General features: G+C 70.5%; 40 protein-coding genes. 21 read left to right on the top strand and 19 right to left on the bottom strand.

From position 1 onward, the window contains the following. From GUY60_RS05265 to GUY60_RS05245, 5 genes are all read left to right on the top strand, one after another. On the top strand, positions 1-989 hold a 989-nt coding region (locus tag GUY60_RS05265), incomplete at its 5' end, for a hypothetical protein (RefSeq protein WP_161694258.1). 179 nt (positions 990-1,168) lie between these two features. Beyond that, positions 1,169-1,669 (top strand): NUDIX domain-containing protein, encoded by a 501-nt coding sequence (locus GUY60_RS05260; RefSeq protein ID WP_161694256.1) that lies wholly within the window; start codon positions 1,169-1,171, stop codon positions 1,667-1,669. Between the two features lie 123 nt (positions 1,670-1,792). After that, positions 1,793-2,668 (top strand): class I SAM-dependent methyltransferase, encoded by an 876-nt coding sequence (locus GUY60_RS05255; protein WP_161694254.1) that lies wholly within the window; start codon positions 1,793-1,795, stop codon positions 2,666-2,668. Positions 2,669-2,785: 117 nt separating this feature from the next. Continuing rightward, complete coding sequence (locus GUY60_RS05250; RefSeq protein ID WP_161694252.1) at positions 2,786-3,217, top strand: protein-tyrosine phosphatase family protein; 432 nt, start codon at positions 2,786-2,788, stop codon at positions 3,215-3,217. A gap of 423 nt (positions 3,218-3,640) precedes the next feature. After that, a complete protein-coding gene (locus GUY60_RS05245) occupies positions 3,641-4,282 on the top strand; it encodes a PDZ domain-containing protein (RefSeq protein WP_376771158.1) in 642 nt (213 codons plus the stop codon). Between the two features lie 50 nt (positions 4,283-4,332). On the opposite strand, the gene GUY60_RS05240 is transcribed toward GUY60_RS05245, so the two are convergent. Then, positions 4,333-5,088 carry a phosphodiesterase gene (locus tag GUY60_RS05240; protein ID WP_161694250.1) on the bottom strand — a complete coding sequence of 252 codons (756 nt, stop codon included), beginning with the start codon at positions 5,086-5,088 and terminating at the stop codon, positions 4,333-4,335. 221 nt (positions 5,089-5,309) lie between these two features. On the opposite strand from GUY60_RS05240, the gene GUY60_RS05235 reads away from it, so the two are divergent. Further along, entirely contained in the window at positions 5,310-6,434 is a 1,125-nt protein-coding gene (locus tag GUY60_RS05235) for an aminopeptidase P family protein (RefSeq protein WP_161694248.1), read from the top strand. 22 nt (positions 6,435-6,456) lie between these two features. On the opposite strand, the gene treZ is transcribed toward GUY60_RS05235, so the two are convergent. Continuing rightward, a complete protein-coding gene (gene treZ, locus GUY60_RS05230) occupies positions 6,457-8,253 on the bottom strand; it encodes a malto-oligosyltrehalose trehalohydrolase (RefSeq protein ID WP_161694246.1) in 1,797 nt (598 codons plus the stop codon). A gap of 210 nt (positions 8,254-8,463) precedes the next feature. Beyond that, the gene (locus GUY60_RS05225) at positions 8,464-9,366 is read right to left on the bottom strand and encodes a GNAT family N-acetyltransferase (RefSeq protein WP_161694244.1); all 903 of its coding nucleotides are present in this window, start codon (positions 9,364-9,366) and stop codon (positions 8,464-8,466) included. 273 nt (positions 9,367-9,639) lie between these two features. Between GUY60_RS05225 and GUY60_RS05220 the strand changes: the two genes are divergently transcribed. Further along, entirely contained in the window at positions 9,640-10,191 is a 552-nt protein-coding gene (locus GUY60_RS05220; RefSeq protein WP_161694242.1) for an FHA domain-containing protein, read from the top strand. Between the two features lie 151 nt (positions 10,192-10,342). On the opposite strand, the gene GUY60_RS05215 is transcribed toward GUY60_RS05220, so the two are convergent. Both GUY60_RS05215 and lpdA read right to left on the bottom strand, forming a co-directional pair. Next, positions 10,343-11,611: a M14 family zinc carboxypeptidase gene (locus tag GUY60_RS05215; RefSeq protein ID WP_161694240.1), complete on the bottom strand. Its 1,269-nt coding sequence runs from the start codon at positions 11,609-11,611 to the stop codon at positions 10,343-10,345. Between the two features lie 163 nt (positions 11,612-11,774). Further along, positions 11,775-13,223 carry a dihydrolipoyl dehydrogenase gene (lpdA, locus tag GUY60_RS05210; protein ID WP_161694238.1) on the bottom strand — a complete coding sequence of 483 codons (1,449 nt, stop codon included), beginning with the start codon at positions 13,221-13,223 and terminating at the stop codon, positions 11,775-11,777. A 109-nt stretch (positions 13,224-13,332) separates the two neighbouring features. Between lpdA and GUY60_RS05205 the strand changes: the two genes are divergently transcribed. The 4 genes from GUY60_RS05205 (at position 13,333) to GUY60_RS05190 (ending at position 18,345) form a co-directional block, all read left to right on the top strand. After that, positions 13,333-14,256 carry a LysR family transcriptional regulator gene (locus GUY60_RS05205; RefSeq protein WP_161694236.1) on the top strand — a complete coding sequence of 308 codons (924 nt, stop codon included), beginning with the start codon at positions 13,333-13,335 and terminating at the stop codon, positions 14,254-14,256. A 193-nt stretch (positions 14,257-14,449) separates the two neighbouring features. Beyond that, positions 14,450-15,901 (top strand): MFS transporter, encoded by a 1,452-nt coding sequence (locus tag GUY60_RS05200; RefSeq protein WP_246234330.1) that lies wholly within the window; start codon positions 14,450-14,452, stop codon positions 15,899-15,901. 212 nt (positions 15,902-16,113) lie between these two features. Beyond that, a complete protein-coding gene (locus GUY60_RS05195) occupies positions 16,114-17,355 on the top strand; it encodes a DUF5919 domain-containing protein (RefSeq protein ID WP_161694234.1) in 1,242 nt (413 codons plus the stop codon). Positions 17,356-17,631: 276 nt separating this feature from the next. After that, entirely contained in the window at positions 17,632-18,345 is a 714-nt protein-coding gene (locus tag GUY60_RS05190; RefSeq protein ID WP_161694232.1) for a 3'-5' exonuclease, read from the top strand. 142 nt (positions 18,346-18,487) lie between these two features. Here the strand turns inward: GUY60_RS05190 and GUY60_RS05185 are convergent, their stop codons facing one another. Further along, positions 18,488-19,342: a phosphotransferase enzyme family protein gene (locus tag GUY60_RS05185; RefSeq protein WP_161694230.1), complete on the bottom strand. Its 855-nt coding sequence runs from the start codon at positions 19,340-19,342 to the stop codon at positions 18,488-18,490. 312 nt (positions 19,343-19,654) lie between these two features. Here GUY60_RS05185 and GUY60_RS05180 point away from each other — a divergent pair, with 312 nt between their 5' ends. The 8 genes from GUY60_RS05180 (at position 19,655) to GUY60_RS05145 (ending at position 28,270) form a co-directional block, all read left to right on the top strand. Then, the gene (locus tag GUY60_RS05180; protein ID WP_161694268.1) at positions 19,655-20,572 is read left to right on the top strand and encodes a carbohydrate ABC transporter permease; all 918 of its coding nucleotides are present in this window, start codon (positions 19,655-19,657) and stop codon (positions 20,570-20,572) included. Then, entirely contained in the window at positions 20,572-21,405 is an 834-nt protein-coding gene (locus tag GUY60_RS05175; RefSeq protein ID WP_161694270.1) for a carbohydrate ABC transporter permease, read from the top strand. The genes GUY60_RS05180 and GUY60_RS05175 overlap by 1 nt, the downstream gene beginning before the upstream one ends. A 119-nt stretch (positions 21,406-21,524) precedes the next feature. Further along, positions 21,525-22,796, top strand: a complete 1,272-nt coding sequence (locus GUY60_RS05170) for an ABC transporter substrate-binding protein (RefSeq protein ID WP_246234336.1) — start codon at positions 21,525-21,527, stop codon at positions 22,794-22,796. Between the two features lie 182 nt (positions 22,797-22,978). Further along, positions 22,979-24,181: a macrolide-inactivating glycosyltransferase gene (gene mgt / locus GUY60_RS05165; protein ID WP_161694227.1), complete on the top strand. Its 1,203-nt coding sequence runs from the start codon at positions 22,979-22,981 to the stop codon at positions 24,179-24,181. A 241-nt stretch (positions 24,182-24,422) separates the two neighbouring features. Further along, positions 24,423-25,421 carry a CDP-alcohol phosphatidyltransferase family protein gene (locus tag GUY60_RS05160; protein WP_161694225.1) on the top strand — a complete coding sequence of 333 codons (999 nt, stop codon included), beginning with the start codon at positions 24,423-24,425 and terminating at the stop codon, positions 25,419-25,421. A 407-nt stretch (positions 25,422-25,828) separates the two neighbouring features. Then, entirely contained in the window at positions 25,829-27,037 is a 1,209-nt protein-coding gene (locus tag GUY60_RS05155; RefSeq protein WP_161694223.1) for a S8 family peptidase, read from the top strand. 320 nt (positions 27,038-27,357) lie between these two features. Next, positions 27,358-27,903: a DUF1697 domain-containing protein gene (locus GUY60_RS05150; protein WP_161694221.1), complete on the top strand. Its 546-nt coding sequence runs from the start codon at positions 27,358-27,360 to the stop codon at positions 27,901-27,903. Next, the gene (locus GUY60_RS05145) at positions 27,896-28,270 is read left to right on the top strand and encodes a nuclear transport factor 2 family protein (protein ID WP_161694219.1); all 375 of its coding nucleotides are present in this window, start codon (positions 27,896-27,898) and stop codon (positions 28,268-28,270) included. The genes GUY60_RS05150 and GUY60_RS05145 overlap by 8 nt, the downstream gene beginning before the upstream one ends. A 4-nt stretch (positions 28,271-28,274) precedes the next feature. On the opposite strand, the gene GUY60_RS05140 is transcribed toward GUY60_RS05145, so the two are convergent. Beyond that, complete coding sequence (locus tag GUY60_RS05140) at positions 28,275-29,111, bottom strand: aldo/keto reductase (protein ID WP_161694266.1); 837 nt, start codon at positions 29,109-29,111, stop codon at positions 28,275-28,277. Positions 29,112-29,528: 417 nt separating this feature from the next. Between GUY60_RS05140 and GUY60_RS05135 the strand changes: the two genes are divergently transcribed. Together GUY60_RS05135 and GUY60_RS05130 are read left to right on the top strand one after the other, a co-directional pair. Then, positions 29,529-29,678: a hypothetical protein gene (locus tag GUY60_RS05135; RefSeq protein WP_161694217.1), complete on the top strand. Its 150-nt coding sequence runs from the start codon at positions 29,529-29,531 to the stop codon at positions 29,676-29,678. A gap of 11 nt (positions 29,679-29,689) precedes the next feature. Then, positions 29,690-30,868: a glycosyltransferase family 2 protein gene (locus GUY60_RS05130; protein ID WP_161694264.1), complete on the top strand. Its 1,179-nt coding sequence runs from the start codon at positions 29,690-29,692 to the stop codon at positions 30,866-30,868. A gap of 116 nt (positions 30,869-30,984) precedes the next feature. Here the strand turns inward: GUY60_RS05130 and GUY60_RS05125 are convergent, their stop codons facing one another. The 12 genes from GUY60_RS05125 to GUY60_RS05075 form a co-directional block, all read right to left on the bottom strand. Then, a complete protein-coding gene (locus GUY60_RS05125) occupies positions 30,985-31,791 on the bottom strand; it encodes a sirohydrochlorin chelatase (RefSeq protein WP_161694215.1) in 807 nt (268 codons plus the stop codon). A gap of 5 nt (positions 31,792-31,796) precedes the next feature. After that, the gene (locus tag GUY60_RS05120) at positions 31,797-32,717 is read right to left on the bottom strand and encodes an ABC transporter permease (RefSeq protein ID WP_161694213.1); all 921 of its coding nucleotides are present in this window, start codon (positions 32,715-32,717) and stop codon (positions 31,797-31,799) included. Then, entirely contained in the window at positions 32,704-33,495 is a 792-nt protein-coding gene (locus GUY60_RS05115; protein ID WP_161694262.1) for an ABC transporter ATP-binding protein, read from the bottom strand. The genes GUY60_RS05120 and GUY60_RS05115 overlap by 14 nt, the downstream gene beginning before the upstream one ends. Positions 33,496-33,528: 33 nt before the next feature. After that, positions 33,529-34,614 carry an ABC transporter substrate-binding protein gene (locus GUY60_RS05110; RefSeq protein WP_312866191.1) on the bottom strand — a complete coding sequence of 362 codons (1,086 nt, stop codon included), beginning with the start codon at positions 34,612-34,614 and terminating at the stop codon, positions 33,529-33,531. Between the two features lie 318 nt (positions 34,615-34,932). Continuing rightward, positions 34,933-36,309, bottom strand: a complete 1,377-nt coding sequence (locus GUY60_RS05105; RefSeq protein WP_246234328.1) for a sulfate adenylyltransferase subunit 1 — start codon at positions 36,307-36,309, stop codon at positions 34,933-34,935. Then, complete coding sequence (gene cysD / locus GUY60_RS05100; RefSeq protein ID WP_161694209.1) at positions 36,310-37,248, bottom strand: sulfate adenylyltransferase subunit CysD; 939 nt, start codon at positions 37,246-37,248, stop codon at positions 36,310-36,312. Then, positions 37,245-37,835: an adenylyl-sulfate kinase gene (gene cysC / locus GUY60_RS05095; RefSeq protein ID WP_161694207.1), complete on the bottom strand. Its 591-nt coding sequence runs from the start codon at positions 37,833-37,835 to the stop codon at positions 37,245-37,247. Before cysC ends, cysD begins: the two co-directional genes overlap by 4 nt. Continuing rightward, entirely contained in the window at positions 37,832-38,545 is a 714-nt protein-coding gene (locus GUY60_RS05090) for a phosphoadenylyl-sulfate reductase (protein WP_161694205.1), read from the bottom strand. Before GUY60_RS05090 ends, cysC begins: the two co-directional genes overlap by 4 nt. Beyond that, complete coding sequence (locus GUY60_RS05085; RefSeq protein WP_161694203.1) at positions 38,542-38,721, bottom strand: hypothetical protein; 180 nt, start codon at positions 38,719-38,721, stop codon at positions 38,542-38,544. The genes GUY60_RS05090 and GUY60_RS05085 overlap by 4 nt, the downstream gene beginning before the upstream one ends. Further along, complete coding sequence (locus GUY60_RS05080; protein ID WP_161694201.1) at positions 38,718-40,415, bottom strand: nitrite/sulfite reductase; 1,698 nt, start codon at positions 40,413-40,415, stop codon at positions 38,718-38,720. The genes GUY60_RS05085 and GUY60_RS05080 overlap by 4 nt, the downstream gene beginning before the upstream one ends. A gap of 149 nt (positions 40,416-40,564) precedes the next feature. Then, positions 40,565-40,648 (bottom strand): putative leader peptide, encoded by an 84-nt coding sequence (locus tag GUY60_RS39905; RefSeq protein ID WP_356458947.1) that lies wholly within the window; start codon positions 40,646-40,648, stop codon positions 40,565-40,567. A gap of 163 nt (positions 40,649-40,811) precedes the next feature. Further along, positions 40,812-41,375: a GNAT family N-acetyltransferase gene (locus tag GUY60_RS05075; protein ID WP_161694199.1), complete on the bottom strand. Its 564-nt coding sequence runs from the start codon at positions 41,373-41,375 to the stop codon at positions 40,812-40,814. Positions 41,376-41,554 lie beyond the last annotated feature (179 nt).

Genomic DNA, 41,554 nt, shown 5'->3' with positions numbered 1-41,554 from the left:
GGGCGGGGCGTACCGCGCTCGCCGCCTTCGCGCGTGCCTGGATGGCACGCCTGCCGCTCGCCGACGGCCGGTCCGCCTGCGTCACGAGCGGTGGCGCCGACGGTGACGGTGACGGTGACGCGGGCCGTGGCGTCGGTGGTGACGCGGGCGCGCGGCTCGACACCCATCTGATGTCCGAAGTCCTCGCCGACGACCGGATCCGCCAGGCGTACGGGCAGCTCATGAAGCTGAACGCGATCCTGCTCGGCCTCGCCCTGGAGCGGCTGAGCCCCGGTGTCCGGGAACGTCCGGCCACCCGTACCCGTCTCGTACGCGTGGCCGAGTCCGCGCTCACCGCTCTGCACGGCGCGCGCCAACTGGCCGATGCCGCCCCCGGGTTCGTCGAACCCTTCACCGTGATCGCCGCCTGCGAGCGCCTCGCGGACCTGGACGTCGACGGGCACTGGGACCCGCCACATCTGCCGTACGTTCCGCCCGCCCGGCCGGTTGACGAAGCCTGGTCGGCGCCCGAGGAGACGGCGGCCGCGCGCGGAGCGGGACCGGAAGCTCTGGCGGCCGGCGGGCCGGTCGACGTGGTGCGTGATGCGCCCGCGCGGTTCGCCGACGACGGCGTGCTCGCGGTGCTCGGTGTGCACCGTCTGGAGGCCGTGGAGGAAGCGGTACGAGCGGCTCCGCCTGGTGCGAGGGTCACTGTGGTGCTGGTCTCCGGGCATCCGGACGAGTTCATCCCGCTCGCCCGTCTGGCCGTTGCTGATGTCGTCGGCTGCCTGCGCAGCTCCTTCCCGGCCGCTTCCTGGCCCCGGCTCCAGGTGGTGTACGACGCCTCCGGCGCGCTCGCGGCAGCGGCCGGTGTGCCCTCCGTGAGCGACGGAACGGAGTCCGCCGTACGGATCGTCGACGGCCGGATCGTGGCCCGCGCCGACGGGCGCGGCGCGTGCCATGCGGCGGCGACCGCCAACCTGGCCCACCTGACACCCGCACCGCGCTGACCGGTGAGGGCACCCGCACCGCGCTGACGGACGAGGGCGGCCGCGCCGCGCGGCCGTGGGGCAGTGGCGGCCGCACCGGCGGTCCCGTACGAGCGCTCGCCCCGGCGGGGATACGGTGACGGTGATCGACGCCGAGGCGCAGCGAACTCGGCCGCCGCACTCGCAGGTTGGAGCCCGCCTTGTCCCGTCGAACGCCGCCCGGGTCCGCCGCGCCCAAGAACGAACGGGCGGACCGGGCGTTCCCCGCGCCCAACGGCGTCACCGGTGTCGGCGTGATCGTCGTCGACGAGGAAGGGCGCATCCTGCTCGGCCTCGGGCACGACGACCGCTGGGAACTGCCCGGCGGCAAGGTCGACGCGGGCGAGAGCTTCGAGCAGACCGCGGCCCGCGAACTGGCCGAGGAGACCGCCCTTTCGGTGTCCGCCGAAGCCGTACGCATCGTCGCCGTCCTGGTCGACGGCAAGCAGGGCGTCACCAGGCTCTCCGCCGCCGCAGTGGTGCCCGCGCCCGCCGGAGGGACCGCCGAGGTGACCGAACCGGACAAGATCGTGCGCTGGGCGTGGACCGCCGCCGACGCGCTGCCCACCGAGCTGTTCGAGCCGTCCGCCGGAATCCTCGCCGCCTGGCGACCGGAACTCGACGTACCGGCCCACCCCGCGCACTGCTACCGGATCTCCTGAACTCCCCCTTCTCGTACGTCGATTCGGCACACTGAACCCCTCGCCCGCCACGCATCGACACGCGCGCGAGGGTGCCGCGAGCCCCAGGAGATGTGGCACTACGCGTGCGTAGTTTGGGGCCTCATGGACCACGAGAAGATCATGCTGACCGGCGCGCAGGAGACCATGCTCGCCACCCTGTACGGGCGGGCCCTTGACAGCCGCTCGCCCCGCTCCGTCCTGCACGACGACGAGGCGGCCCGAGCCGTGCGGCGTGTCGACTACGACTTCAGCAAGACCGGCGTCAAGGGAACCTCGGCCGTGGGCATCGCCCTGCGCGCCCGCCAACTGGACGAGTGGACCCGTGAGTTCCTCGCCGCCCAGCCCTTCGCGACCGTGCTCCACCTCGCGTGCGGCCTGGACACGCGCGTGCACCGGATCGCACCGCCACCCTCGGTGCGCTGGATCGACGTCGACTTCCCCGAGGTCCTCGACCTGCGCCGCCGACTGCTGCCCGAGCCGGAGGGTGTGGACTACCGCACCATCGGCACGTCCGTGACCGCCGACGGCTGGCTGGAGCAAGTACCCGCGGACCGGCCGACTTTGGCCGTCTTCGAAGGCCTGACGATGTACCTGCGCGAAGCGGAGGGTCGCCGGCTCGTCGAGGGCATCACCGGGCGGTTCCCCGGCGGCCGCCTGCTGTTCGATGTGTACGGGACGATCGGCATCCGGCTCCAGAAGCGGGTGCCCGCCGTGCGCAACGCCGGGGCCACCCTGCACTGGGGCGTCGACGACCCCGCGGAACTGGAGTCCTGGGCACCGGGCCTGACCCTGCTCGACTCGCTCCGCAGTGTCGACGTACCCGGCCTTGAACACCTCCCGCTCTCCGGTCGCCTGGGTATGCGCGTCCTCGCCCGCATCCCTGTGCTGCGCGACGTGGGACGCATCCTGCGCTACGGCTTCCCGCCCTCGGAGAGCGGCAACAGCGGTCCGGACGGTTCCGCGAAGCCGGGCGAGTAGCGGGACGAGAAGGGTCAGGAGCAGGCGTACGAACAGCGAGTGCGCGGGCTCGGGCCGTCGGACGGCGGCTTCGCGTGCGCGTGGCGTACGGGCGGCCTGCCCGCCTACGGTGTGGGCGTGACCGAGACCTGGGACCTGGAGGCCACCGGAGTGCTGCGCCTGCCGTCGGGGCGGCTGGTGCGCGGGCGCGGGCTGCGTAAGCCGCTGCCCGCCGGGCCGTTGCCCACGTACAGCGTGTTCCTGCTCGGGAAGCAGCCGCCCGAAGTCGCCTGGGAGTCCCGGTGGTTGCGCTGGCCGGACTTCCGGCTGCCGAGCGACCGCGCGGACGCCCGTGCGGTGCTGCGCGTCGCCTGGGAGCGCACCGGGTCCGAGCGAGTCGAGGTCGCCTGCGGTGGCGGTCGCGGACGCACCGGCACGGCGCTCGCCTGCCTTGCCGTCCTCGACGGCGTACCCACCGGGGAGGCCGTGGCGTTCGTGCGTCGGCACTACGACCGGCACGCCGTGGAAACCCCTTGGCAGCGGCGGTACGTGCGCGACTTCGCGGGGTGACCCGAGCGAGGCTGGAAGGACGCGTTCCGCATTCCCGGTGAGCAGATGCCGCGCATCATGGGGCGCTGCGACGGCGCCTACGGGCGGTTCCTGTACCACCGTCACCTCCTGGGGCATGAGGGCATGGGGATCGTGCGGCCGGGCCATGGGCCGGGCGTTCGCGGGGGCGCTCACGGGTAGGTGAGCAGTCGCCGCTCGGTCGGTCGCCCCGGCTGGCCCGGGGCCGTCATATCGTCATGCCGAAGAACGTAACAACCGCCACTGACAACGGACTTGGCGGCACGTCTGACCAGGGAATTCTCCGCGGCGGGCGCGCGGCTCGCCCGCCTCGCTCGGATGTGCCCCCGTCTGTCCGGGATCGTCACTCTTTCGTGAATCGTTCTGCGGTGAGCCGTGGGGTAGAGCATCACGCGGAGGCGAGCCATGGACATGGAACAGACAGCGTTGCGTCCGAAGCCGATGCCCGGCCGTGCGGCGGCGGCCGAACCGGGGCACCGTCCACACGCCGCCCGGCGGCGGGGCAGGCGGCTGATGACCGCGCTCCTCACCGTCGGCGCCGCACTGACGCTGCTGCTCGCCGGGGTCGGCCTCGGTACCGTCGGCGCGACCGTCATCGGCATGAGCAGGCTCGCCGACCTGAAGCAGCAGGCCGCGGCGCACCTGCCAGGCCAGCAGGGCGGTGCGCAGCCGTCGGGCCCGCGCACCGGCGGTCCGGACCACTCAGGGCAGCCCTCGCATCAGGAGCCGCAGGGCGGCACGGCGGACGCCAAGGGTGCCGGTGCGTCCGGCAGGGCCGCTCGGCCGACCCTCGGTGTCGAGGCGGTCGACGCGCCGAAGGGTGGTGGTGCGCTGCTCGTCGGCGTGCACGTCCCGGGGCCCGGCTATGTCGCGGGGCTCGTGCGCGGTGACGTACTGCTGACCCTCGGCGGGGCGAAAGTGGGGTCGGCGGCCCAACTCGCGGCCGCCGTCGCCCAGTCCCGCCCCGGCGCGGCGGTACCCGTGACGGTGCGGCACGCGAACGGCGAGCGCCAGTACCTCTCCGTCACGCCGGGCGTGGTGACGTAGCGACAACGCGCGTGCGTGCGTGTGCGTGTGGCCGGGTGCCGGGTGCCGGCTCAGGTCGCTCGCACGCTGCGGAAGTGCGTCGTCAGGCGCCCCTCGTCGTCGAGCACATGGAAGGCGAGCCCGGGGTCGGCTTCGCGGTCCGCCAAGTCCGGGCTCTCCCACGGCAATTGAAGCATCCAAGTGACGCCAGGGCCGACGACGAGGGGGCGCCCCGCGAACACCGTGGCCGCTGGGGAGTGGGCGTGCCCGGTGATGACCGCCTTGACCTGCGGGCGGCGCTCCAGCAGGGCGGCCAGGTCCTGCGGCCGGCGCAGCGGATAGGAGTCCGGCAGCGGGTGGTGCAGGGCAACCGGCGGGTGATGGAACGCCAGCAGGGCCGGCGTATCGGCGTCCAGGTCGTCGAGCGTCGCCTCGATCCATGCGTACGTCTCCCCGTCGAGGAGGCCGTCGTCGCGGCCGGGGATGCTCGAGTCACACATGAGAACAGCGGCGCCGTTGACGCGATGGATGGCGTTCACCGGGGCGTCGGGGCGAGACGCGTCGGGCTCACCCAGGAGTGCCTTGCGGTACGGCGCGCGCACGTCGTGATTGCCGGGACAGGTGAGTACCGGGAACGGTGCCCGGAGGATGCGGGCCGCCTCCTCGTACTCGGCCTCCGTGCCGTGGTCGGCGATGTCCCCCGTGACGAGCACCGCGTCCACGCGCGCGTGGAGACCGCGCAGCCGGTCCATGACCCGTTCGGCACGTTCACGCGCGCGTGCTGTGCCGTCGAGGTGGAGATCGCTGATCTGGGCCAGTACGAGCACGTTTTGAACCCTCCCCGAGGGGCCGACGGTCTCCGACCGTAGCGACAGGCTTCCGTCGGCAGTTAATGTTTGGAGGCCATCCAACCATTAACCGTGCGGGTGTGTGGTGCGGGCCGGCGCAGGTCTCCGAGGAGCCGCTCAAGCCGGGCACCACTCGCGCGCGTGCGTGGGGCCGGGCGATGATGCGCGGGGAGAATTCCGCATGCTCTGGGAGGCAGCCAATGACGACCGCGCCCGTGCCGTTCACCGCCGACGACTACAAGGCTCGGATGGAGCGTGCAGTCCAGTCCGCCACCGACGCCGGTCTCGCCGGGGTGCTCGTCGCGCCAGGACCCGACCTGGTCTGGCTCACCGGCTACCAGCCCACCGCGACCACGGAGCGGCTCACCCTGCTCGTGCTCGCCGCCGGCCAGGACCCCGTGCTCGTCGTGCCCACCCTGGAGGCGCCGGACGCCCAGCGGGCCCCTGGAGCGCCCGCGCTGACCCTGCGGGACTGGACGGACGGCAAGGACCCGTACGCCGTCACCGCGCCGCTGCTCGACGTGGACGGTCGCTTCGGCGTCAGTGACAACGCCTGGGCCATGCACCTTCTCGGCCTGCAGCAGGCACTGCCCGGCACGACGTACGCCTCCCTGACCGAGGCCCTGCCGATGCTGCGCGCCGTCAAGGACGTCCACGAACTGGAGCGGCTCACGGCCGCGGGGGCGGCGGCGGACGCCACGTACGAGGAGATCCTCAAGGTGCGTTTCTCCGGCCGCAAGGAGCTCGATGTGGCGGCCGACCTGGCTGATCTGTTGCGGCAGTTCGGGCACTCGCAGGTCGACTTCACTGTTGTCGGGTCCGGGCCCAACGGCGCCAACCCGCACCATGAGGCGGGCGAACGCACCATTGAGCACGGCGACATGGTGGTGCTCGATTTCGGCGGCCTCAAGCACGGCTACGGCTCGGACACCTCGCGCACCGTGCACGTGGGTGAGCCGAGCGCCGAGGAGCAGAAGGTGCACGATCTCGTGCGGGAGGCGCAGGACGCGGGGTGCGCGGCCGTCCAGCCGGGCATCGCCTGCCAGGAGGTCGACCGGGCGGCCCGCGCGGTCATCGACGACGCCGGGTACGGCACGTACTTCATCCACCGCACCGGCCACGGCATCGGCGTGACCACCCACGAACCGCCCTACATGATCGAGGGCGAGGAACAGCCCCTGGTGCCCGGCATGTGCTTCTCCGTGGAGCCCGGGATCTATCTGCCGGGGCGGTTCGGCGTACGCATCGAGGACATCGTCACGGTCACTGACGAGGGCGGCCACCGTCTCAACAACACGGCGCGCGAACTGGCCGTGGTCGAGTAGCCCTGGGCGGCGGCGGCCCGCCTCACTGGAGCGGGCCGAGCACCACGCACGACTCGGGCGGCAGATGCAGGGTGCCGTCCGGGCCGGGCGCCTCCACGGGCTCCCAGGCGGCGAGGACGCGCGCCCGGCCGCCCAGGAGCGGGATCTCGGCCGGTTCCTTGGCGAGGTTGACGGCGATCCGCAGGTCCCCGCGCCGGAACGCCAGCCACCGGCCCGCTTCGTCGTACGCCACCCGCACCGATGCCAAGTCCGGGTCGCACAGGTCGGGTTGGCTGCGGCGCAGCGCGATCAGGGTGCGGTACCAGTCGAGCACGCGCGCGTGGTGCCCGTTCTGCGGCTCGCCCCAGTTCAGACGGGAGCGTTCCAGGGTCGCCGGGTCCTGCGGGTCCGGGATGCCGTCCGCGTCCCAGCCGTGGGAGCTGAACTCCCTTGTGCGGCCCCGCCGTACGGCCTCGGCGCGCTCGGCGTCGGGCTGATCGGTGAAGAACTGCCACGGCGTTCCCGCCGCCCACTCCTCGCCCATGAACAGCATGGGGATGAACGGCGCCGTGAGCGTGAGCGCGGCCGTGCAGGCGAGCAGGCCGGGTGTGAGCGAGGCCGAAAGCCGGTCCCCTTGTGCACGATTTCCCACTTCGTCGTGGGACTGCGCATGCCCGATGAAGCGGTGCGCGGGGGTGCGTACCCGGTCCACGGGCCGACCGTGGCGGTGGCCGCGGAAACCGGAATGGCCTCCGTCGTGGAAGAACGCGGCCGTCAGGGTCTTCGCCAGCGCCGCGAGGGGTGCGGGCGCGAAGTCCGCGTAACGGCCCTGCTCCTCGCCGGTCAGCGCGGTGTGCAGAGCGTGATGGAAGTCGTCGTTCCGCTGAGCGTGCACCCCCAGCCCGCCGGAGGTGCGCGCGGTGATCAGGCGCGGGTCGTTGCGGCCGGACTCCGCGACGAGGAACAGCGGCCGATCCAGTTGGGTGGCGAGCTCGTCCACGGCGGTGGACAGCTCCTCCAGGAAGTGACACGCGCGCGTGTCTCGCAGGGCGTCGACCGCGTCGAGCCGGAGCCCGTCGATCCGGAAGTCCCGCAGCCAGGACAGCGCGCTGCCGATCAGATACGCGCGCACCTCGTCGGAGCCCGCGCCGTCCAGGTTGGCGGCGGCACCCCAGGGTGCGTGCGGGCCGTCCGAGAGGTGGGGGTCGTCCGAGACGTACGAGCTGTTCGAGAAGTACGGGCCGTACGCCGCGAGGTGGTTGTCCGACGGGCCCAGATGGTGATGCACCACATCGAGCACCACGCCGAGCCCGTGCTCATGCGCGGTGTCGACAAAGCGCTTCAGCGCGTCGGGCCCGCCGTACGGCTCGTGCACGGCCCACGGCGACGCCCCCTCGTGCCCCCAGCCGTACCGCCCCGGCATCGGGCTCAGCGGCATCAGCTGAACGTGGCTGACCCCCAAGTCCCGGAGATGGCCCAGGCGTTCCGCAGCCGCGTCCAGGGTGCCCTCGCGGGTGTACGTGCCGATGTGCAGCTCGTACAGCACCGAAGCGCCCGTCAGGGCCCGGCCCGGCCACGGCGTGCGCCAGGTGTACGCGTCGTGGTCCACGACGGCGCTCGCCCCGTCCGGTCCGTCCGGCTGGCGAAGGGAGCGCGGATCCGGCAGCGGCGGCCCGTCGCGGCCGTCGAGCACGAAGCCGTACCGCGCCCCGTGCGCCGCTTCCGCGTCGCCCGTCCACCAGTCCGGCCGCTCCGGATCACGCATCAACGCGTGCGTGCTGCCCTCCAGTCGGAGCGTGACCCGGTCCTGCGCCAGTGGCGCCCACACCTCGAACCGCACGGACGGACCCCCGTCTGCTGCCGCCGACCGTCGTGTCCGGCCGGACGCTGTCAGTGACCTCGCCCGTCCATCGTGCTGCACCGGAGATCATTCCGCCGCTGGTTCCGCCACATCCGGAGCCGAATCCCGCGCCTTCAGTGGCGAGTTCAGCAGGTCGACGCCGGCGGCGAAACCGGCACTATCAGGTGCGCGACGACACCCAGGGGCCGTTCACACGAGGTCGATGCGCCGCTGCGCCACCGGATAGCCCGCCTTCGCGAAATGCGCCGCCATAGGGGCGTTTCCCAGGTCCGTCGCCGCGACGATGTGCTCGACTCCGCGCTCGCTCAGGAAGTGAGTCGACTCGGCGAGGAGGTCGAAGGCGTATCCGTGGCCGCGCTGCTCCGGGACCACACCGATGAACCCGGCCGCGAAGCCCACCGGGATCCGGCACGGCAGATGCAGCCCCACTAGTGCGCCCTCGGGCGTGTACGCCAACTGCGGCCAGGCCTCCGGGCACCAGTGGATGTACTCGAGCTCCTCCCGCGCCGCCTGATCCGGGCCGCCCGTCTCCTTCGCGCGTAGTGCGTGCGCGTCCAGGGTGGCGGAGTGGATCCTGCGCAGCACGTCGAGGAGCACGTCGTCGTCACGCTCGTCGACGAACACCAATCGGCCCGGTCGCTCCGGAAGTCCGCATTCCGGCGTCCACGCGTAGCGGAGGCGTTCCACAAGGAGGCGTTTTCCCGCCTTCTCTGCCGCGGCGATGCGAGCCTCTGCGGCCGCTTTGGCCTCGGGCCGCTCGCGCCAGTCGGGCGGCAGGACCAGCTCGTAGTCGACGTCGAACGGTGCCTCGCGCAGCAGCGTGACACCGGCCTCCAGCTCGCCGTCGGCGAAGTCCAACCAGTTGATGTTGCGTGGCTCTGTGTCCTCGGGAGCGCCCCACCAGGCGGCACGCGCGACGACCTTGCCGTCGCGCAGGGCCACATAGGTCCAGTCGGGCCGGTAGCCGCCGCCCTCGGCCAGCGTGCGGTACTCGACGCCCGTGATGGCGCGGCCCACGAGGCCGGGATCGGCAAGGGAGTTGAACAGGTGCGCGTCCCGGTCGGTGAGCGCGCGGACGACCAGATCGGTCATGGAAGAGTCCTTCGGTACGGAACGACACGCTCCCGTTCAGACCCGGAACGCCGCACGGACGGGGCGGGAGCGCAGTGACAGAGTGGTGCACTTCATCGCTCTCGCCTCCTTTCCGTAAGCAGTGGCGTCGCGTCGACCCTATGTGCGAGGTGCGGCCCGGTCCAGCGGATTTCGGCTCCCTGGGGTGTGCGCGGGAGATCGCCGCTGGTCAGCGACGGCCGAACTTGACGGGTTTTCTGGACACCCCGGCGGCACTGTCCGACAATCGCGAACGTGACGTCCTCCTTCGAGTTCCCCACGTCTCCCGCTCGGCTGTCGGACGCCGAACGTGACGAGGCGCTGCGCGCGCTGCGGGAGGGCGTGGCTCACGGAAGGCTCTCGCACGACACGTACGTACGCCGTATGGAGCTCGCGCTGGTCGCCCGCCGGGCCGACCAACTGGCCGCTCTCACCGCCGATCTGCCGCCCGAGCAGGGCCGCTTGGGGCGCTTTGTGACCGGCTCGGTCGGCGCCGTGTCGGCGTTCACCGTGCGGGTGCGCAGGGCCTGGCAGGCCGAGCGGCTGCCCAAGCTGCTGCTGCCCGCGCCCGCGCCGTACCCGCTGCGCATCGGACGCGACCCGGCCAGCGGCCTGCGCCTCAGCCACGACACCGTCTCGCGCCGTCACGCCGAGCTGCGCATGGAAGGCGGCCAGTGGGTGCTGCGGGACCTCGGTTCGACCAACGGGACGAACGTCAACGGGCGGCGTGTGATCGGCGCCGCGATCGTCCGGGACGGCGACCATGTCAGCTTCGGGTCGATGAAGTTCAGGCTCGCCGTGCAGTGAACTCGCGGCGCGTTCGGGTGCGGCTGGTGGGTCGGTTCCTCAATCGGCTTCCACGCGCGCGTGGTTGGGGGCACCTCGAATCGGCCTTCACGCGCGGGTGGTTGAGGTGGTGCCTCGAATCGGCCTCCACGCGTGCGTACCCGTGTGTGTCTCAATCGCCTTCCACGCGCGCGTGCCGGGCTGCTGCGATGACCGTGCGGGACTGGTGTTCCACCTGGTGCTCCAGGGGGACCCAGCGGGCCCGGAAGTGGACCTCGAAGGCATCGCACCAGTGCGCCACCAAGCGCTCCAGGCGCGGCGCCACCTCGTCCTCCGCCTCTTCGAGTACCCGCAGCAGCATCGCCGCCGCGCGCAGCGGCAGCCGGCGGCCGAAGGCGTCGATGCTGGAGACGTACGTCATCGTCGCGCCCCGCGGCGGCGGGCGCAGCCAGTCCTCCGCGAGCCCGGGGGCCAGCCCCAGGGCCCAGCGCGCGGCCCGCAGCAGAGGCGCGCAACCGTCGGGCAGCGCCCGCTCCTCGGCGTCCGCGAGGCCGGTCTCGTGCAGCACGGCCTCCACCCGCAGGGACTCCGAGCGCAGCCTCCGGGAGATCAGCTGGAGCGCCTCGTGCGGCGCCGGGTGGGGCGCCGGGTCGTCGACGAGGTCGCTCGCCCACATGGGCACCTCGACGATCGCCGTGCGCCCGCCGTACCGGTGCACGTGATGCCACGTCGACCGGGTCACGTCCTCGGGGAGGCTCGGGAACAGCGCGTCCGTGCCCGCATCCGGCATGACATGCACCCCGGGCCCGGACACCGGCCAGCCCGCGGCGTCCGACGTACTGGTCTCGATCGGAATGTGCAGCTCCGCAGCGGACTTGGCGAAGGGCTCAGCGAGCCCCGGTATGTCCCGCGTCAACTGCACCCAGCTGCCGCCCAGATCAGTGCCGTGCAGCGACACCTGGAGGAAGGGCCGCAGCTCGTCTATGACGCCGAGCAACGCGCGCGTCTCCGGCGGCCACGCGTGCGCGGGGAGGACCGAGGGTGCCCACTCCGGCTGTTCGGGGCCTGCGGGGCGGAAGAAGTGCCGGTGGTAGTCGAGCAGCGAGCGGGGCGCCGCCGCGCGGTGCAGGGCCGCGCCGTCCGGGTCCGCGCAGAGCAGGAAACTCCACCTCGTCCCGGTCCGCAACTCCCGCTCCCGCACCACGCGTTGGGCCAGGTGCAGCACTGTGGGGCCGCCCACCGGCTCGTTGGCGTGGGCGCCCGCGACGACCAGGACATGCCGCCCAGCCGTGCCCACGGTCAGCAGGTGCAAAGGGCGCCCCGCGCGTGAGGTGCCGATCTGCCGAAGCGCGCAGAGGTCGGGCCGTTCCGCCGCCAACGCCCGGGCCGACAGGACGATTTCCGTCACACTGGGGTAGTGCTGCTCCGTCAGGTGACTCACCCCCGTTGGCCCTCCCGGCGTGCGCAACCGCAGTACCCCACGCCCCGGGGTCCCTGTCAAGCGCCCCGTACCACCGCGGGTATACGGATGTGAGCACTCCGCAATACGGGCGCGGGGCGGTACCGGCGCGCGCCCGCGGATACCGGCGCCAGGGTGGTCCTCACTACTGGTGCAGCCCCCGTCCCGCGAGGGTCAGGAAGGCCTCTCCGACGGCCTCGGAGAGTGTGGGATGGGCGTGGACGTGCCGGGCCACGTCGGCGGGCTCAGCGTCCCAGCCGACGATCAACTGGCTCTCCGCGATCATCTCCGAGACGTGCGGGCCCACCAGATGCACGCCGAGTACCCGTCCACCACCGGCCTCCGCGACGACCTTCACCATGCCGCCCTGGCCGTGCACCATGCCCTTGGCGACCGCCGTCAGGGGCATGGTGTTCGCCTCCACTTCGTGTCCACGCGCGCGTGCGTCCGCCTCGCTGAGGCCTACGGAAGCGGTCTGCGGCGACGAGTACGTGACCCGGGGGACCGCCGAGTGGTCCACCGGAGGGGAGGCGAGTCCGGCCAGTGTCTCGGCCACCAACAGCCCCTCCGCGAAGGACGCGTGGGCCAGACCGGGCGACGGGGGCGGCAGTAGATCGCCCACCACATGGATGCCCGGTACGGATGTCTCCAGGCGCGTCCAGTCGGCAGGCGCCACGAAGCCCCGCCCGTCGGCGCTCAGCCCCGCGGCGGCCAGGTCGAGCCCGTCCGTCACCGGGGCGCGGCCCACGGCCACCAGGAGCCGGTCGGCCGCCACCGCGCGGGTCTCGCCGCGCGCGGTGCGCAGGGTGACCCGTACGCCGTCCGCGAGCACTTCCGCATCGGTCATACGGGCGCCGGTCTGCACGTCGATCCCGCGCTTCTTCAGGCCGCGCGTCAAGTGCCGTGAAACATCCGTGTCTTCCAGCGGAACGATCCGGTCCGCGGCTTCTACGAGGGTGACGTCGGCGCCCATGGAGCGGTGGAATGACGCGTACTCGACACCGATCGCGCCGCCCCCGAGCACAACCACCGAACCCGGCAGCCCCGGCGCGAACAACGCGTCGTCACTGGTGACCACGTGCCTGCCGTCAGGCGCCAGACCGGGCAGCGTGCGCGGCCGCGAACCTGTGGCGAGGACGATGCCGCGCCGCGCCGTGAACTCCCCATGACCCTCTATGTGCACGGAACGCGGCCCCGTGAGGCGGGCGTTGCCGTGCACCACGCGCACGCGTGCGTGGGACAGATGGGCCTCCACGCCCTTGTGGTTGCGGGACACGATGTCGTCGCGGGTCGCCACGAGCGCAGGCCAGTCCACCGAGTCGAGCGTGGCCTTCACACCCCACCGCTCCCGCGCCTCGGTGATCCCGTCGACCAACTCGGCGGCGTGCAGCATCGCCTTGCTCGGGATGCAGCCGCGGTGCAGGCAGGTGCCGCCCACCTTGTCCCGTTCGGCGAGCACCACCGTCAGCCCCAGGTGGGCGGCGCGCAGCGCGGTCGAATAGCCACCCGTACCGCCACCGATCACGATGACGTCGGCGGCCAAATCCGGCACTACAGGCGTGTGTTGGGGGAAATTTCCCTGCGCTGTGTTCATGATCCTCAGCGTCCCTCCGGACCTTGCCATGCGTCCAAGGCAATGTTCTTGTGGATGCGATGAAGAACGCTTATGGGACGGGGAGCGCACCGAGAGAGGCGGGGGAACGGTGAGTCTGCGACAGATGGAGTACTTCCTGACCGTCGTCGAGGAGTCGTCGTTCACACGCGCGGCAGAGGTTCTGCACGTGACGCAGCCCGCCCTGTCCCACCAGATCAAGGCCCTGGAGAAGTCGGTCGGCGGCGCGCTGCTCGAGCGCATGGCGCGCGGTGTGCGCCTCACCCCGATGGGGCGCGCCTACCTGCCGCATGCCGAACTCGCCGTGCGCAGCGCGGAACAGGCCCAGCGCGCCGCCCGCGCCGCCTCCGGGGCCGAGGGCGGCGAACTCCACATCGCGGCCGTCCACGCCGTCGCTGTGGGCGTCCTGCCGGATGTCTTCGCCCACTGGCGCCGCGCCCATCCGGGAGTGCAGTTGCTCCTCCACGAGTACGGCACGACCGAGGCCCTGGAGGAACAGGTCGAGCGGGGTGTGGCCGATCTGGCCGTCGGGCCGCCGCCGCAGTACTGGACGGGTTCGGTGACCCCTGTCGGCGAGGAGGAGATCGTGCTCGCGGTGCCGTTCGACGACGACCTCGCGGGCCGTACGGCCGTGCGGCTCGCGGAGCTCTCCGGGCGCCCCTGGGTGCGGTGTGCCATGGAACCCGTCGTACAGGGGCAGCGTTTTCTCGACTGGGCCTGTGGGCAGGCGGGATTCGCGCCCCGTACCGCGGTGTGGACCGAGCACACGTCGACGGCGGTGCGCATGGCCGCGTCCGGAGTCGGCGTCGCCGCGGCGCCCTCCCATTTGGTGCGTGGCGCGGTCGGCGAGGACTGTGTGGTGCTGTCCGTGGAGCCGCCGTGGAAACGCTCCCTGACGGTCTTCTCACGCGTCGAACCGACCGGGGCGGCTGCGGCCTTCGTCCGCGTACTCCAGGAAGTGCTGCCGCCCTACGCGCCGCCGCCGCTGCCGTTGAAGGCGTACGAGGACTGCTGAGGTCCGAACTCCGGGTCTGGCGCCGGGAACAGCGTGCCTCCAGGCGCCGAGCAAATCGCGCTCCACGCGCGCGTGCCATCGGCTGAGGCGTCGGCCTCGGCGTCGGCGTCATGTGAATCTACGGAGCCGCGCGGCTGGCTTTCGTGTCATCGCCGCATGGGTGCGCGGCCTGAACCGTCGATAGCTTCGGACGATGTCGCAGGAGCAGCCGGAGACAGGGCCGGAGAAGGGGCCGGGCCTGAAGCCCGCGCGCGGGGCGTCGCAGACGTACCGCGAGGTGATCGGGCTCTCCGGCGCGCTGCTTCCGGTGATCTCGTTCCTGGGGCGGCTGCCCACGGCGATCATCCAGATGGGCAGCGTCCTGATGGTGACCAGGACCAGCGGCTCCCTCGCCACGGGCGGAGCGGTCGCCTGCGCCCTCGCGCTCGGCCAGGTGTCCATGGGGCCGTTCGTGGGCCGCCTCGCGGACCGGCGCGGACAGCGCCCTGTGGTGCTCGTGCTCGCGGCCCTCAACGCCCTGGCCATCACGGTGTTCACGGCCGGTGCGCTCCTCGACGCGGCCACCCCGCTGCTCGTGCTGCTCGGCGCCCTGGCCGGGGCCACGGTGCCCGGCATCGGCCCGCTGGCCAGGGCGCGTCTGGTGGCGCTCGCGCGCCGCAGGAGCGGCGACGGCCGCCTGGTCGACGCGGTGATGTCGCTGGAGAGCACCATGGACGAGGTGTCCTTCGTGCTCGGCCCCGCCGCCGTGGGGCTCGCGGCGGTCGTCGGACACCCGGCGTACGCGATGATCTTCGCCGCGCTCCTCGTCGCGGTCTGCGGTACCGGATTCGCCCTGCATCCGACGGCCTCGACCCTGCCCCCGACCGGCGGGCACCCACAACGGCCACGCGCGCGTGCGGCGGAGGAACCCGCACGCGCGCGTGGCGCACGGTCCCGTATGCCGCGCCAGGTGTACGTGGTGCGGATCGGCCTTGTCCTGCTCGGAGTGCTGCTCGGCGGCTGCGGGGCGGGTATCACCGCCCTCACCGAGGACCTCGGCCGCCCGGACCAGGCGGGCCTCGTGTACGCCGCGATGGGCGTCATGAGCGCGGTCGTCGGCCTGTCCATGGCCGCGCTGCCGGAGCGTTTCGGGCTCCTCCTGAGGTGGCGGGTGGCGACGGCCGCTGCGGTGCTGTTGTCGCTGCCGCTGGTGTGGACGGACTCGTTGGCCGGCCTGTACGTAGTAGTGACGGTTTTCGGCGCGATCTTCGCCCCCAACCTGATCACCGGTTTCGGGCTCACCGAGCGGGCCGTGCCGCGTGAACGGCTCGCCGAGGGCATGACGTTCGCGTCGAGTGCCTTCGTCGGCGGCCAGGCCGTGACGCTCGCCGTCGCCGGGCAGTTGGCCGAGTCGTACGGCCCTGCGGCGGCGTTCGCCGTCGGCAGCGCGGCCGCGGCCCTCGCCTTCGTCGTCGCCCTCGCGACCCGCCCGATCCACGGCGCGGGCCCTGGCACCGAGGAACTCGCCAGTGACACCAAGGGTGATGAACAGGCAGACGCTCAGACCCGATCACGTGGGTCAACATCGGGTTCCACCAGACACCCGGGACAAGGGCCGGGAGCCGATACCGGTGCACCGGCAGGGCTTTCCGCCGGCTCCACGTGACGTGACCGCTATGAATCCGCTCACTCCGCCGGAGCTCGCGGATCAGAACGGCCATGTGGGGCAAGGGTGTTGAGAAAGGAGCCTGTCCATCCGGCTGCACCGTGGACCGCTCCCGGAGTACCCTTCCTTGATCTTTGAACCGGGTCTCGACCAAGACGCCGGACCATGATCCCGGGTGGGGTCCTCAGGGGGGAGCGGAAGGCGGTGCGTGGGTGAGCTCGGGCGGACTTGAGCTGCCCCCTGGCGACGAGAGTCGCGAGGGAGCCTCCGGCGACGTCCCGCCCTCAGCGGTCTCCCTGGCGCGCCCGCTCGACACGGCCGCGCAGATAGGACCCGACCTCGACTGGGGCGCCGACGCCTGGCGCGAGGTGCGCACCCGGGCCCAGCGCGCCGGACGGGCCTACATCTGGCTGAACCTTGTGGAACAACGGCTGCGCGCCGTGGTGTCCGCGGTGGTCAGGCCCGTGTACGAACCCGTCCACGGCGACGACTGGGTGGTGGCCGCGGCAGGGCCCGCCGGTCAGGAGTGGGTGCAGCGCGCCGTCGCCGTACGCGAAGTCAGCCGCCGAAAGGGCTACTTGCTCGACCCCGCCGACGACAACGTCCTCAGCTTCCTCACGCTGCCGCAACTGCGTGAACTCATGGTCCAGCACTGGCCCTGCTTCGAGCCGTACTTCGACGACCGCAGAGATGTCGAACTCGCCCTGGACGAGCTGGAGGTCGCGCGGAACGTCGTCTCCCGCAACCGGGCGCTCTCCCAGTCGGTCCTCGCCCAGGCGGAGCGTGCCTCGGCGCGGCTCCTGGAGATGCTCGGCGCCGACTCGGACGTGCCCTCCGCGCGACGGCTGCCCGTCGACGCCGTCGAGGACATCGTCGGTGACCGGTACGCGGACGTGGTGGGCGTGCACCCGGACCGGGTGCGGCTGCTCCGGCAGTTCCCCGCGGAGGACATCTTCGGCGGGGCGCGACGCCTCGACGCCATAGGGATAGGCCTGAACCTCCTGGCGCAGAACTTCTCCGGCCGCAGGCTGGTGCGGCTCGCGGAGTCCGGCAGCCGCATACGACTCCTCTTCCTCAACCCGGCGAGCAGTGCCGTCAAGCGCCGGGAGCGTGAACTCGGCCTGAAGCGCGGTGAGTTGAGCCGTTCGGTGGAGATGAACATTCTCCATATGCGCCGGGTGCGTTCACGTCTGCGCGATCCCGGGGCTTTCCAGATCCAGGTGTTCGACGAGACGCCACGGTTCACCGCGTATCTGGTCGACGGCGACGGCTCGGACGGCGTCGCCGTGGTCCAGCCGTATCTGCGGCGCGCCCGCGGCATGGAGGCGCCGGTGCTCGTGCTGCGTGGCGGCGGCAGGGTCGTCAAGGCCGGCGAGGGCGGCGAGCACGGGCTTTTCGAGATCTACCGCGAGGAGTTCGAGGCCGTGTGGGCGGACTCACGCCCGGTGTCGTGACCGGGCCTGAGCGGCGGGCGGGGACGCCGTCTCCGTAGGCCGGAGGTAGGCCAGAGGTAGGCCGGAGGTAGGCCGGGGGCAGGTCGGGCGTAGGCCGCGGCCGAACGCGGGTCGCGGTGGGGCCGACGCTGACCCGCGGCTCAGGACTCGCGGCCCAGGACCCGCAGCTCAGAACCGCAGCTCAGGAGCCGAATCGGAACGCGCCGGTCGGATTGTCAGTGGCGCATGGCATCGTGAAACGCACATGGGGGAGAGCATCACGAAGGAGGGCCACGGATGGGCTGGCACCAGGAGCTGTTGATCGGCTTCGACCTGGAGACCACGGGCACGGACCCGCGCGAGGCGCGGATCGTCACCGGCGCGCTGGTCGAGGTCAAGGGCGGGGAGCCGATGGGGCGCCGCGAATGGCTGGCCGACCCGGGTGTGCCCATACCGCAAGAGGCCGTCGACGTGCACGGCATCAGCAACGAGCGGGCGCGGGCGGAGGGCCGCCCGGCCGACCAGGTGGCCGACGAGCTGGCCGCCGCGCTCGCCGGGTACTGGCTGGCGGGCGTCCCGGTGGTGGCGTACAACGCCGCGTTCGACCTGACGCTGCTCTCCGCGGAGCTTCAGCGGTACGAGCTGCCGTCCCTGCGCGACCGTCTCGGCGGGACCGGCCCGGCGCCGGTGATCGACCCGTACACCATCGACCGCGCGGTCGACCGGTACCGCAAGGGGAAGCGGAACCTCGAAGCGGTCTGCGCGGTGTACGGCGTGCGGCTCGACTCCGCGCACGACGCGATGGCCGATGCCCTCGCCGCGACCCGTGTCGCCTGCGCCATAGCGGACCGCCACCCGAAGGCCGGCACGGTGGGCCCCGCCGAGCTGCACCGCCGCCAGATCGAGTGGTACGCGGAATGGGCGGCGGACTTCCAGAAGTTCCTGCGCGGCAAGGGCGATACGGCTGCGGTCATCGACGGCACGTGGCCGCTTCGGGATATATCGGGCTGAACAGGGCTCGCTGGGTGGGTGGTTGGGCTGACCTGAGCGCCTTGGGCTGGTGGTCGGTCCGGTCGGTCTGGTCGTTCCGGACCGGGTCGGCCGATCCGGACCGGGTGCCTCCGCGACTCGACCAACTCGGCCGACCCGCCGCTCAGAACGGATACCAGCGCACCTCCGCGTCACCGTCCCGCAATGACGCCACCCGCCTGCGGAACTCGGCCAGGGCCTTGGGGTTGGTGGGCGCGTGCTGGGCCACCCAGGCGCAGCTCGCCGTTTCGCGTGCCCCGCGCAGCACCGCGCACCCGTCCCACTCCCGTACGTCCCAGCCGTAGGCCGTGACGAACGCGTCGTACGCCTCGACCGGCAGGCCGTACCGGTCCCGGGACAGGGCCATGACCACCAGGTCGTGTTCCCGCAGGTCGGCGGAGAACGTCTCCAGGTCGACCAGGACCGGGCCGTCGGGACCGACATGGACGTTGCGGGGCAGGGCGTCGCCGTGGATCGGGCCAGGGGGCAGGTGCGGAGTGAGCGCCGCGGCCGCCGCGGCGAAACCGTCCCGGCGCTCACGGAGATAGTCCGCGTCGGACCGCTCGATCGCGTCGCCCGCGAGGCGCAGCCAGCGCTCGACGCCGCCGAGGAGTTCGCGGCGCGGAAGTTCGAAGGAGGGGGAGGGCAATGCGTGTACCTGGCGGAGCAGTTCGGCCAGATCGGCGGGCTCGGCCGGTCGCAGCGCGGCACCGAGACGGTGCCACAGCGTCACCGGATGACCGTCGACAAGGCGCGGTTCGGGCTCGGCGGCCCGCACCGAGGGGACGTCGTGGTCCTCGAGCCAGCGGGCGATGCCCAGTTCGCGCCGGGCCCGGTCGAGCAGTTCGGGCGCCGCCCGGCCGACCTTCACCACCAGGTCACCGGTGGCGAACACCGCGTTCTCGCCCAGGGCGAGCAACTCCGCGTCGCTCGCCACGCCTGCCCCGGCCAGCACATCACGCGCCCGTGCCTCGTCCATGTCCGCCTCCTGGAGCGTGCCGCGCACGGCGGCGGGAGACGCGCGACCAAGCGGAGGCGCACCTACCGTCACCGACCCCGCCGAGCGCATCGCCGATCACTGTGTACGAGGACCAGTTTCGCAGCTCACCGAAGGGCATTCGCACAGGCCACAAGGTGTGCGCGGACGCTTGACGTACTCACGGCCCGTCAGCACGATGACGGAGGCCGCCCGCGACAGATCACGGCGAGAAACGCTTCCTCGGAAGGGCGGTGGCGGGAGACGGGCAGGCCATTCCCTGATCAACCGCCCAAAGGAGCCGATCCCGTGGCATTGGCGACCGCGACGAAGCGGTCTGTGAAGCAACAGCGCGTACGCAGATCCGTGGACCACGGTGCGTGGTTCCTGGTGCTGCCCGCGCTGATCCCCATTTTGGTGCTGAGCGTCGGCCCGTTGCTGTACGGCATCGCGCTCTCCTTCACCGACGCGCAGTCGGGCCGTACGTCGGCCACGCAGTGGGTCGGTGCCCTCAACTTCCAGGACCTGCTGCACGACACGCTGTTCTGGGACTCGTTCCGGATCGGCCTGCTGTGGGCGGTCGGTGTGACCGTGCCGCAGTTCTTCCTGGCTCTCGGTCTGGCCCTGCTCCTCAACCAGAACCTCCGCTTCCGCTGGCTGGCGCGGGCGCTCGCGATCATTCCGTGGGCGATGCCCGAGGTCGTCGTCGGCATCATGTGGCGGCTCGTCTACCACCCCGACGCGGGCGTGCTCAACGAAACGCTCGCCAACCTCGGCCTGGGCGAAGGCCGGGACTGGCTGACCGGCACGACCACCGCGCTGTTCGCCGTGATCGTCGTCGGGGTCTGGGCCGGAATGCCGCAGACGACGGTCGCGTTGCTCGCCGGGCTGCAGAACACCCCGCGCGAACTGCACGAGGCGGCCGCCATGGACGGAGCGGGCGCCTGGCGCCGGTTCCGTACCGTCACCTGGCCGGCGATCAAGCCGGTCGCCCTCTCCATCACGGCGTTGAACTTCATCTGGAACTTCAACTCCTTCGCCCTCGTGTACGTGCTCACGCAGGGCGGACCTGGTGGCCGTACCCGCCTTCCGATGCTGTTCGCCTATGAAGAGGCCTTCCGCTACGGCCAGTTCGGCTACGCGGCGGCGATGGGCTGCGTGATGGTCGCGGTGATCTCGGTGATCCTCGCGGTCTACCTCGTGGGCCGGCTGAAGGGAGGCGACGAGGCATGATGCGTACGAAAAAGTCGGCGCGCGCCGCGCAGTACGTGGCGCTGGCGGCGTATCTCGTCTTCCTGGCCTTCCCGTTCGCCTGGCTGATCTCCACGGCGTTCAAGCCCACCAAGGAGCTGGGCAGCCTCCACCCCACCTGGATCCCGAAGGACCCCACGCTCGACAACTTCCGGCAGGCCTTCGAGGAGCAGCCGCTGCTGCAGGCGATGACCAACTCGCTGCTCGTGGCGGTCAGTGCGGCCCTGGTCGCGGTGGTGATCGCGACGCCGATGGCGTTCGTGATGGCGCGTCACCGCAACCGCCTCGCCAAGGCGGCCACCGGCTGGGTGGTGATCAGCCAGGCCTTCCCGTTCGTCCTGATCATCATTCCGCTCTTCCTGATCCTGAAGAACCTCCACCTGATCAACTCCCTGCCGGGTCTGATCATGGTGTACGTGGTGTGGGCGCTGCCGTTCGCGCTGTGGATGCTCGTCGGCTATGTGCGCGCCGTACCACCGGAGTTGGAGGAGGCCGCGTCCGTGGACGGGGCGGGCAAGATACGCACGCTGGTCTCGGTGACCGCGCCGCTGCTCGCGCCCGGCATCGTGGCGACCGCGATGTTCGCCTTCATCACCGCATGGAACGAGTTCTTCTTCGCGCTCGTCCTGCTCAAGACCCCGGAGAAGCAGACGTTGCCGGTCATCCTGAACCGCTTCATCGGTACCGAGGGCGTGGCCGACCTGGGGCCGCTGGCCGCGGCCGCGTTCCTCGCGACCATTCCCTCGCTCGTCATCTTCGCGCTCATCCAGAAGCGCATCACGGGCGGCATGCTGGCCGGGGCGGTGAAGCACTGATGGGCGCACGGCTGCGAACGCGAACCGGAACGCGAATCGGAACGCGAACCGGAACGCGAACCGGAACGCGAACCGGAACGCGAATCGGAACGCGAACCCGAACACGCCCCCGGGCACGGCTGCTTGCCGCGGCGGCGACGGCGCTCGGGCTGCTCCTCACGGGCTGCTCCGGCGGCTCCGAGGACACGGACGGCCGGATCACTCTGCAGTTCCAGTCCCTGGCCTGGCAGAAGGAGTCGGTCGACGCCAACAAGGAACTGGTGAAGGAGTGGAACGCCGCCCACCCCGATGTCCAGGTCAAGTACGTCCAGGGCAGTTGGGACAGCGTGCACGACCAACTGCTCACGTCCTTCGAGGGCGGTGAGGCGCCGGACATCATCCATGACGCCTCGGACGACCTCGCGGACTTCGCGTACGGCGGCTATCTCGCGGATCTCCGGAAGCTGCTGCCGGAGCGTATGAAGTCCGATATTCCGCAGCGCAGTTGGGATACGGCGACCTTCGACAAGGGGGTCTACGGAGTGCCGTTCCTGCAGGAGCCGCGCGTGCTGATCGCCAACGCGAAGTGGCTGAAGAAGTCGGGCGTACGGATTCCGACGGCCGAGAAGCCGTGGACCTGGCCGGAGTTCCGGAAGATCACCAAGGAGCTGAGCGGCGACGGCAAGTACGGTGTGGCCTGGCCGCTCAAGGAGCCGGTGTCGGCCACGCTCAACCTCTCCCTGTCGACGGGCGGCCAGGTCTTCCACCGCGGCGCGGACGGGAAGGTGAAGATCCGCTTCGACGCGGCCGACCAGGTGGTGCCCGGCACCGTACGCGCGCAGGTCAACTCGGACAGGAGCGCGTCGAGTTCGACACTCGGCATGGGCGGTTCGGACACGCTGCCGGGATTCTTCGGCGGTAAGTACGCGATGGTGCCGCTGGGTTTCTCGTACCGCCAGCAGATCGTCCAGCAGGCGCCCGACGGTTTCGACTGGCAGGTGCTGCCCGCGCCCGCCGGGGCCGAGGGGCTCACCCAGGGGGTCAGCCCGCAGACGCTCTCCATCGCCGAGGACAGCCCGCACAAGAAGGAAGCGATGGAATTCATCGACTTCCTGTTGCAGCCCGAGAACACGGTGCGCCTCGCTCAGGGCGACTGGATGCTGCCGACCGGCACCGAGGCGCTGAAGGACCCGGCGCTGCATACGGACAAGAACGACTGGGCGACCGGTACGGCGCTCGCGGCGCACCTGAGATCGGCGCCCGCGCAGTCGGTACGCGGGTATCCGGAGTGGAAGGACAAGGTGGCGACCCCGGCGCTGCAGGAGTACTACAGCGGGGCCATCGACGCGGCCGAGCTGAGGAAACGGCTGGTCGAGGACGGGAATCTGGTGCTGGCTCGCTATCAGAGATAGGCGGTCGACGGTGGGCGGTGGCGGATCCCACCTCGGATCCGCTTCAGACCCCGCCTCGGATCCGCCTCGGATCCCGCCTTGGATCCACGTCGGATCCACCTCGGATCCGCCCAGTGCCGTAGGCGAGACGGTGCGTCTTAATTTGCTTGCACGAGACGTATCGTCTCGCATACGGTTGCGGCATGACTTCTCGTAAGCGTGCCCATATCGCCATGTTCTCCATCGCCGCCCACGGGCACGTGAACCCGAGCCTCGAAGTGATCCGCGAGCTCGTCGCCCGTGGGCACCGGGTCACGTACGCCATCCCGCACCTCTTCGAGGAGAAGGTGGCCGAGGCCGGTGCGGAACCCGTTCTCTACACGACGACCCTGCCCTCCCCGGACGACGATCCGGAGGCCTGGGGCACCACGCTCATCGACAACATCGAGCCGTTCCTCAACGACGCGATCAACGCGCTGCCGCAGCTCGCCAAGGCCTACGAGGGTGACGAACCCGATCTCGTCCTGCACGACATCACGTCCTACCCGGCCCGGGTTCTCGCCCGCCGGTGGGGAGTCCCCGAGATCTCGCTCTCGCCGAACCTGGTCGCCTGGGAGGGGTACGAGGAGGAGGTGGGTGAGCCGCTCTACCGCGACCTCAAGGAGACCGAGCGCGGGCAGGCGTACTTCGCGCGCTTCGAGGCGTGGCTCCGGGAGAACGGTGTCGATCAGGCGCCCGACCCGTTCGTGGGCCGCCCGCCGTGCTCGCTCGTACTGATCCCCAAGGCCCTGCAGCCGAACGCCGACCGCGTCGACGAGAACGTGCACACATTCGTCGGCGCCTGCCAGGGCGACCGTTCCGCGCAGGGCGACTGGCAGCGGCCGGCCGGGGCGGAGAAGGTCGCGCTGGCCTCGCTCGGCTCGTCCTTCACCAAGCGGCCGGCGTTCTACCGGGAGTGCGTCAAGGCGTTCGGTGACCTTCCGGGCTGGCACCTCGTGCTGCAGATCGGCAAGCACGTCGACGAGGGTGAGCTCGGCGAGATCCCGTCCAACGTCGAAGTGCGCCGCTGGGTCCCGCAGTTGGCCATCCTGAAGGAGGCCGACGTGTTCATCACACACGCCGGTGCGGGCGGCAGCCAGGAGGGCCTCGCCACCGCGACTCCGATGGTCGCCGTGCCGCAGGCCGTCGACCAGTTCGGCAACGCGGACATGCTGGCGGCGCTCGGTGTCGCGCGGCAGTTCCCGACCGAGGAGGTCACCGCCGAGGCGCTGCGCGGCGCTGTGCTCGAACTCGTCGCGGACCCCGAAGTGGCGCGGCGACTGCGGGTCATCCAGGAGCAGATGGCCACCGAGGGCGGCACTCCGCGCGCCGCCGACCTGATCGAGGCGGAGTTGCCGAGGCGGTGAGTCGACGGGTGCGTCGGTCCGCGTACGAGGGGCGCGTGCGGCGGGTGGCGCGGGTGCTGGAAGGGCCGAGGGCTGGGACTATAACGCTCAGGTAACAGCCCTCTGGCCTTTCTAGGCCATTGACTCGTCTTGAACCTACGACCCTTACCCCTCGGTAAAGGTTGTACGCGGCGCATCTTGTTCCTTGGTCAACAACCTTCCTAGCTTGAAGTGAACTCCATTCGAACGCCAGGAAGTTGACATGCGCCGAGACATACCGCCTCTCTCCGAGGTACGCCGCATCACCGAGAAGAAGCGCGACGCCTGGTGGACCGTGCTCCTTGTCGACCCGGTCGCGACCCCGCTGGTGCGGCAGACAGCGCTGCGCACCCGCATCACCCCGAACCAGATCACCTGGGCCGCGTTCCTGCTCGGCCTCGGCTCCGCCGCGTGCTTCGCCCTCGGTGACTGGCGCTGGCTGATCGCGGGCGCGGTTCTCTACCACCTGAGCTTCATCTGCGACTGCATGGACGGCAAGGTCGCCCGACTCACCGGTACGGGTTCGGTCTTCGGCGCCTGGCTCGACTTCGTCTTCGACCGGATCAGAGTCATGGTCTGCGCGGTCGCCCTGATGGCGGGCCAGTACCAGCGCACCGGCGAGACCGTCTACATCTGGCTGGCCCTGGCGGTGGTCGGTCTCGACACGCTGCGGTACATCAACTCCCTGGAGATCTTCAAGATCCGCCACTCCATGCGCAAGCAGATCAAGTCGCGTATGCGCGAGGCGCGTCGAGCCGAGAACGAGGCGGAGCTCGCGTTCATGGAGGATCTGCTGAGGGACAACCCCGAGGCGGACATCGAGCAGGACCTGCAGGCGGCGCGGGGCTCCCTCGCGCAGGGTTCGCTCGTGCAGGGCGACGGGGAGGCGGATGAGGCGGAGGAGACGGTCCCGTCCGCCCGCAAGGCCCAAGTCATCGACCTCCACCAGGAGTTCAGGCGCCGCTTCTCGTGGTACCTGCGCTGCCGGTCGTACCTCCTGCGGAAGCGCATCCGTACGCACCTGGTGAGCGGTATCGAGTTCCAGATGGCCGTTTTCATCATCGGCCCGATCTTCGACGTGGTGATTCCGGCGACCATCGTCGGGGGCGCCCTGCTGCTCGTCTTCGAACTCGCCATCATCTACAAACTGTTGCTTTCGACGCGGGATTTCTCGCGGACGATCGACAGCTTCGAGCAGCGCAAGCTGGCCGCTGCCGCTTGATCCGCACCGCCCGATTCGCACCGCTTGGTTCGCACCGCTCGATCCGGGCCGCGCGACTCGAGTTGGCCGGGTCGGATGCGCGGCGTTCGAGGTGGCCGTGCCGCACGGTGAGTTGACCCGGTGTCAGGGCTTCTGTCCTGATTCGGCGGTCGTTTCTCTCGACCATCTCGGTCTGCGGAAGTGAACTTTCAGCCGTTCGTAACAAGGACGCTCTGCGTTATGCGCAGAGCGTCCCATTTGTTATTACAGAACCTTGTTGAACAAGTCACAGGTGTATGTAGGTATTGATCTGCGCGCGTCAATCCGACAGGGTTTCGTCCCAACCCCCGGAGATCTTCCGGGTCTACGGGGGTTGACGCAGTAACGCTTACCCCCCACAACCCCCCACCACGAGGAGACCCCTCTTCATGGCAACTCACAAGCGTGCTCGCTCTCTCAAGCTCACCGCGGCGATAGCCACCGCTGCGACCGCAGTAGGCGTCACCGTCTTCGCCAGCTCCTTCGCGGGTGCTGCGCCGGTGGCCGAGGGCAAGATCTACGGTGCCAACGCCAAGGGCGCCGTCTCCGGCTCCTACATCGTCATGCTCGACGAAAAGGCGAACAAGAGCAGCAAGACGGACCTCGCCAAGGAGTACGGCGGCTCCCTGAAGCGCAACTACTCCTCGGCCGTCAACGGCTTCTCCGCCTCCGGCCTTTCGGAGACCGAGGCCAAGCGCCTGGCCGCCGACCCGTCCGTGTCCAAGGTCGTGCAGAACAAGAAGTTCACGATCGACGCCACGCAGGACGACCCGCCGTCCTGGGGTCTGGACCGTATCGACCAGGCCGACACCGAGGGCGACAAGAAGTACACGTACCCCGACGCCGCCGGCGAGGGCGTCACCGCGTACGTCATCGACACCGGTGTCCGCATCAGCCACAAGGACTTCGAGGGTCGCGCCACGCACGGCTTCGACGCCGTCGACAACGACGACAGCGCCGACGACGGCAACGGCCACGGCACCCACGTCGCCGGCACCATCGCGGGCGCCGCCCACGGTGTCGCCAAGAAGGCGAAGATCGTCGCCGTCCGCGTCCTGGACGACAACGGCTCGGGCACCACCGAGGGCGTCGTCGCGGGCATCGACTGGGTCACCGAGAACCACGAGGGCCCGTCCGTCGCCAACATGAGCCTCGGCGGCGGCGCCGACGAGGCCCTCGACGAGGCCGTCCGCAAGTCCATTGCGTCGGGCGTCACCTACGGTGTCGCTGCGGGCAACGAGTCCTCGGACGCCAGCCAGGGCTCCCCGGCCCGCGTGAAGGAGGCCATCACGGTCGCCTCCTCCACCAACACGGACGAGCAGTCGGACTTCTCCAACTTCGGCGAGATCGTGGACATCTACGCTCCGGGCTCGGACATCACGTCCTCCTGGAACACCGATGACGAGGCCACGAACACCATCTCGGGTACGTCGATGGCCACCCCGCACGTCGTGGGTGCCGCCGCCGTCTACCTGGGTGGCCACGCGGACGCCACCCCGGAGCAGGTCTCCACGGCCCTGACCGAGGGTGCCACGCCGGACAAGATCTCGAACCCGAGCGAGGGCACGCCCAACAAGCTGCTCAAGGTCGTCGAGTAACACCTCCTCGCTGTGCTGAAAGCCCCTCGGTCCGCCGCACTTGCCGATGTCGGCCGGGCCGAGGGAGCCGGGGTGAACGTCCTGGCCGGAGGGTGAGCCCGACCAACTCGCCCTCGCGGCCAGGGGTGATCCCCATGGCGCTGTGAAAACCTCCCGGAGCCCGCTTCCCTGGGCTCCGGGAGATTTCAGAACCGGCGGTCGTCGTGCCAACCCCCACGGGGCACGACGGCCGCCTTCGTCGTGCCCGCACCACGCACCCGCTTTTGTGGCACTACGCGGGCGCGCCTCGATCCGTGGGCCCGTCTGTCTAGGGTGTGGCCATGACCATGTATGCGGCGCTGCTTCGCGGGATCAATGTGGGGGGCCACAAGCGTGTCCCGATGGCCGAACTCCGCACGCTCCTCACGGAACTCGGACTCCGCGACGTACGCACCCATCTCCAGAGCGGCAACGCCGTCTTCGACAGTGACCACGGTGATGAGGACACTCTCGCCGCCGACATCACCGCGACCCTCGCGCAGCATTTCGGCTTCTCCGTGGACGTGCTCGTCAGGGACGGCGCGTATCTCCGGGCCGTCGCCGACGCCTGCCCCTTTCCCGCCGACACCCTCGAAGCGAAGCAGCTGCACGTCACGTACTTCTCCGAAGCGGTCGGACCCGAACGGTTCGCGTCCGTCGACCCGTTGGCGTACGCCCCCGAGGACTTCAAGCTCGGGGACCGGGCGCTGTATCTCTACGCGCCCGACGGCCTCGGACGCTCCAAACTCGGCGACGCGCTCGCCCGGCCCGCCCTCCTGAAGGGGCTGGTCGCCACCAGCCGGAACTGGAACACCGTCGCCAAACTCGTGGAGCTCACCCATGCCTGAGGGCCTGCCGCCGGTCGAGGCCGCCATCGAGGGTGAACTGCGCCTGCTCGCCCCGGAGGTGCGCAACTCGCCGGAGCTGCTCGGCGCGCTGCTCCATCCCGACTTCTCCGAGATCGGGGCATCGGGGCGACGGTGGGACCGGGACGCGATCATCGCGGCGCTCACCGAGCAGGAGGAACCGGGGAACAGCACCATCACCACCTCCGGCATGCGCGGCGTCCAACTCGCGGACGACCTGGTCCATTTGACCTTCGACACTGATGACAACGGGCGGACCGCGCACCGGAGTTCCCTGTGGCGGCTCACTCGAACGGGTTGGCTGCTCTGGTTCCACCAGGGCACGCTGTTCGAGGCTCCGGCGGGCTGAGGGCTCAGTCGGTCAAGGCGTCCAGCTGGGCGATGTCGTCGTCGGTGAGCCGGATCGTCGCGGCCGCCAGGTTCTCCTCCAGGTGGGCGAGAGATCCGGTGCCGGGGCTCGGGCAGAGCACGGGTGAGTGCCGCAGCAGCCAGGCAAGCGCGATCTGTCCGGGTGTCGCGTCGTGCGAGCGCGCGATCCGGGCGCACTCCGGATCGCTGGTGAGACGGCCGTGACCGAGGGGGAACCAGGGCAGGAATGCGATACCGCGTTCCTCGCAGAGCCTGAGCAGTCGCTCGTCGGCGCGGTCGAGCAGGTTGTAGCGATTCTGCACGGACGCGATCTCCGTGATCTCCAACGCGGCTTCCAACTGCTCGACGCCGATGGTGTTCAGGCCGATGTGCCGGATTTTGCCCTCGCTCCGGAGCTCGGCCAGCGCACCGAGCTGGTCGGCCATCGGCACGTCCGGGTCGAACCGGTGCAACTGGTACAGGTCGATCGTCTCCACCCGCAGCCGCCTGAGACTCGCCTCGCACATCTCCCGCAGTCGGCGCGGGCTGCCGTCGATGTGCCAGAGATCGGGGCCGGTACGTACGACTCCGCCCTTGGTGGCCACCACGACATCGTCCGCGTACGGGTGCAGGGCCTCGGCGACGAGCTCCTCGGCGAGTGATGGCCCGTAGTTGTCCGCGGTGTCGACGAGGGTCACCCCCAACTCCACGGCCCTGCGCAGCACGGCGACGGCGTCCGCCGCGTCCCCGCGCGGGCCCCAGTAGCCGGCCCCGGTCAACTGGCCGGTGCCGAAGCCGAGTCGACGTACGGGAAGGTCCCCGCCGAGCATGAGCGGGCGCATCGCTTGCAGGGCGTCAGCGGTACGCGCCACGCGCGTGGCGGTGTCGGTGGTGTCCGCCGTGCTGCTTTGGGTGCTGGGGGCGCTGGGGGTGCTGTTCTTGGGGTGCGGGCTGGTCATGCGCGGACGGTATCCCAGCGGGCGGAGCGCGCCATGAGGGTGGTCGGGCGTCCGCGAACGAGGCCGGCGAAAGAGACCGACCGGCGGCCGTCCGGCGAGTTATCCACAGGAATTTGGCGTTCCGGATGAATCGGCGGATTCGGGCTAGCGTGAGTGATGCCTGGACCGCAGCGAACATCCGCAGCAAGCCCGTCTCACCGGCGAACTGGCGGGACTTCGCGGCGAGTTCAGGCGCGACACCCGATCCATCCCGCGGCCATTCGCGGGGCTCGGCACCAAATTCCTTACGGGGGTGAGGAGATGCACGGCGGTCTGCCGTTCATCGGTATCAGCACGCTCATCTACGGCGCGGTGGGCCTGGTCGTCCTCGCGGTCAGTGTCGTCCGCACCCGGATACGGGACGACGAAGCGACCGACGATCCGATGACCAGCGGGGGAGCAGCGCGGTGAGCACAGCATTGATGAGGACAGGACGGCACCGGAGGGGCAGCGCGGGGCGAGGGCGCGCGGCCGCGCACGCCCGGACCGACGGAGCCGACCGGCGGACCCGGACGGACACGGCCTCCGGGAGCGTCCCGGGCGTGACCGTGGTCGTGCCGGCGCACAACGAGGAGGAGGGACTGCCCGCCACCCTCGAATCACTGGCCGCGCAGACGAAGCGGCCGAGCGAGGTCATCGTCGTCGACGACGCCTCGGACGACCGCACGGGCGAGGTCGCGGCCGCGTACGGCGCGACCGTGCTCCGGCCACCGCGGAACCAGGGCAGCAAGGCCAAGGCGCAGAACTACGCGTTGGCGTACTGCGAAACGGAGTTGGTGCTAGCGGTGGACGCGGACACCGTCCTCGCGCCCGACTACATCGAACGCACCACGGCGGTCTTCGACGACCCCGAGGTGGCCATCGCCGCGGGCAACGTCCAGACGCGCTTCGCCCGCACCATCTGGGAGCGCGGCCGTTCCGTGGAATATCTCTTCGGGTTTCACTGGCACCGCCCCATCCAGCACGCCGCCGGCAGTCCCATGGTGTGCTCGGGCTGCTGCTCGGTGTTCCGACGGGACGAACTGATCGCCTCGGGCGGCTTCCCCGAGCGCACCATCGTGGAGGACATGGACTACACCTGGTCCCGGCAGATCGAGGGCCGGAGGGCGGTCTACGTCAGCGACGCCGTCGCCTGGGCGGCGGACCCGGAGAGCCTCACCTATCTGCGCAAGCAGGTCTGGCGCTGGATGGCGGGGTTCTGCCAGAACGTCCGACTGCACCTGCCGCGGATGATCACGGCGAAGCCGATGCTGGCCCTGTGGGTGCTGCTCGCCCTGGTGGAGATCGTCACGGCCCCGCTGTGGTGGGCGACACCGTTCCTGGCGGCGGCCTTCGGCACGCAGCCGCTCGCCGAGTCCCTGGGCTTGTGGCTGGCGGCGGAGACCCTGCTGACGTTGCCACCGCTGCTGTACGCGGCCCGCAGACGCCGACTGCCACTCCTCGGAGTGCTGATCAACGTCCCGTGTGTGTACGCGACGAAGGCGGTCAACCTGGTCTACGCGTGGAAGGCGCTGGTCGTCGAACTCATCCTGGTACCCCTCAAGTTGACGAAGGGCCTCACCGTGTACGAGAAGGGACGCCCCACGCTGGCCGCCGCCTGAGCCCGATCCCGAGCCGGACCCCGAGCCCGAGTCGAGCTAGCCCGAACCCGAACCGAACTCGTCCCTGAACCCGAACGCAAACCCGCGCCAAGCCAAGCGAAGCCAACCGCAACCCGTCACGCCGACAGGGCCACGACCCGTGTCCTCGCCGACGCCGCGCTGTCGTACCGGGTCAGCAGCAGCCGGGCCAACTCCGGCGCCGAGCCGAGCACCCCGGCGAGTACGTCCGCGCCGGCCGACCGGGCGCCGTGGGCGATGCGGTCGGGCAGGAACCCGGGGGCGATGACATACGGCGCCACCGCGACCCGGCGGACGCCCTCGGCCCGAAGCTCCCGCACGGCGTCCTCCGTGCGGGGCAGAGATGCGGAGGCGAACGCAGGCCGCACGGCACACCAACCGGTGCGCCGCCACTCCCGCGCGATTTCTGCGATCACTGCGATCGCCTCCGGGTCTGAGGAGCCCGCTGAGGCCAGGACGACCCCGGTCGAGCTCTTGTCGGCGGGCGTCAGGCCCGCCTCGTACAGCCGTCGCTCCAAGGCGTCCAGGAGCAGCGGTGCGGGACCGAGCACCTCGGCCTGGCGTATCCGCAGGTGCGGCAGGCGGGCGGACGCCTCGTGCAGGACGGCGGGGATGTCGGCCTTCGCGTGGAAGGCGCGGGTCAGCAGCAGGGGCAGCGCCACCACGTCGCGGACCCCGTCCGCGGCGAGGCCCTCAAGCACCCCGGTCACCGACGGGGCGTTGAAGTCGAGGAACCCGGTCTCCACCCGGAGGCCCGGCCGCAGCGACCGCACGCGGCGTACGAGCGCGTGCACGGTCGCGGCGTGGCGCGGGTCCCGGCTGCCGTGGGCGATGACGAGCAGCACGGGCGCGGTGGCGCCTCGGCCCGGCACGGCGGGTGACGACGGAAGGCTCAGGCGGTGCATGACGGTCAGCTCCTGCCGAGGAGACCACGGCTGCGCAGTACGCGGCGCTCAAGCGGGCTGAAGACGAGCAGATCGATGGCGATGCCCACGATGAGGATCAGGAAGATGGCGAGGAACACCATGGACATGCTGCTGTTGGTGCGGCCGTTCTCCAGCAACTGGCCGAGACCGATGCCCAGTTCGGGGGAGGAGGCGATGATCTCCGCGGCCATCAGGGAGCGCCAGGAGAACGCCCAGCCCTGCTTCAGACCGGCCAGGTATCCGGGCAGCGCCGCGGGCATCACGATGTGCCAGGTGCCGCGCGCCCCGGTGGCGCCCAGGGTGCGGCCTGCCCGCAGGAACAGTGGCGGCACCTGGTCGACACCGGCGACCAGACCGTTGGCGATGGACGGGACCGCGCCGAGCAGGATCACGGTGTACATCATCGAGTCGTTCAGACCCAGCCACAGCACGGCCGGCGGCACCCAGGCCACCGACGGCAACGACTGCAGGCCGGACAGGATCGGCCCGATCGCGGCACGCACGAAACGCACCCGGGCGACGAGCAGACCCAGCGGGGTGCCGATGACGAGGGCGAGCAGGAAGCCGGAGACGCCCCGCCAGAGGCTGGTCCAGATGTAGTCGAGCAGCGTGCCCTGCAGCCAGGCGTCGACCACCTCGGACCACACGGCCGACGGCGACGGCAGCTTGTACGGGTCGACGATCTGCGTCCAGGTCAGCACCTGCCAGACCACCAGGACCAGCGCGACGGCGACGACGGGAGGCAGGACCTTGCGGCGGAGGACCTCGCTGCGCGGGGTGCTCGTGACCACCGCGGTCTCAAGGGCGTCGAGACCCGCTTCGAGGCCCGCGAGCCCGGACAGCGCGGCCGTGCCGGCGCCGCCCCTGCGCGTGGAGCTTTGGGTGGAGGTCTCAGTGCTGGCCATGGCGGCGGATCTCCCCACGGAGTTGTTCGGTGATCTCGACGGACAGTTCCGCGACGGCGGTGTCCTCGATACGGCGCGGCTGCGGGATGTCCACGGTCCACTCCCGGGCGATCCGCCCGGGACGGGAAGACAACAGCACCACGCGCTGCGCGAGGCGGACCGCCTCACGCACGTTGTGGGTCACGAAGAGGACGGAGAGGCCGGTCTCATGCCACAGCTGGGTCAGTTCGTCGTGCAGTACGTCACGGGTGATCGCGTCGAGCGCCGCGAACGGCTCGTCCATCAGGAGCAGTTGGCTGTCCTGGGCGAGCGCGCGGGCCAGGGCGACGCGCTGGCGCATACCGCCGGACAGTTCGTGCACCCGCTTGCCGTGGGCGCCGGTCAGCCGGACCAGGCCGAGCAGCCGCTCGGCCTCGTCGCGGCGGTCGTTCTTGGGTACGCCGCGCAGGCGCAGCGCCAGTTCGATGTTCTTGCCCGCGGTGAGCCACGGGAAGAGGGCGTGTTCCTGGAACATCAGGGCGGGCCGCCCGCCGGGGGTCTCGATGGACCCCACGGTGGGCGCGTCCAGCCCGGCGACCAGGTTGAGCAGGGTGGACTTGCCGCAGCCCGAGGCCCCCAGGAGCGTGACGAACTCGCCCGGTGCGACATCGAGGCTGATGTCGTCGAGCACGAGTTGCTGCGCGCCGGGCCGTCCGAAGGACTTGGACACGTGCTGGATGCGGGCGGCATGCGCCACCGCGGTACGGTCCTCGGCCTTGGTGAGGGTGCTGGCCATGATCGTCACCTCCTGGGAACGGTCGGGTTGCGGTGGCTACTTGACGCCGAGACCGGAGTCCTCGACGCCGGGCTGGCCCTCTTCCCGCAGCACCTTGTTCAGGGGCCCCAGGTCGTAGATGCCGTCGAGGTCGGGCTCCTCGAGCAGCCCCGCCTTCACGGCGTGCCGCGCCTCGGAGTCGAGCGTCGCGGCCAGCGGGTCGTCGGTGAACTCGATCGACTTCCAGGCCGGGTCGAGCACCTTCGCCGGGAGCGCCTTGCCGGACTCCTGCTTGAGGCGGGCGTTGGCGGCGTCCTTGGCCTTGTCCGGGTTGGCGCCGATCCACTTGTTGGTCTTCACGGTGCCGCGCAGGAAGGCCTCGACGACCTTCGGGTGCTTCTTGAGGAAGTCCTGCGACACGATGATGTTGGTGATCACGAACTGCTTGTCAGGCCACAGGTCCTTCTCGTCGAGCAGCACCTTGCCGCCCTCGGAGACCAGCTTGGAGGCGGTCGGCTCGGGCACCCACGCGCCGTCCACGGAGCCCGACTTGTAGGCGTCCGGCGTGATCTTGTTGTCGGTGCGGACCACGGACACGTCGCCCTTGCCGCTCTGCGCGTCGACCTTCCAGCCCTGCTCGGCGATCCAGTTGAGGAACGCGACGTCCTGGGTGTTGCCCAGCTGCGGGGTGGCGATCTTCTTGCCCTTGACGTCGTCAAGGCTCTTGATCTTGTCCGGGTTCACGACGAGCTTCACGCCGCCCGACGCGGAGCCGGAGATGATCCGCAGCCCCTTGCCCGCCGACTTGGTGTAGCCGTTGATGGCCGGCGAGGGTCCGATGAAGCCGATGTCGATCGACTTGGAGACCAGCGCCTCGATCTCGGACGGGCCGGCGTTGAAGGTGGACGGCTTGATCTGGGTGCCGCCGAGCTCCTTCTGCAGCAGGCCCTTCTGGAGGCCGACGAGCGCTGTGCCGTGCGTGAGGTTCGGGAAGTAACCGACCTTCACCTCGGAGAGGTTGTCGATCGGCTTGCCCTTGGCGACGTTCTCGGCGTCGTCCTTGGCCTGGGAGCCGTAGCCGCAGGAGGTGACGGCGACGGCGAGCAGCGGCAGGGCGATGGCCGCGGTGAGCGCGCGCCGCACAGTGCGGGTGCCCCTGCGGGCGCCGCGCGGGCGGTCGGAGAGCTCGGACTGCGCCGACGAGGCGTCGGTCGGGCGGTTGGCAGACACGGGAGGTGGTCCTCTCGTTGGCCCGGCCTTCACGTACCCCTGGACGAACAGGGGGCGGAGGCCGGGAGGTCGGCAGGTCTTCGTCGATGTGACGGGGAGTGCTGCGGGGCGCGCATGCGGTGCGCGTACGTCATCGCGCACATCGCGCGACCCCGCCCGAACCCGCGCCGAGGACGCCGCTGCCGATGCGGCCGCCCTCCTTCGCGAACGTCGCGAACACATCGATGGTCATCAGAAGTCCCAGCCCTCGTCGTCCACTTCGGTGCTGGTCGCGGTCTTCGAGGCGAACGAGTCGCCCGCCATGCCGGCCGCGAGGGTGGTGCCGTCGGCCGGGTCGATCAGCAGGAAGGAGCCGGTGCGCCGCGAGTCCGCGTACGGGTCGAGGGCGAGCGGCTCGGCGGTACGGACCCGCACCTGACCGATGTCGTTGGCGACGAGCTCGCCCGGCGCCGGGTGCTGGGACAGGTCGTCGAGGGTCAGCCGCGAGGGGATGTCCTTGACGATGGCCTTGACCGTGCGGGTGGTGTGCTTGAGCAGCACCCGCTGACCCACCGTGAGCGGGGTGTCGGCGACATGGCAGACGGTCGCCTCGATGTCCTGGCTGGTGGCGGGCGCGTCCCCGGACGGCACCAGGAGGTCGCCGCGGGAGATGTCGATGTCGTCCTCGAGGAGCAGCGTCACCGACTGCGGCGTCCACGCCACGTCCACCGGGGTACCGAGCAGGTCGATCCCGACGACCTTCGAAGTGCGGCCCGACGGCAGCACCGTCACGGACTCGCCGACGCGGAAGGCGCCCGCGGCGATCTGGCCCGCGTAGCCCCGGTAGTCGGGGTGTTCGGCGGTCTGCGGCCGGATCACGTACTGCACCGGGAAGCGCGCGTGGCAGGTGGCCAGGTCGTGGCTGACCGGCACCGTCTCCAGGTGTTCGAGGACGGTGGGGCCGCCGTACCAGTCCATGTTCGCGGACGGCTCCACCACATTGTCCCCGGCGAGCGCGGAGATCGGGATGGCGGTGATCTCCGGGACGCCCAACTCGGAGGCGTAGGTGGTGAATTCCTCGGCGATGGCGGCGAAGACGGGCTCGGCGTACTCGACGAGGTCCATCTTGTTCACCGCGAGCACCACGTGCGGAACCCGGAGCAGCGCGGCGAGGGCGGCGTGCCGGCGGGTCTGCTCGACGACGCCGTTGCGGGCGTCGACCAGGATCACGGTGAGCTCGGCGGTGGAGGCGCCGGTGACCATGTTCCGGGTGTACTGCACATGCCCCGGGGTGTCGGCGAGGATGAACCGGCGCCGCGCGGTGGCGAAGTAGCGGTACGCCACATCGATGGTGATGCCCTGCTCACGCTCGGCGCGCAGGCCGTCGGTGAGCAGCGCCAGGTCGGGCTCGGCCGAGCCGCGGTTGCGGGAGGCGAGCTCCACGGCCTCCAGCTGGTCGGTGAGGACCGACTTGGAGTCGTGCAGCAGACGCCCGACGAGAGTGGACTTGCCGTCGTCGACGGAACCGGCCGTCGCGAAGCGCAGCAGGGTGGTGGCGGAGAGATCGGCCAGGTCGCCCAACTGGGCGGCGCTCCCGGCGTTCTCGGTGTTCCCGGCGTGCGTGCTCATTTAGAAGTACCCCTCGCGCTTACGGTCTTCCATCGCGGCCTCGGACATCTTGTCGTCGGCGCGGGTGGCGCCCCGCTCGGTGAGCCGGGACGCGGCGATCTCGGTGATCACGGCCTGCAGGCTGGTGGCGTCGGAGTCGACGGCGCCGGTGCAGGACATGTCGCCGACGGTGCGGTAGCGCACCTGGCGCTTGACGACCGTCTCGTCCGCGCGCGGCCCGCCCCACTCGCCGGCGGTCAGCCACATGCCGGAGCGCTGGAACACCTCGCGCTCGTGGGCGAAGTAGATCTCCGGCAGTTCGATCTCCTCGCGGGAGATGTACTGCCACACGTCCAGCTCGGTCCAGTTGGACAGCGGGAAGACCCGGACGTGCTCGCCGGGGGCGTGCCGGCCGTTGTACAGCTGCCACAGTTCGGGGCGCTGACGGCGCGGGTCCCACTGGGAGAACTCGTCGCGCAGCGAGAAGACGCGCTCCTTGGCGCGGGCCTTCTCCTCGTCCCGGCGGCCGCCGCCGAACACCGCGTCGAAGCGGTGCTGCTGGATGGCCTCGGTCAGCGGCACGGTCTGCAGCGGGTTGCGGGTGCCGTCGGGGCGCTCGCGCAGCTTGCCCGCGTCGATGTACTCCTGCACGGAGGCGACATGCAGCCGAAGCCCGTGCTCGGCGACCACGCGGTCGCGGTACTCGATGACCTCGGGGAAGTTGTGCCCGGTGTCGACGTGCAGCAGCGTGAAGGGCACCGCCGCCGGGGCGAACGCCTTCAGCGCCAGGTGCAGCATGACGATGGAGTCCTTGCCGCCGGAGAAGAGGATCACCGGCCGCTCGAACTCACCCGCCACCTCACGGAAGATGTGCACACCCTCGGACTCCAGGGCGTCCAAGTGGCTGAGCGCGTAAGGGCTTTCGGTCTCCTCGAGCGAGGAGGGCGCGGTGGTCGTCATGCCAGACCCCTTTCGATAAGCAGCGCGTGCAGCGCCGCCGCTGACTCCTGCACGGTCTGTTCGTGCGACTCGATCCGCAGATCCGGCGACTCGGGTTCTTCGTACGGGTCGTCGACCCCGGTGAGTCCGGAGAGCTCACCGGCGGCCTGCTTGGCGTACAGGCCCTTGACGTCCCGTACGGAGCACACCTCCACCGGGGTGGCGACGTGCACCTCGACGTACGCGGTGCCTTCCTTCTGGTGGCGTCCGCGCACCGCCTCGCGGCTGTCGGTGTACGGGGCGATGACGGGCACGAGGGCCTTCACACCGTTGGAGGCGAGCAGTTCGGCGACGAAGCCGATGCGCTGCACGTTGGTGTGCCGGTCCGCGCGGTCGAAGCCGAGGCCCGCGGAGAGGAACTCGCGGATCTCGTCGCCGTCGAGCACCTCCACGAGGTGGCCCTCGTCGCGCAGCCGGCACGCCAGCTCATGGGCGATGGTGGTCTTGCCCGCGCTCGGCAGACCCGTGAGCCAGATGGTGGCCCCGGTCGTCGCGGCGGAGGGAGCGGGGTCCGCCAAGGTCACGTGTATCTCCTGGTGGTCGGTCATCCGTGCAGCCCGCATTCCGTCTTGTTGCTGCCGGCCCAGCGGCCCGAGCGGGCGTCCTCGCCCTCCGCCACCCGGCGGGTGCAGGGGGCGCAGCCGATGGACGGATAGCCGTCCATGAGCAGGGGGTTGGTGAGGACTCCGTGTTCGGCGACGTAGGCGTCCACGTCGTCCTGCGTCCAGCGGGCGATCGGCGCGATCTTGACCTTCTGGCGCCGCTCGTCCCAGCCGACGACCGGGGTGTTCGCGCGGGTCGGCGACTCGTCCCGGCGCAGCCCGGTGGCCCAGGCCTCGTACGAGGCGAGTCCCTCTTCGAGGGGCTTGACCTTGCGCAGCGCGCAGCACCGGTCGGGGTCGCGGTCGTGCAGCTTCGGGCCGTACTCGGCGTCCTGCTCGGCGACGGTCTGCCGGGGCGTCAGGGTGATGAGGTTGACGTCCATGACGGCGGACACAGCGTCCGCGGTGCCGATGGTCTCGGGGAAGTGGTAGCCGGTGTCGAGGAACACGACGTCCACGCCGGGCAGGGCGCGGGACGCGAGATGGGCGACGACCGCGTCCTCCATGGACGAGGTCACGCAGAAGCGGGCGCCGAAGGTGTCCGTCGCCCACTTGAGGATGTCCAGCGGAGAGGCGTCCTCCAGTTCGCGGCCGGCCGTCTCGGCGAGTTCCTTGAGCTGTTCGGCGGTTCGTCGTCGGGTCTGAGCAGTCGTCATATCTCGTCACCTCCACCGTCGTCGGTCGTGAGACCCCGGGAGAGGAGCCCGAGGAACTTCAGCTGGAAAGCCCGGTTGCAGGCGGCGCACTCCCACGCGCCGTGGCCGGTCTCGTGGGGGCGCAGATCCTCGTCACCGCAGTACGGGCAGTAGAAAGGGGCGGCGCGCTCGCTCACTTGAGAGCCTCCTCGGAGGCGCGGGCGGTCCAGGTGGCGAACCGCTCGCCGTCCTCGCGCTGGTCCTGGAAGCGCTTGATGACGCGCTCGATGTAGTCGGGGAGTTCGTCGGCGGTCACCTTCAGGCCGCGGACCTTGCGGCCGAAGCCGGCCTCGAGGCCGAGGGCGCCGCCGAGGTGCACCTGGTAGCCCTCGACCTGGTTGCCGTCCGCGTCCAGCATCAGCTGACCCTTGAGACCGATGTCCGCGACCTGGATACGGGCGCAGGCGTTGGGGCAGCCGTTGATGTTGATGGTGAGGGGCTCGTCGAACTCCGGGATGCGGCGCTCCAGTTCGTCGATGAGGGAGGCGCCGCGGGCCTTGGTCTCGACGATGGCGAGCTTGCAGAACTCGATGCCGGTGCAGGCCATGGTGCCGCGCCGGAAGGGGGACGCGTTGACCTTCAGGTCCAGCGCCTCGAGAGCGGCCACCAGCGACTCGACCTGGTTCTCGGCCACGTCGAGCACGATCATCTTCTGCTCGGCGGTGGTGCGCAGCCGGCCGGAGCCGTGTGCGCCCGCGACCTCGGCGATCTTGGTGAGGGTCGCGCCGTCCACGCGGCCGACGCGGGGTGCGAAGCCGACGTAGAAGAGGCCGTCCTTCTGGCGGTGCACGCCGAGGTGGTCGCGCCAGGTGCCGGCGGGCTGCTCGGGCGCGGGGCCGTCGACCAGCTTCCGCTGGAGGTACTCGTCCTCCAGGATCTGCCGGAACTTCTCGGTGCCCCAGTCGGCGAGCAGGAACTTCAGGCGGGCGCGGGTGCGCAGGCGGCGGTAGCCGTAGTCACGGAAGATGCCGATGACGCCGCCGTACACGTCCGGCACCTCGTCGAGCGGCACCCAGGCGCCGAGGCGCTGGCCCAGCTTGGGGTTGGTGGACAGGCCGCCGCCGACCCACAGGTCGAAGCCGGGGCCGTGCTCGGGGTGGTTCACGCCGACGAACGCGATGTCGTTGATCTCGTGCGCCACGTCGAGCTGCGGGGAGCCGGAGACCGCGGTCTTGAACTTGCGCGGCAGGTTCGAGAACTCGGGGTTGCCGATGAAGCGCCGATTGATCTCGTCGATGGCGGGCGTGCCGTCGATGATCTCGTCGGCGGCGACCCCGGCGACGGGCGAGCCGAGGATGACGCGGGGCGTGTCACCGCAGGCCTCGGTGGTGGAGAGCCCGACCTCTTCCAGACGGCGCCAGATCTCGGGGACGTCCTCGATCCGGATCCAGTGGTACTGGATGTTCTGCCGGTCGGTGATGTCGGCGGTGCCGCGGGCGAACTCCTCGGAGATCTCGCCGATCACCCGCAGCTGCTGGGTGGTGAGGCGGCCGCCGTCGATACGCACGCGGAGCATGAAGTACTTGTCGTCCAGCTCCTCCGGCTCCAGGATCGCGGTCTTGCCGCCGTCGATGCCGGGCTTGCGCTGGGTGTAGAGCCCCCACCAGCGCATACGGCCGCGCAGGTCGTTGGGGTCGATCGAGTCGAAACCACGCTTGGAGTAGATCGTCTCAATGCGTGTCCGCACATTGAGACCGTCGTCGTCCTTCTTGAACTGCTCGTTGCCGTTGAGTGGGGTGAAGTGACCCACGGCCCACTGGCCCTCGCCACGGTGACGGCTCGCCTTGCGGCGGGGCGCGGCTGAGGCGGGCTTCTCAGGGGTTGCGGCCATGGTTGATACGTCCTTCGGGACTACGGGAAAACGGCTCTGACCAGCGCATACGGGCATGCGGGCGGTGCGTTCGGCAGGATGCGCGCGCCCTTGCGCGTAAGGAGTGGAATCAGATCAGGAAAAGGGAATGCGGCGTGGTGCTGAGGATGTCAGCGCGCCGGACAGATCGCGCTGGACATGCGGCCGAGGTCGACGTGACGTCGACTCACCAAGGCAACTCCAGCTCGAGACATGACGGAAGCGTTGCATGGGAGTTTGGACCAGGTCCAGCTTCGTCCAGAATCTGGACGAGATCGTCTCGACATGAGAGACAGTGTGGCCTGGGTCACTGGCCGCCCGGAAGGCCACGCCGGGGGCCACGCGGCAGGGCGCCCGGGTGGGCGCCCCGGCGGAGGGTCACGCTCCGGGCCACGGGCCCGGCGTCCGTACGTCCTCTTCCTCCTCGACCTTCGTGTCGAAGAGGCGGAAGCCGCGCCGCTGGTAGTTGGCCATGGCGTGCTCGCCGTCCTTGCTGCATGTGTGCAGCCACACCCGCTTCGTCGGAGCGATTCCGGGCCAGCGACCGGCCAGGTCCCAGGCGCGCGCGGTGACGTACGACAACAGGTGACCGCCGATGCGACGGCCGCGGAAGGAGGGGACGAGGCCGAAGTAGACGATCTCCACGGACCCGTCCTCCTGGGACTCCAGCTCCACGTACCCGGCGGGCGTGCCCCGGTCGTAGGCGACCCAGGTCTCGGTGCCCGGCCGGTCGAGGTGCTCCTGCCACTCGGCGTAGGAGAGGGCGAGCCGGTCGGTCCAGCGGATGTCGCCGCCGACCGCCGTATAGAGGAAGCGGCTGAACTCCGGCGACGGCACCTCGGAGCGCACGATCCGCACGTCGCCCGAGGGCTCGGTCGCCGGGATCAGGTCGTCGGCGGAGGTCTGCTCCAGGGACCACGTGGTCACAGTGATGCTGCTCATGGGGCCAGGGAATCACGGTCGCCGCACACCGACCAAGGCCGTACGGAGCGACCGGGGCGAGGCCTCGTGTCGCGGGATGGGATTCCGTCTCGCACACCGAGACACCCACCTGAGCGCGCCCGGCCGCCCGGCCTGAACTCGACCGGCCGCGCGCAGGATCGTCGACGCGCGTTTGTTGT

This window comes from Streptomyces boluensis, assembly GCF_009908195.1.
In the GTDB taxonomy this organism is placed as follows: Bacteria; Actinomycetota; Actinomycetes; order Streptomycetales; family Streptomycetaceae; genus Streptomyces; species Streptomyces boluensis.
The sequence above is the reverse complement of the archived record's forward strand: the minus strand, read 5'-3'. Positions and strand labels throughout refer to the sequence as shown.

Bases quoted from the DNA above. Each gene is read 5' to 3' on its own strand.
- GUY60_RS05255 (WP_161694254.1), top strand. From the start codon at position 1,793: ATGGACCACGAGAAGATCATGCTGACCGGCGCGCAGGAGACCATGCTC.
- GUY60_RS05245 (WP_376771158.1), top strand. From the start codon at position 3,641: ATGGACATGGAACAGACAGCGTTGCGTCCGAAGCCGATGCCCGGCCGT.
- GUY60_RS05235 (WP_161694248.1), top strand. From the start codon at position 5,310: ATGACGACCGCGCCCGTGCCGTTCACCGCCGACGACTACAAGGCTCGG.
- GUY60_RS05225 (WP_161694244.1), bottom strand. From the start codon at position 9,366: ATGACCGATCTGGTCGTCCGCGCGCTCACCGACCGGGACGCGCACCTG.
- lpdA (WP_161694238.1), bottom strand. From the start codon at position 13,223: ATGAACACAGCGCAGGGAAATTTCCCCCAACACACGCCTGTAGTGCCG.
- GUY60_RS05200 (WP_246234330.1), top strand. From the start codon at position 14,450: ATGTCGCAGGAGCAGCCGGAGACAGGGCCGGAGAAGGGGCCGGGCCTG.
- GUY60_RS05190 (WP_161694232.1), top strand. From the start codon at position 17,632: ATGGGCTGGCACCAGGAGCTGTTGATCGGCTTCGACCTGGAGACCACG.
- GUY60_RS05185 (WP_161694230.1), bottom strand. From the start codon at position 19,342: ATGGACGAGGCACGGGCGCGTGATGTGCTGGCCGGGGCAGGCGTGGCG.
- GUY60_RS05175 (WP_161694270.1), top strand. From the start codon at position 20,572: ATGCGTACGAAAAAGTCGGCGCGCGCCGCGCAGTACGTGGCGCTGGCG.
- mgt (WP_161694227.1), top strand. From the start codon at position 22,979: ATGACTTCTCGTAAGCGTGCCCATATCGCCATGTTCTCCATCGCCGCC.
- GUY60_RS05160 (WP_161694225.1), top strand. From the start codon at position 24,423: ATGCGCCGAGACATACCGCCTCTCTCCGAGGTACGCCGCATCACCGAG.
- GUY60_RS05155 (WP_161694223.1), top strand. From the start codon at position 25,829: ATGGCAACTCACAAGCGTGCTCGCTCTCTCAAGCTCACCGCGGCGATA.
- GUY60_RS05150 (WP_161694221.1), top strand. From the start codon at position 27,358: ATGACCATGTATGCGGCGCTGCTTCGCGGGATCAATGTGGGGGGCCAC.
- GUY60_RS05145 (WP_161694219.1), top strand. From the start codon at position 27,896: ATGCCTGAGGGCCTGCCGCCGGTCGAGGCCGCCATCGAGGGTGAACTG.
- GUY60_RS05140 (WP_161694266.1), bottom strand. From the start codon at position 29,111: ATGCGCCCGCTCATGCTCGGCGGGGACCTTCCCGTACGTCGACTCGGC.
- GUY60_RS05135 (WP_161694217.1), top strand. From the start codon at position 29,529: ATGCACGGCGGTCTGCCGTTCATCGGTATCAGCACGCTCATCTACGGC.
- GUY60_RS05130 (WP_161694264.1), top strand. From the start codon at position 29,690: ATGAGGACAGGACGGCACCGGAGGGGCAGCGCGGGGCGAGGGCGCGCG.
- GUY60_RS05125 (WP_161694215.1), bottom strand. From the start codon at position 31,791: ATGCACCGCCTGAGCCTTCCGTCGTCACCCGCCGTGCCGGGCCGAGGC.
- GUY60_RS05120 (WP_161694213.1), bottom strand. From the start codon at position 32,717: ATGGCCAGCACTGAGACCTCCACCCAAAGCTCCACGCGCAGGGGCGGC.
- GUY60_RS05105 (WP_246234328.1), bottom strand. From the start codon at position 36,309: ATGAGCACGCACGCCGGGAACACCGAGAACGCCGGGAGCGCCGCCCAG.
- cysD (WP_161694209.1), bottom strand. From the start codon at position 37,248: ATGACGACCACCGCGCCCTCCTCGCTCGAGGAGACCGAAAGCCCTTAC.
- cysC (WP_161694207.1), bottom strand. From the start codon at position 37,835: ATGACCGACCACCAGGAGATACACGTGACCTTGGCGGACCCCGCTCCC.
- GUY60_RS05090 (WP_161694205.1), bottom strand. From the start codon at position 38,545: ATGACGACTGCTCAGACCCGACGACGAACCGCCGAACAGCTCAAGGAA.
- GUY60_RS05080 (WP_161694201.1), bottom strand. From the start codon at position 40,415: ATGGCCGCAACCCCTGAGAAGCCCGCCTCAGCCGCGCCCCGCCGCAAG.
- GUY60_RS39905 (WP_356458947.1), bottom strand. From the start codon at position 40,648: ATGTCTCGAGCTGGAGTTGCCTTGGTGAGTCGACGTCACGTCGACCTC.
- GUY60_RS05075 (WP_161694199.1), bottom strand. From the start codon at position 41,375: ATGAGCAGCATCACTGTGACCACGTGGTCCCTGGAGCAGACCTCCGCC.